The 57,671-nt window shown below is 59.0% G+C and carries 33 protein-coding genes and 1 pseudogene; 26 read left to right on the top strand and 8 right to left on the bottom strand.

Annotation, left to right across the window (positions count from 1 at the left end; all coding sequences use genetic code 11):
* Positions 1–632 precede the first annotated feature (632 nt).
* Positions 633–959, bottom strand: a complete 327-nt coding sequence (locus KVT38_RS08820) for a helix-turn-helix domain-containing protein (protein ID WP_217593332.1) — start codon at positions 957–959, stop codon at positions 633–635.
* A gap of 249 nt (positions 960–1,208) precedes the next feature.
* Between KVT38_RS08820 and KVT38_RS08815 the strand changes: the two genes are divergently transcribed.
* From KVT38_RS08815 to queG, 3 genes are all read left to right on the top strand, one after another.
* Positions 1,209–1,805 carry a DUF402 domain-containing protein gene (locus KVT38_RS08815; RefSeq protein WP_217593330.1) on the top strand — a complete coding sequence of 199 codons (597 nt, stop codon included), beginning with the start codon at positions 1,209–1,211 and terminating at the stop codon, positions 1,803–1,805.
* Entirely contained in the window at positions 1,802–2,386 is a 585-nt protein-coding gene (gene lepB / locus KVT38_RS08810; protein WP_217593329.1) for a signal peptidase I, read from the top strand. Before KVT38_RS08815 ends, lepB begins: the two co-directional genes overlap by 4 nt.
* An 88-nt stretch (positions 2,387–2,474) precedes the next feature.
* Complete coding sequence (gene queG, locus KVT38_RS08805; RefSeq protein WP_217593364.1) at positions 2,475–3,614, top strand: tRNA epoxyqueuosine(34) reductase QueG; 1,140 nt, start codon at positions 2,475–2,477, stop codon at positions 3,612–3,614.
* A gap of 142 nt (positions 3,615–3,756) precedes the next feature.
* Here queG and KVT38_RS08800 read toward each other — a convergent pair whose 3' ends face one another.
* Entirely contained in the window at positions 3,757–5,811 is a 2,055-nt protein-coding gene (locus KVT38_RS08800; RefSeq protein ID WP_217593328.1) for a helix-turn-helix transcriptional regulator, read from the bottom strand.
* Between the two features lie 215 nt (positions 5,812–6,026).
* Here KVT38_RS08800 and KVT38_RS08795 point away from each other — a divergent pair, with 215 nt between their 5' ends.
* The 5 genes from KVT38_RS08795 (at position 6,027) to folE (ending at position 10,984) form a co-directional block, all read left to right on the top strand.
* Complete coding sequence (locus KVT38_RS08795) at positions 6,027–6,638, top strand: hypothetical protein (protein ID WP_217593326.1); 612 nt, start codon at positions 6,027–6,029, stop codon at positions 6,636–6,638.
* A 17-nt stretch (positions 6,639–6,655) separates the two neighbouring features.
* Complete coding sequence (locus KVT38_RS08790; RefSeq protein WP_217593325.1) at positions 6,656–8,752, top strand: S-layer homology domain-containing protein; 2,097 nt, start codon at positions 6,656–6,658, stop codon at positions 8,750–8,752.
* A 170-nt stretch (positions 8,753–8,922) separates the two neighbouring features.
* Positions 8,923–9,942 carry an HD-GYP domain-containing protein gene (locus KVT38_RS08785; protein WP_217593324.1) on the top strand — a complete coding sequence of 340 codons (1,020 nt, stop codon included), beginning with the start codon at positions 8,923–8,925 and terminating at the stop codon, positions 9,940–9,942.
* Between the two features lie 158 nt (positions 9,943–10,100).
* Complete coding sequence (locus KVT38_RS08780) at positions 10,101–10,331, top strand: YneF family protein (RefSeq protein WP_217593323.1); 231 nt, start codon at positions 10,101–10,103, stop codon at positions 10,329–10,331.
* Positions 10,332–10,390: 59 nt separating this feature from the next.
* Positions 10,391–10,984 (top strand): GTP cyclohydrolase I FolE, encoded by a 594-nt coding sequence (gene folE / locus KVT38_RS08775; protein ID WP_217593322.1) that lies wholly within the window; start codon positions 10,391–10,393, stop codon positions 10,982–10,984.
* An 80-nt stretch (positions 10,985–11,064) separates the two neighbouring features.
* Here the strand turns inward: folE and KVT38_RS35530 are convergent, their stop codons facing one another.
* The gene (locus KVT38_RS35530) at positions 11,065–11,817 is read right to left on the bottom strand and encodes a GNAT family N-acetyltransferase (RefSeq protein ID WP_217593321.1); all 753 of its coding nucleotides are present in this window, start codon (positions 11,815–11,817) and stop codon (positions 11,065–11,067) included.
* 207 nt (positions 11,818–12,024) lie between these two features.
* On the opposite strand from KVT38_RS35530, the gene KVT38_RS08765 reads away from it, so the two are divergent.
* The 6 genes from KVT38_RS08765 to KVT38_RS08740 all read left to right on the top strand — a co-directional run bounded on the left by KVT38_RS08765 (position 12,025) and on the right by KVT38_RS08740 (position 37,995).
* Entirely contained in the window at positions 12,025–13,101 is a 1,077-nt protein-coding gene (locus KVT38_RS08765; protein ID WP_217593320.1) for a Gfo/Idh/MocA family protein, read from the top strand.
* A 199-nt stretch (positions 13,102–13,300) separates the two neighbouring features.
* Positions 13,301–14,908: a sensor domain-containing diguanylate cyclase gene (locus KVT38_RS08760; protein WP_217593319.1), complete on the top strand. Its 1,608-nt coding sequence runs from the start codon at positions 13,301–13,303 to the stop codon at positions 14,906–14,908.
* A gap of 249 nt (positions 14,909–15,157) precedes the next feature.
* Complete coding sequence (locus KVT38_RS08755; RefSeq protein ID WP_217593318.1) at positions 15,158–20,791, top strand: ICP22 family protein; 5,634 nt, start codon at positions 15,158–15,160, stop codon at positions 20,789–20,791.
* Between the two features lie 135 nt (positions 20,792–20,926).
* On the top strand, positions 20,927–28,444 hold the full coding sequence (locus tag KVT38_RS08750) for an S-layer homology domain-containing protein (RefSeq protein WP_217593317.1): 7,518 nt from the start codon (positions 20,927–20,929) through the stop codon (positions 28,442–28,444).
* 80 nt (positions 28,445–28,524) lie between these two features.
* Positions 28,525–37,260 carry a chitobiase/beta-hexosaminidase C-terminal domain-containing protein gene (locus KVT38_RS08745; RefSeq protein WP_217593316.1) on the top strand — a complete coding sequence of 2,912 codons (8,736 nt, stop codon included), beginning with the start codon at positions 28,525–28,527 and terminating at the stop codon, positions 37,258–37,260.
* 45 nt (positions 37,261–37,305) lie between these two features.
* The gene (locus KVT38_RS08740; RefSeq protein WP_217593315.1) at positions 37,306–37,995 is read left to right on the top strand and encodes a S1 family peptidase; all 690 of its coding nucleotides are present in this window, start codon (positions 37,306–37,308) and stop codon (positions 37,993–37,995) included.
* A gap of 85 nt (positions 37,996–38,080) precedes the next feature.
* Here KVT38_RS08740 and KVT38_RS35355 read toward each other — a convergent pair whose 3' ends face one another.
* Both KVT38_RS35355 and KVT38_RS08730 read right to left on the bottom strand, forming a co-directional pair.
* On the bottom strand, positions 38,081–39,247 hold the full coding sequence (locus KVT38_RS35355) for a superoxide dismutase (RefSeq protein WP_217593314.1): 1,167 nt from the start codon (positions 39,245–39,247) through the stop codon (positions 38,081–38,083).
* A gap of 80 nt (positions 39,248–39,327) precedes the next feature.
* The gene (locus tag KVT38_RS08730) at positions 39,328–40,368 is read right to left on the bottom strand and encodes an alpha/beta hydrolase (protein WP_217593313.1); all 1,041 of its coding nucleotides are present in this window, start codon (positions 40,366–40,368) and stop codon (positions 39,328–39,330) included.
* Positions 40,369–40,581: 213 nt separating this feature from the next.
* Here KVT38_RS08730 and KVT38_RS08725 point away from each other — a divergent pair, with 213 nt between their 5' ends.
* Positions 40,582–41,325, top strand: a complete 744-nt coding sequence (locus KVT38_RS08725; protein WP_217593312.1) for an IclR family transcriptional regulator — start codon at positions 40,582–40,584, stop codon at positions 41,323–41,325.
* Between the two features lie 126 nt (positions 41,326–41,451).
* Here KVT38_RS08725 and KVT38_RS08720 read toward each other — a convergent pair whose 3' ends face one another.
* Both KVT38_RS08720 and acnA read right to left on the bottom strand, forming a co-directional pair.
* Positions 41,452–42,618, bottom strand: a complete 1,167-nt coding sequence (locus tag KVT38_RS08720) for a SepM family pheromone-processing serine protease (protein WP_217593311.1) — start codon at positions 42,616–42,618, stop codon at positions 41,452–41,454.
* 124 nt (positions 42,619–42,742) lie between these two features.
* The gene (acnA, locus tag KVT38_RS08715; RefSeq protein WP_217593363.1) at positions 42,743–45,457 is read right to left on the bottom strand and encodes an aconitate hydratase AcnA; all 2,715 of its coding nucleotides are present in this window, start codon (positions 45,455–45,457) and stop codon (positions 42,743–42,745) included.
* Between the two features lie 375 nt (positions 45,458–45,832).
* On the opposite strand from acnA, the gene KVT38_RS08710 reads away from it, so the two are divergent.
* Together KVT38_RS08710 and KVT38_RS08705 are read left to right on the top strand one after the other, a co-directional pair.
* Positions 45,833–46,912: an amidase domain-containing protein gene (locus KVT38_RS08710; RefSeq protein WP_368859071.1), complete on the top strand. Its 1,080-nt coding sequence runs from the start codon at positions 45,833–45,835 to the stop codon at positions 46,910–46,912.
* A gap of 54 nt (positions 46,913–46,966) precedes the next feature.
* Positions 46,967–48,094: a D-alanine--D-alanine ligase gene (locus KVT38_RS08705; protein WP_217593310.1), complete on the top strand. Its 1,128-nt coding sequence runs from the start codon at positions 46,967–46,969 to the stop codon at positions 48,092–48,094.
* Between the two features lie 101 nt (positions 48,095–48,195).
* On the opposite strand, the pseudogene rpoD reads toward KVT38_RS08705, so the two are convergent.
* Positions 48,196–49,071 (bottom strand): annotated as a pseudogene (gene rpoD / locus KVT38_RS08700) (RNA polymerase sigma factor RpoD); the annotation flags it as partial.
* A gap of 336 nt (positions 49,072–49,407) precedes the next feature.
* Here rpoD and KVT38_RS08695 point away from each other — a divergent pair.
* The 9 genes from KVT38_RS08695 to KVT38_RS08655 all read left to right on the top strand — a co-directional run bounded on the left by KVT38_RS08695 (position 49,408) and on the right by KVT38_RS08655 (position 56,880).
* The gene (locus KVT38_RS08695) at positions 49,408–49,728 is read left to right on the top strand and encodes a hypothetical protein (protein WP_217593309.1); all 321 of its coding nucleotides are present in this window, start codon (positions 49,408–49,410) and stop codon (positions 49,726–49,728) included.
* A 26-nt stretch (positions 49,729–49,754) separates the two neighbouring features.
* Positions 49,755–49,952: a DUF4177 domain-containing protein gene (locus KVT38_RS08690; protein ID WP_217593308.1), complete on the top strand. Its 198-nt coding sequence runs from the start codon at positions 49,755–49,757 to the stop codon at positions 49,950–49,952.
* A gap of 178 nt (positions 49,953–50,130) precedes the next feature.
* Positions 50,131–50,985, top strand: coding sequence for a sugar phosphate isomerase/epimerase family protein (locus KVT38_RS08685; protein WP_368859070.1), 855 nt, complete (start codon positions 50,131–50,133; stop codon positions 50,983–50,985).
* Between the two features lie 4 nt (positions 50,986–50,989).
* Positions 50,990–52,036 (top strand): Gfo/Idh/MocA family protein, encoded by a 1,047-nt coding sequence (locus KVT38_RS08680; protein ID WP_217593306.1) that lies wholly within the window; start codon positions 50,990–50,992, stop codon positions 52,034–52,036.
* Complete coding sequence (locus KVT38_RS08675) at positions 52,033–52,815, top strand: glucosamine-6-phosphate deaminase (RefSeq protein ID WP_217593305.1); 783 nt, start codon at positions 52,033–52,035, stop codon at positions 52,813–52,815. The genes KVT38_RS08680 and KVT38_RS08675 overlap by 4 nt, the downstream gene beginning before the upstream one ends.
* Positions 52,812–53,987: an N-acetylglucosamine-6-phosphate deacetylase gene (locus tag KVT38_RS08670; RefSeq protein ID WP_217593304.1), complete on the top strand. Its 1,176-nt coding sequence runs from the start codon at positions 52,812–52,814 to the stop codon at positions 53,985–53,987. Before KVT38_RS08675 ends, KVT38_RS08670 begins: the two co-directional genes overlap by 4 nt.
* 28 nt (positions 53,988–54,015) lie before the next feature.
* A complete protein-coding gene (locus tag KVT38_RS08665; protein ID WP_217593303.1) occupies positions 54,016–54,867 on the top strand; it encodes a sugar phosphate isomerase/epimerase family protein in 852 nt (283 codons plus the stop codon).
* 16 nt (positions 54,868–54,883) lie between these two features.
* Positions 54,884–55,804 carry an AraC family transcriptional regulator gene (locus tag KVT38_RS08660; protein ID WP_217593302.1) on the top strand — a complete coding sequence of 307 codons (921 nt, stop codon included), beginning with the start codon at positions 54,884–54,886 and terminating at the stop codon, positions 55,802–55,804.
* On the top strand, positions 55,801–56,880 hold the full coding sequence (locus KVT38_RS08655; RefSeq protein ID WP_217593301.1) for a Gfo/Idh/MocA family protein: 1,080 nt from the start codon (positions 55,801–55,803) through the stop codon (positions 56,878–56,880). The genes KVT38_RS08660 and KVT38_RS08655 overlap by 4 nt, the downstream gene beginning before the upstream one ends.
* Positions 56,881–57,671: the final 791 nt, after the last annotated feature.

Genomic DNA, 57,671 nt, shown 5'->3' with positions numbered 1-57,671 from the left:
CCTCAATAAATAAATTGGCCAATCCGTCGTGATGATCTACGAAGACCAGCAGGGAAAATTCACGCAACGATCCATGAAAGTAGTTGGCGTGATCGACAACACGGTATCGGCCTACGACCTGACAAAGCACGCGCCGCGCAGCCTGCATGCTGTCGCATTCTTTCATGTCGGCCGCTGCCGATTCAGGGGTGTGATATCTCATGAGTGCACAAGCAGAAGACATTCAGCTCATCCAGGATCATGTTGAGATCATGACACTTATGGAGTTAGCCCGTAAGCAGCATGAGGAGGCGACTGGTACACGAGAGCTATCACAAAGCTTGTAGGTAGCTTCCTACAAGGAGAAATCGAGCGCTCGCTCGGTAGACTTAAGGAACTCCGTATTTGGGTCAAGGATAAGCCGGAACGCTCCTGGCTAAAGTTAATCTTTACATATTCTATAGCCGGCCGACGCGGACTGTACGAGATCGAGAGAGCTACATTACGCGCATACATGACAGAGAGGATAGAGGACTACTCGGACCTGATTATAAAGATACAGATTCCACGATTGCCGATCGAGGTTAAGTATCCGGACCTTTCGAAGGGTTATAAAAAGAGAAGCCCCGGCGAATAGCTGCTAGGGCTCTTCTTTAGCGTTTAATCTTCTTCGCAGTTTTTGCTTGTTCATAGGCATCTAAAGAATCCTGTCTGACGAGCCATCTTCGTCCTTGTTTGAACGCTCCAAGCCTACTGTCATTTGCTGCCAGCAAGCGGACTGTATTGGCATGAAGCCTCCATCTCTTTGCAAGTTCTTCGCAAGTAAATACCCTCGGTAGGTCTTGCTTGATCAGAAGTGATCGACCAAAACGCTCATTGAGATGATTTAATACAGCATTCGCCTCTTCCGGCTCAAGAAGCCCGAGCAAAGTATAAATCGCTGACCTTGCATACTGAACCTTTTCGCTTGATGACTTCATAATATAGTACCTCGATCCATACTAAGTTCTGATCGAGTGTAACAGTAGATCCCGCCTGACGCTTGTCGCAAACTTGTTGCAAAAAATTGTTGCTAAAGGCACGTAAACGGTCGTAAATTAGGATAAAGGAATAACGGGCATTCGGAATATCCTTTAGTTTATGCGACTCCTGATAATCGGGTATAATGAAAAAAGCGACAAAGACTATTCTTATATTATCTTAAATGGTTCTACGGCAGGGGGCTTGGCATGGAGCGCATCGGCGGCTTAATATCTACATCTATATACGAGAGCTGTACGATCAAGAGCTTTAAGCACAACGGCTCGCTCCACCGCATGTGGCTCGAGAACTGGAAAGTTCCGGAGGACAGGCTCCATCCCGCGCATCGGGACGCGAGCATCATGGTATACGTGAACGATCATACGCCGATTCGCGAAGCCGACGGCAAAGAATGGATCAGCCGGGTGCCGGCCGTTTCTTTTTTTCTGCCGGGCGAATGGTTTAACGTGGTGGCGCTGCTGGAGGACCGGGGCGTGCGTTATTATTGCAACGTGGCGTCTCCGCCCTATCGTTACAACAATGTGCTGACCTATATCGACTACGACCTGGACGTCGTGCTTCTGCCTGGCGGATCGGTGCTCGACCTGGACCGGGACGAATACGACAAGCATAAGGAAGAATATCGATACAGCGCATCCGTTCGCGGACAGGTGGAAGATGGGCTGCGCGCGCTGCACGAGCGTGTGGCGACGTTCGGACAGCCGTTCGGCGACGAGGAAGCCAGACGCTATTATCGCGAGTGGAGAGACAGCCCCCAGGCGAAGGAGAATGAGTCGTATCCATGAAGCAGACATCCGGCATTCCCCAGCCCGGCAGATCCCGCTCGGTCAAGCCCGAATCCGTCTGGCGACGCGAGCTTTGGGAGTGGCTGCGCGCCCTGGGCATCGCTTTTACGATCGTCATCCTGCTGTGGGCTTTCGTATTCAGGCTGTCGACGGTCAAGGGAGAGTCGATGGAGCCGACGTTGTACGAGCACGAATGGCTGTTCGTCAACAAGGTCGCCTATGAGCTCGGCCAGCCGAAGGCAGGCGACGTCGTGATCCTCAAGGATCCGAGCGACGGTCCGGACAAGAAGAAGTTTCTCGTCAAACGCATCATCGGCATGCCCGGCGATACGGTCGAGGGCAAAGGCGGACAGCTGTACGTGAACGGCGAGCTTCGGGTCGAGCCTTATACCGATAGTCCGATCGAGGACGGGGACTTCGGACCGATCAAGGTTGAAGACGGGAAATACTTCATTATGGGAGACAATCGCCGTCTCGGCGCGAGCAAGGACAGCCGTACGTTCGGGGAAGTGCCGAAGTCGCTGCTGCTCGGGCGGACGGAATTCATCATGTGGCCGATCGTGCGCTGGAAGCGGCTGTAGCAACGAGGAGGGAGACCTGACGTTGAATAAAGAGGGCATCGCGGCGCCGAGCCGCAGCCCCGCCTATTGGTCGTCGTTGAAAAGGGATATGCTCGCGGCGGCGAAGTCGCTTGGCATCGACCGGGTCGGCGTGACATCGGCCGAGCCTTTCCCGGAGCTGCGGGAGAGGCTCGCCGCGCATCGGGCGCTCGGCTACGAGTCGGGCTTCGAGGAGCCGGACCTGGACAAGCGGACGCAGCCATCCCTGTTGTTCGAGGAGCCCCGCTCGATCGTGGCGATTGCGGTCGCTTATCCGTCGAAGCTAAAAAATCCGCCCGTGTCCGAGCCGGGGGCTCGCCGCGGCATTTTGTCGCGTTCGGCATGGGGCGAGGATTATCACCGCGTGCTCGGCAGGCGGCTCGAACGGCTTGCCGAATGGCTGGCGGAGCGGGTGCCGGAGCTCAGGTGGCTGTCCATGGTCGACACGGGCGCACTCTCCGACCGGGCGGTCGCCGAGCGTGCCGGGATCGGCTGGAGCGGCAAAAACTGCATGATCATGAACGACGAACTCGGCTCGTGGATATACCTTGGCGAGATGATCACGAATTTGCCGTTGCCGCCGGACGCGCCGCTTCTGGATCAGTGCGGGGACTGCACGATCTGCATCGATGCCTGTCCGACGGGCGCGCTGGTCGGTCCGGGGCAGTTGAACGCGCAGAAGTGCATTTCCTACTTGACCCAGAGCAAAGGTCTGCTGGACGAAGAAGCGATGGTCAAAATGGGCAATCGGCTGTACGGCTGCGACACCTGCCAGATCGTATGCCCGATCAACCGGGGCATCGATTCGCGGCATCAGGCCGAGACGCTGCCGGACCCGGAGATAGCCAAGCCGCTGCTTCGCCCGCTGCTGCAGATGGGCAACCGCGAGTTCAAGGAGACGTTCGGCGCGAGCAGCGCCGCCTGGCGCGGCCGCAAGCCGATCCAGCGCAATGCGCTGATCGGGCTCGGCAACTTCCGCGACGAGGCGTCCGCGGGCGATGTCGCCCGTGTGCTGCGCGAGGATCCGCGCTTTGAGCTGCGCGCGACGGCGGCCTGGGCGCTCGGCCGCATCCGCGGAGACATCGCGCAGGCTGCCCTAGCGGAGGCAGCCGAAGCCGACGCGGACGAGCGCGTCCGCGCGGCGGCGAGCCGCGCCCTGGCCGAGCTTGCGGCGCCGGCGCCTAAGCGGGGCAGACGCGCGGGCGACTGAGGAGTGTGAAAAAGTCGTTCGAGATGCGTATCTTCTCGTCGATTCAGGATAACGAAACGGACCGCAACTATAGACCGCAGACAGTGGGCAACCTGCCCGCCGACTGCGGTCTTTGCCATTGCCGCCCGCCATACCCTTCGAGCTAACGTCCAACCCTCGCGCGTCCCGCATATAAGCCGATCAGCTGCGCCCTGCTTTTCACGTTCAGTTTTTTGAATATGTGCGCGACGTGCTTTTTGACGGTCGTCTCGCTGATGAACAGCCGCGCCGCGTTCTCGGCGTTGGCACGCCCTTCGGCGACCAGGTCCGCCACGTCCCGTTCGCGGCTCGTGAGATGCGGCCCCGGCGCCGCTGCAGGCCCCGTCTCGATCTCGGTCTCGTCAACGAGGCCGATAGCCGCGATCGTCCGGTTCAAATAGTCCTGCAGCTTGGGCCCGCGCGTGTCCAGGACGTAATACGGCGTCGCGATCCGTTCGTCGTAATCGTAATGGACGACGTCCGGAATCTCTGCGCCGAAGCTCAAGAAGATGTCCCTCGGCAGCGGATGGGGCGGAGGCGCCGCCACGACGAATCCGGCGGAGAGCATGTGGGTGATGAAGGCGATGCCCGCGGCCTGCATCATCGCGCCGTCGGACGGATCGTAGACGTCGAGCGTCTTGACGAAGTAGCCCGCGCGCTGGTGGGCGGGCACGCGCAGCTCGTTCAGCCTGGTTTCGTCCAGACTGGAAAAGTAGGCGGCGGACAGGGGCTCGCTTTTTAGATAATCGAGCGTCCGCTCGTTGATGGCAATGAAGACGAAAAGCCCGCAAACGGTGCCGTCGAGATCGCGCGCCAGCTTCACGCTGCCCGGATCGAGCGCATAGAGCGAATCCAGATGGATGTGCTTCAGGCCGAACAGGCTGTCCTGCACCGTGTACAAATAGTCGAACGACTGCCCCGAGACGGGGTCGACGCGCCGAACCGGATATTCGCGCACGGTGGCGTACCGCTGCTCCACGTAGCGCAGCGCCTCCTCCCAGTTGGCAGGCGACAGCGGCTCCATTCGGTGCGTGACCGACTGCTGGTAGAACAGGGCATGGATCAACTGGTTGCCGATATAATAAAACCACTCCGCGTTTTCCCAAGACATCGTTTTTTTTCGCGCCGTGCTCTTGAGCTTGCGATAGTAATACAGCACGCATCGCTTCCATAGCTCTTCGTACCGCTGAGGCACGCGCGACCGCAAATCTTCGGCGATCGCCTCGCGCAGCAGGTCGTGCAGCAGCCAGCCGCGGTCGATGCGTTGGACGAACGAGTATTCGGCCAGCCTGCGGAATTCGTCCGCTCCAATCTCCCTGTCCAGCACGTAGCCGACGATCTCCTGGTTAAACACCCGCAGCACGGCCGCCGCTTCGACGAGCTCCTTCATCGCGGGCTCCGGCACTTCCCTCAGCCAGGCTGCGGCGACGCGGCCGAATACGGCGCCGTCCTCCGATGCCGTCTGCCTGCCGGGCGAATGCGCCATCATCGTCGCCACCAGCAGCGACATCGTGAGCGGGTGCCCCTTCGTCTTCTGCCAGACGGCCCGCTGGTCGGCGACGTTCGTCACGCCTGATCGTTCGGCGTACAGCCTGACCGCATCGAAGTCCAAGTCGGACAGCGGGAGCCGGTGGATCCATTGCCGCCATGCGGGCGAGGCCATCCACGGCCCGCCCAGCGGCGATCTGCCGGACAAGACCGCGAGCACGCCTGGGGCCAGGCGCGACAGGAACGCTTCCCGCAGCCAGTGCTCGAGCTCTCCTGCATCCTCGAACGTATCGAGCGCGAGCACGGTTTTGTGCGATTCGGCGACTTCGGCCAGCGCGTCTAAGCAGACGGCGGTCAGCCGGTCCGCATCGGCGTCCCGTTCGATCGTCTCCGTCCGGTACCGTAGCCGCCGCAGCAGCAGGAGGCAAAAGTCCTCCGGCGTTCGCAGCGAGCGGCAGTCCATCGACACGAACCGCGCGCCGGCGCCCTCCGCCAGCCTGCGGAACTCGTTCAGCAGGTAGCTTTTGCCGACGCCGCCCGTCCCGAACAGGTTCAGAATCTTCCGGCGCTGCGCCGGATCCGCGATCCAGGAGAGATAGGCGGCCTTCTCCGCTTCGCGGCCGACCAAGTAATGCTGCTCCAGTCTGTCGATCTCGATGCCGTGGCTTGCGTTTGAATGAAAATGAGACATGAGGCGCGGGTTCACCGTCCCGACTTCGAATGGAATGCGTTTTACAAATATCCTATCAATTGGATACGGATTAGACAAAAGCCTTTTTTCCTATCCGAAAGCCGCGACTAACGTAATATACTTCTTTTTTACTCCCTTCGGGTCGTATTCGCTTGCCGGCGCGACATGCTAATGTAGTTTCGATTGAATTCACATAAACGGAAACGGGGTGCATCATGATTCGAAAAAGAAAACGGCCGTTCGCCGTCGTGCCGGCGTTTGCGCTGGCTTGCCTGCTCGCGGCTTGCGGCGGGAACGGCGAAGGGGGCGCATCGCATCCGTCCGCTTCGGTAAGCGGGTCGATAGCCCCATCGCAAACCGCCGTCCCGGAGAGCCAAAGCAGCGAGGGCGGAGAGCCCGCAGGGGACGCTTCGGTCATGCAAAAAGCGGTCGTGGGCGGCGAGCTTCGATACTTCGACGACAAGTTTGGCGCAGGCATTCGGCAGGACGACGGCATCATCGTGAGTTATATGGACGGAAAGCTCAAGGTGACGGAGGATCAGGGCCGCGCGTTCAACATTTACAATGCGTACGTGGACCGCAAGGAGAAGGCGAGCCCGGACGACGCGCTGGCGTTTATCAAGCCGTTTTTGCCCGCAGATGCGGTTCAGACGAAGGACGAGGAGAATCCTGAATCCAAGATACAGACGATCACCTATACGAGCGAGGCATTGGGAGAAGCGATCGGCATGGCCGGGCAGCTGACGATTAGCATTTTCAAAAATCCGGAGGATCCGACGCAAGTCAGACAGGTGCAGATCAGCATCGATATAACGGCTAATATGTAGAGGAGGCCGACGGGCAGATGAACTTGCGCTGGCGACAAAAAGGCTTGCTGGGACTGGTCGTTTGCCTCGCCGTATCCGCAGGGATCGAAGGGGAGGCCGCCGCGGCCGTTCCGACCGGCACGATCGTTAAGCCGGTCGGGCCAATCGAGCTCCCCGGCGTCGTCATCCCGGACATCGTCATTACGCCGGCCAAGGCGGCAGACGTCAGTCTGGTCTGGTCCTGGACGTCGGACGGCAACTCGATCGCCGACCCGAGCGGTCCGGCGACAGCGGCAGCCGACGGCACGGTTTACCTGGCGTACAACGCGGTGTCCATCTTCGGCGACGCAATCGGCAAAGCGGTCGCGTTCGGATACGACGGCAAGCCGAAGTGGAGCGCGGACCTGCCGGCGCCGCTGATCGGTCCTGTCGCCGCAGCGCCGGACGGGACGCTCTATGCGAGCGTTGGAATCGGGGGCGGCGGGGGCGAGATCGTAGCCGTCGGCGCGGACGGCAAGCGCAAGTGGTCTTCCGCGGGGCGGGGCGCCTACAAAGCGAAGCCCGTTTTGGGCGCCGACGGCACGGTGTACGCTGCCGGAGAAGATGGGTCGCTTCGCGCCATTTGGCCGGAGGACGGCGCGGAAAAGTGGCGGCTGAACGCGCTATTCGCCGGCACGGCCCGGATCGCGGTCGCCGCGGACGGGACCGTTTATGTCGTCGGGAGCGGCGATACGCTCGCCGCCGTCGCGCCGGACGGCCGCACAAGCTGGGTATACCGGGCGACTCGAACGATCAAGGCGGGACCTGCGGTCGGACCCGACGGTACGGTCTATATGGCGACGGATGATCGCAAGGTGCACGCGGTCACCCCGGCAGGCTCGCTGCGGTGGCGGTTTGCGCTCGGCGGCGATCCCATCTCGCTCGCGGCCGCGGCCGACGGAACGCTGTATGCCGCGGCTGCGGACCCGGCGCTATATGCCGTCTCGTCGGACGGCAAGGAGAAATGGAAGACGGCCGTCTCGGCTGCCTCGGCCGGCATCGCCGTCGGCAGCGACGGCACGGCGTACATGCTGGCCGATGACGGGCGCGCGAGCGCGTTCGATCCTGCGGACGGGCATGTCCTGTGGCGGTACGACGCAGGCTCGCCGAACGGCGTCGTCTCCCCGGGCGTGGGGCCGGACGGCACGGTGTATGCGGTCGCCACGCAGAGCGTCAAGCTGGGCATCTACGCGCTGCGGATCAAGGCGGCAGGCATCGTCTTGAACAAGACGAAGCTGTCCTTGGCGGCCGGGGGCGCGACGCGTCTGTCCGCGGTCGTCTCGCCGGTCAACGCGACAAACAAGAAGGTCGCATGGACGAGCAGCAATGCGGCGATTGCCGCGGTGGACGGCGAAGGGAACGTCAAGGGCGTATCGCCGGGAACGGCGATCGTCGCGGCCCGCAGCGAGGACGGCGGTCTGATCGCAGATTGCGAAGTGACGGTGACGGCGGGGATCGGCGGCGAGACCGGCGGCAACGGATCGGGCTCGGGCTCAAGCCCAGGCAGCGGTTCAAGCGCGGGTTCGGGTGCGGGACCGTCGCAGCATCCTTCGTTCTCCGACACGAAGGATCATTGGGCTGGCGGAGACATCAAGCGCGCTTTTGCCATGGAAATCGCGAAGGGTTATCCCGACGGAACCTTCCGTCCCGAGGGCAGCGTCACGAGGGCGGAGTTCGCCGTCATGCTCATGAACGCCTTGAAATCCGGGACCGAAGGCCGGACGCCCGCGTTCAAGGATCGAAGCCGGATACCGGGCTGGGCGCTCGCGGCGATCTCGCAAAGCGTCGAGCTGGGCATCGTCGGCGGTTATCCGGACGGGACGTTCCGTCCTGCCGCCAACATCACCCACGCGGAGATGGCGGCAATGACGTTTAAGGCCTCAGGCCTGCCCCCGGCGGCGGAGCCGGCGACCGCATACGAGGACGACGCCGACATCCCGGCCTGGGCCAGAGGCGCAGTGTCCGCCGCCGAGAAAAACGGCATCATCGTCGTTGGCGGCAGGACGGACGGCGACTTCGCCCCGGGCGCGCTCGCCACGCGGGCCGAGGCGGCGGTCTGGATCGTACGTATGCTGGACGCCATGAAGCGGAAGTAAATCCAATCGTTTATCCGGAGAAAATGCATCCCGCATTTTCTCTTTTTTTGCTAATATGCCTTTGCAGGCGAATCTTTAATTTGCTAAACCTGAGGGCCGACGGCTAATATATTCATATAGGAAGAAAATCCAGCCTATTAGTCAGGCGCATCCACGGGAGAGCATGGGATATGAAGCTGGTTGACATCGATAACCTCGAGCCGGGACAGCTGCTCGGCAGGACGCTCTTTTCGGAAAACGGCACGGTGCTTCTGTCGGCGGGCGTACAGCTGACCGTATTCATGATCAGCACGCTCCGCAGGCTCGGGGTGCCGATGGTCTATATATCGGAACACGGCGCGCAGCAAGTCCAGGTGGACGATGTCCTGTCGGAGCAGACCAAGCAGGCGGTCATCTCGCAAATGTCCGCGACTTTTAATGCGCTGCGCTCCGGCAAAGAATTCAGCGCGAGAGCGATCAGCATGTCCGTCGATCAATTGATGGACGACGTGCTGCGCAATCAGAACGTGCTTGTCCAGCTGGCGGACATTCGCACTGCGGACAACGCCCTGTACATGCACAGCATGAACGTCTGCATGATGGCGACGATGGTCGGCGTCAACATGGGATTCAACATGCTTCAGCTGAAGGAGCTCGCGATGGGGGCGTTGCTGCACGATATCGGCAAGCTGGGGGCGACGGGGCCGGAGGAAGGGCGGTCGCACCACGCCTGGCGGGGCTTCGAGCTGCTTAAGCTGAAGCGAGAATACAGCCTGCTGACCGCCCACGTCGCTTTTCAGCACCACGAGGCGCCGGACGGCAGCGGCCAGCCTCGCGGCATATCCGGCGAGGAGATCCACGCGTACGCCAAGATCACCGCCGTCGCGAATATGTACGACAATCTCGTATACGGCACGTCCGAGCATGCGCCCCTGCAGCCGCACGAAGCGATCGAGCGGCTCCACGCGCTCTCAGACACGGCGCTCGACCGCGAGATTCTCATCGAGTTCCTGAAGATCGTGTCCGTCTACCCGAACGGCGTCTCGGTCAGGCTCTCCAACCGGCTGATCGGCATCGTCGTGGCGCAGCACAGAGGGCTGCCCGGCAGGCCGATCGTACGCGTCATCGCGCGGGAGGGCGAGTCGTCCGCCGCGCGCGAGCTGGATCTGGCGAGGCTGCCGACGCTGTTCATCGACGCGGTCATCAACTGACCTGGCGCGTGGCCTACGGCATAGGCTCCGCGTTGCGGCTCGCGTCCCGCGAACGGGTTGATTCGCCGGCTGGGCGCATGATATTATAGGCTGGCTGTCCCGCTTTTTCGCGCGGATCGCATACACGCATTCATGCGTACAATTTGGAGGTATGGCAGATGAGCTTTTGGAATATTCTGATCCCGATTCTGACGTTGATCGTCGGACTTGTGCTGGGCTTCCTCGGCGGCGTATTCTATCTGCGCAGCCAGATGACGAAGATGCAGAACAATCCGGACATGCTGGCCAAGATGGCCAAGCAGATGGGTTACAATATGAACAAGCAGCAGCTTCAGAAGGCGCAGCAAATGATGAAAAACCAGAATCAAAACGCTAAACCCCGCAGATAATCGACAAGCGGCGCGCAGGGATGCCTGCGGCGACGCTAAGGATGAAAGAAGGGCGTACGATGGCCGGTCTTAAGGACTATCTGAATACGAACGTTACGCGCAACCGCGAACAGGTGGAGTACCATGTCCGCGAGATTCTCAAGCTGATCGGCGAAGACGTGGAGCGCGAAGGTTTGCTGGACACGCCGGCCCGCGTCACGCGCATGTACGAAGAGATTTTCGGCGGCTATGCGATCGATCCGCGGGACGCGCTCGGCGTCACGTTCGACGAGCAGCACGAGGAGCTCGTCATCGTGAAGGATATCGTGTATTACAGCCAGTGCGAGCATCATATGGCGCCGTTTTTCGGGAAGGCCCATATCGGCTATATCCCGAGCGGCAAGATCGCGGGGCTCAGCAAGCTGGCTCGGCTCGTCGAAGCCGTCACGCGAAGGCTGCAGGTGCAGGAGCGCATCACTTCGCAGATCGCCGACATTTTAGACGATGTGTTGAAGCCGAACGGCGTCATGGTTGTCGTCGAGGGCGAGCATCTGTGCATGTGCGCGCGCGGCGTGAAAAAGTACGGGAGCAAGACCGTCACTTCGGCGGTAAGGGGACAGTTCCGGGGCAGCTCCGCGCTTCGCTCCGAATTTCTCTCTTTGGTTAAGGAATAATAAAGGAAGCCGCGTTGCCGGCCGCCGTCCGCGGCCGGTAACGCGGCTTCTTCTTTGCAACCGCCAAGCGCCGGCGCGGGTTAAGGCCAGCGCACGCGATACCAATAGTCGTACAGCTTCTCGTATCCCAGCTTGGCGTACAGCCGCTGCGCGGGCAGGTTGCCGTCCACGACCTGAAGGTAGCTCGTGTGAGCGCCTCGCGACTGCCCCCATCGCAGGATGTGCCCGACGAGACGCTCGCCGATTCCGCGGCTTCGATAGGCGGGAGACGTGGCGATATCGAACAGGCCCAGGTAACCGTCGTCGACGACGCCGATCCCGATCGCTACGGGATCGTACCCCGAGCGGTGGAGGAAAAAAGCTCTGCGGAGCGGGCTGTCCGTCAGCAGGGCCGAAGCGGTCTCGCGCTGCTCCGGCTTGAGCGACAAAAGCACGGCGGCGGCCGACATCCACGCTTCCGTGAAGCCGGTGTCGATGCTGAGATCTTCCAAAGGAGGCGCAGCTTGCATATCGTCCAGCGAGCGTACCAGCAACTGCGAGCGGTCGACCGCTGCGTAGCCGTATTCGTCCAGGCGGCCGTCGAGGCCGCAAGACTCGCACAGCGGCGTAATCTTGAATATCGTCGGCAAGCCCGCGCGATGATACGTATCCTCGCAATAGCCGACCATCGCGCGAAGATCGGCGCCGGGATCGGTCCGCAGCGGCTGCACGGAATTGGAGCGCTTCGTGTACCCCTTCGATTGCCTGAGCAGCCAACCGTCATGCGCCGTTTGCTGCAAGGCAGGCCAGGCGTTCAGCGCTTTGGTCTCGACGACGCGGATGTCATGGCGCACGGTGAACGCTCCCTCCCCTGAAAGTAAAAGTCGGTAAGAATAAATATACATACTTATTTATAAATATGCAAACAAATATAGGATACGGCAAGGCGAAGCCTAACGCGGATAAAAACTGAGCTAAATCGCTCATCGTCGGTCTTGAGGAATTGGGCTATGATAGCGGTATCGCGAGAATTTTAATAAAGCAATCCATTGGAGGCTGTTATGGGAAATTCGAATAAAGTCCGCATCGGTCTGATCGGCGCGGGCAACATCGGCAACGTTCATCTTCAGGAGTTCGGCAAGCTGGCCGAGCTGTGCGAGATCGTCGCGATTACGGATACGTATTTGCCGCTGGCGGAAGCCAGGGCCCAGCAGTACGGCATCGAATCGGTCGCGCCGACGCCGCAGGCGCTCATCGAGCGGCTCGACATTGACGCGGTCATCGTGGCCGTACCGAACCAGAGCCACGCATCGCTCACGATCAGCGCGCTTGAGCACGGCAAGCACGTGCTGGTCGAGAAGCCGATGGGTCTCGATTCGGCGGCGGCAAAAGATATCGTGCGCGCGCAGCAGAAGAGCGGCAAAACCGTCATGGTTGCACACCAGATGCGCTGGGAGTGGCTCCCGCAGCTCGTCAAATCGCAGATCGACCGCGGCGAACTGGGACGCATCTATACGGCGAAGACCGGCTGGTACCGGCGCAAGGGCATCCCGGGCTGGGGCACCTGGTTTACGCAGCACGGCCAATCCGGCGGCGGACCGCTAATCGACATCGGCGTCCATATGCTCGATCTCGCCTTTTACCTGATGGGCGAACCGAAGCCCGTGTCGGTATACGGCTCGACGTATGCCGAGTTCGGCCCGCGCAAGAAGGGCATCGGCAGCTGGGGCAAGCCGGACTGGAACGGCATCTACGACGTCGAGGACCTGGCGACCGCCATCATTAAGATGGAGGACGGCTCGTCGCTGACGCTCGAGGTCAGCTGGGCGGTCCATATGGATACCGACAGCACGCCGTTCGTCCATCTGATGGGTTCGGAGGGCGGCGCATTCCTGAAGGGCAACGAAGGCAAATTCCTCACCGAGCGCTTCGATCAGCCCGTCGATATCCCGCTTATCGCTCCGATCGAGGACGAAGGCGCACGCGTCAAGCTGAGCCGCCATTTCATCGACTGCGTGCTCACCGGCGCGACGCCGATCACGTCGGCCGAGACCGGGCTGCGCAGCAACCTGATCATCGACGCAATCTACGAATCTTCCCGCAGCGGCGGCGAAGTCAAGCTGGACTGGTCGCTTTAACACGCCGTTTATGCGCGGCATGAACGCACACTCTGCACAACCGCAACAACCATGGACGGAAGCCGCCGGCTTCCGTCCATGGTTGTTTTTACTTTAACTATATTGATCTTGCAATGTGTGATAGAATACGGTTCGTTGGATTGTTGTCGAAAGCTGCTGAATAGACGCGTTCCGCCATTTCAAAGACTGGAGAACGTCCATGCATAGATTAAGGTTTCGGCGAGGCAAGGGGATCCATCTCTCCGTGATCTTCACCGCCGTCGTCGTACTGTCCGTCACACTGACAGCAGCGCTGAACACGATCGTAGGCTTCGAGGCGCAGAAAAATTCGCTGTCCACCAATACGCTTGAGCTGAACCAGATCACGGCCAACGAACTGAGCGTAGCCGTCGATACGATTTTCGACTCCATGACGCAGTCGTTGAACTCGGCGAGCGCCCACTTCGCGAACGAGGCCAATAGGGGCGCGCAGGCAAGCGCCTGGCTGGATCTCGTCAGGGGAAGCACGTCCTTTTTCAACTCGCTGGCGCTTGCGGACGAGAACGGCAAGGTCACCGCCGTATCGCCGGACAACGGAGACCTCGTCGGGCAGATACTGAAGTCGTCCGCCGCCAAGCAGGCGCTGACCGAACGCAAGCCGCTCGTGTCCGAGCCTTACGTGGCCGTCACCAACCGGTTGATCGTGCTCGTCAGCCAGCCGATCTTCAACAGGGACGGTACGTATCGCGGGTTTATCTGCGGCACGATCTACCTGCATGAAGACAATGTGCTGCAGAAGATTCTCGGCAAGCATGAATCGAATCTGAACGGTTCCTATTACTACGTCGTCGATCATCGGGGCAATATCATTTATCATCCGGACAAGAGCCGGATCGGGGACAACGTCGCATCGAATCAGGCGGTCGCCGAGATTATGGCAGGCAAAGGCGGCCACATGAAGATCGTCAACACAAAAGGTGTTCCTATGCTTGCGGGATATGCCATTGTACCGTCCACGCAGTGGGGGATTATCTCCCAGACCCCAACCGCAACGGTGACGGAAAGCGTCAGAGGCAACGTGGTCCGCATGGCGCTCGTGTCCATGCCTTTTATCCTGCTGCTCGCGCTGCTGGTGATCGGCGTCTCGCACCGGCTCGCCTTTCCGCTCCGCCGGCTGGCGGTATATGCTTCCCTTCTCAATAAGGGAGAGACGGAGAGAGAAAATGTCCCCGTTCTTCGAATGCGGCATCATCTCATCTACGAGGCCAACGAGTTGAACCGTGCGGTCATCGACGCCTTCCGCGTGATGGGCGACCGGACCGAAGCTCTTTCTCTCGAAGCGCATACGGACGCGCTTACGGGATTGCACAACAGGCGGTTTTTCGATTCGCTGCTTGCGTCGTGGGAGCGTCAGCAGATGCCGTACGCCGTCATCCTGATGGACCTGGACCGCTTCAAGTCCGTCAACGACACGATCGGCCATCTCAAAGGGGACGAGGTGCTGCGCTTCCTGGCGGCACGGCTTAACGCGGACAGGCGGGACAGCGATTATGCGTGCCGATACGGCGGCGAAGAGTTCGTTCTGCTGCTTCCATTCGGAGACAAGGAGCTCGCCTTTCAGCTTGCCGAAAGCGTTCGCATCGGCCTGATGGAGGAGGAGTCGCCGATCGGCAGGCCCGTCACGCTGTCGCTCGGAATTGCCGTCTATCCGCAGGACGCCGCGAGCGCGGCCGAGGTCGTGCACTGCGCGGACCTGGCGCTGTACCGGGCCAAGGAGGAGGGGCGGAACCGGACGGTGGTATACATGGGGGATTACCAAGAGGACTAAATCGATAAAACGCTAATGAGAAGGACTTTCCTTCCCATTAGCGTTTTTTTTGATGAAATAATTACCAAGCGAGAATTCTTAGAGAAATGTAAGAAAGCTGGCTTTATTTGTCGATTTGTTAAGAGTATGTTTAGAAAAATTTGATAGACTTACCCCGACCAATCTATCTTCGAGGAGGAAAGTAAGGGGAAAAGTGGATTTTCAGATTTGACATCATAGATAAAGTAATCATTCCGGGGAGGAAGAAAATTGCTTAACAGGGTGAGGATTCGCAAGTATACGATCGTCGCACTCGTTTTTTCTTTACTGGTTTCTTTGGTGCCGCGTCAACTGGCACACGAAGCCCAAGCAGCCGGTCAGGACATGGAAGTCAAATTCGGAGCAGGAACGACGATCGGTAATTTGTCGTACAATGCGGACAATGCCTTCTTGAACTTTTATAACAATCAAACGGCCGGCTTCAGGCAGACCGAGACCGACAAAGACGCTCGGTACGACTGGGCAGCCGGCGATGTTTTCGCCGGCGTCGACGACAACGAAGCCAGCGTTCGATTCCAGATCAGGGTGGCCGACAATCCTACGCTCCGTGATTTGGCGCTTAGCGGGCATGCCGAGGTATTGCTTGGATTCGCAGTGCTCAGATACCACAGCGGCTTCCTGTGGACCCGCGTATCGGATATCGAATTCAAGGTGGACGGTCACGTTGTGCTGTCCGCGCATACTTCCGGCGGGAACGTGTACAACAAGAGTGCTTCGGCCGTCATCAATCCGAACTCCGTAATCGACATCTATGTATACGGCGAAGGGGACGACGACGGCGAAGCCGCCGGTGTGCGCGGCATGTATATCAAGTTTCAGGACAAGCAGCGCCCCGTCCTCTCCGATTATACATTTACCGGAGACGGCGCGCAGCGCGATAATGAAACGATCAACCAGAAAGAGCTGTACGTAAAAGAAAACGAAAATATTACAATGACCTACAATTTCAGCGAGCCAGTCAAACCGACGGGACTGAACACCGCCTACTATGCGCATTTTCTGCGCCATCCCCTATTTGTGAATCCGCCGGGCACAGGTTTGCCCGCAGCAGGTCAGAGACAGTACCTCGAAAATATTACTTACAGCAAGGATAACTTGTCGACCTACCATGACAAGCTATCTTTCCGGTATACCGGCGTACGTTATCACGAGAGCGGCAATCTCCCGCTTGAGCCTCTGATGACAGGAGGATCCGGCGGCGCGCTGCCAATGGAACAAACGATGGAAGAGAAGCTGGACGAAGCCGTGTTCGCCGATGCGGCCGGCAACGTTGCCAAAATCGTCCTGCCTAACAAGGCCAGCTCAAGCAGCGACCCATACCTGCAAGGCAAAAACGTAAATCCGTTCGATTACAAAAACGGGGGCTTCAGAGTCATCGTGGACGCCGTGCGTCCGAAGTACACGAAAAGCGGCAACGGGATTCAACCCGAAATATTGACCGGGGTGACGTTAAATAAAGGCGACGTCGTTGACTTCACGGTGCAGATGACCGAGGAAGCGATCATCAAGCGAGTACAACCGAATGGATGGGATATTTCGAATACCTACCTTTACTTCAATAACGGATTAAAAGCCAAGTATGTAAAAGGCGTCAATACGAAAAACTGGACTTTCCGCGCCGAGATCTTGGACGGTAAAGCCATGGAAACTCCGTTGCTGAAGGTTATTGCCTTAACTAGCGAGAATAAAGACGGCAAAACCGATAAGGAAGTCATCTCGGACTACGCAGGCAACCTGCTTATCCAGCCGGCGGACTACGATGGGATACATGTAGACGGCAACGAATCGCTCGTCAACTCCAAGATCGACTGGGCAAACCTGTCTATCGACAATACGCAGCCGATTATCAGTTTCCGCTATGAAAATGACGGAGCGACCGATCAGGTATACAAAAAGACAGGCAAAGTAACGATCGATGCGAACGATCCATCTATCAAAATTCCGGAATTTGATCCATTGTCGGCGGAAGTTGGCAAAGAAAAACCGAGCAAGGGGATCTACCGGCCATCCAATATGACCGGGGAGGCTTCTCCTTCGGTAGGCTTGGCCTACTACTTCTGGAGCAAGAGCAGCGAAGACCCATTCAAGGACGCGGCAACGGATAATTATGCGGCACTCAAACGTTACGCGTTGTCTGCCAAGCAGCCTTCGGAGGATCTGTACCCCGGCAAGTACGAAAACGTGCAATTGAAGGTCGTCAACAACAAGACGAACCTGCTCGCGCCTCCGCCCGAAGCCTTGCAGGCGGGTACCGGCGGCAAATGGTACCTGCATGTATGGACCGCCGATATGACATGGGATTCGGCGCGCGAGCTGATGCAATACGACAAAATGAAGGAATACGTCCGTCTTCACGAGGATCAGTATGCAGCCTGGAAAGCGGAAGCTCCCGGCTCAGAGGCGGATAAAACCTTCTACGCGGACAATAAGGCGCTAGCAGCTGTAGGTCAATACGGCGATACGAGCGTGTGGAGCCTGGACGACTTTAAGCACAACGATTCGAACTGGGTGCATGCGGTAGGCGTGCTGGCGCTCGACAACAAGGCGCCCGACATTCAATTGAACTCGGCGGATTCGAGTCTGGTAAAAGCGATCGTTCAGGATGACGACAGCGGCGTGAAGACTGTTGACTATCAATGGGTGCTCGACGGCTCGCAGCCGCAAGCGATCGAGTGGAAGCCTGCAGCGCTGACGGGCACAAGCGTATCGCAGGTCACTTACGAAGATCTGTCCGAGGACGGAAAATACTGGCTTTACCTTAAAGCGACGGATAACGCGGGCAACGAAGTCATCGCAACGCCGCAAAGCGAACCGGTCGTGATTAACACGCAGGAGACGGTACCGGCCCAGTTCTTGCCGCAGCCGAACCCGAACTACGAGCAAAGCCATGACGTCGTCTTCAGAATCGGCGGCGTGACGCCGGATTACGTCGGTTACGCATTCAGTACGAGCGCGAGCCATCCGGCGGACGAGAACGCTTATACGGCCGTTGCGCCGTCCGCGGAAGCCGCGAAGCTCCAAGCGCCTTTATCGACGGAGGATGCGCAAGAGCCGCAACAGCCGTCCGAACCGGATGCCTCTGCGGAAGAGCCGGTCACGGAGGCGCCTTCCGCGCCGCAACAGCCGTCCGGCGATGGCACGCCGGACAACGGTGCAACCGATAACGGCAACACGGACACGAACGATAGCGCCGATTCGGAACCTGCGCTGGTCGCCAGTACCGGCAACTGGACGTTGCTTCAGTTGGCGAACTCCTATCGATTAGTCAGTGCATTGGAGCCGGAAGCAGGTGCAACCGGCGAACAGGGTGCAGAAGCGGGACAAACGGGAGAAGAGGCTGCAGGCTCCGCCGAGGGCGGATCGGCCGAAGGCGAAGAGGCGGCGAAGGACGATCAGCTGCTGAATGCGCAAGCGGCCAAACCGACGCTGAGCTACCTCGTGCCGGCCTCCACGTTGCAGGGTAGCGGCCCTCAATACGTGCACATGCTGGTGAAGTTCGAAGGCAAAACCTACTTTTATACGCAGGCCTACTACTTTGATCATACGCCGCCTGTAATTACATTCAGCAAGACCGGCGTTGAGTATCCGCTGGCCTCGCAGTCCGTAACTGTCAACGTCACGGAGCAGTACAGCTCCAAAGGATTGGTCTCCCAGTATCTGTGGGTGAAGCAAGCTGAAGGAGAAGAGACACCGGCTCCCGACGCGAGCGCCGAAGGCTGGCAGCCGCTTCCCGCAGACGGTCCCGTATCCATTGACGGTAAAAAATTGGCTCCGGGTGAAGTCGCCGCGTTCCGCCTATACGTTCGCGCGGTCGACGGGGCGGGAAACAGCACGACGGCTCAAACGGAAGGCACATTCAAAGTATCCAACTCTTCGAATACGGACACGCCGGCCGAAACACCAGCATCCTCCCTGATTTATCTGTATGGGGACGAGGAAGACGGCTATACGGCTATCGTGAAGCTGGATCTGGAGGCCGAGGATAAGGCCGGTTACGAATATTCGATCTCGCCGGACGACGGCGCGAGCTGGATCAAATGGCGGCCGTATACGAACTTCGTATCGGTAGCGGTGCCTTCGGGCTCGCCGAACGAGCTGCAGATTCAAGTGCGGTATCGGACACCAGGCGGCAAGATCAGCGAATCTGCGAAGCTGGATATCAAGGACGTATCACTGGACGAGCAACCCGTCTATGCATTGGCGAATCTGGCTTCAACCGGGCCGGTGAACGCTGCGGACGGTGTTGATCTTGTCATAGACGCGCCGCTCGGCATCAAGGTTGTGCTGGGCAAGAACAACCCGGCGAGCCCGGTTCGTACAGGCAACACCTTCCATGTGACGGAAAACGGATTTTACAGCTTCGATCTTTACGATTTGAACAATCCGGATCATAAAGACACGCTCTACGCGGTCGTAAAAAATGTAGACGGCACAGCGCCGCTCGCCACGGTCGAGCTCTCGAATGCGTCATTGACGAATCAGAACGTTGTCGCATTCCTGAGAGATGAATCCGAGCCGATCGTCATTACCAATAACGGCGGCAAAAATTCGTACACCTTTACGGAAAACGGCACCTTCACGTTCGAATTCAAGGACGCCGCCGGGAACGTCGGAACGGCCGAGGCCAAGGTGAATAACATTTTCAAACAAACGCCACAGGTCAAAATTGTTCGGTCGTATCAATACGGCGATAACGGCAGCTCGATTTTCGGCACCTTGAAGGACGCCAACGGTAATGTACTCTTCTCGACGGGCGTCACGCTGGAAGTACAGAAGGCCGACAATTCGGCCGGAAACATTTTCGTTCGCAGCGAGAAGAGCGTCGTCACCATGCAGGAGAACGGCGTCGCTTCCTTTATCGTCCAGGACGAGTACGGAAACACGACCGTCGCCAAAGAGCAGGTCGACAATATCGTGACCGAGCCGCCGCAGACTCAAAAGGTCGTCTACGAATTCGTAGACGAAAACGGACAGCCGGTCGACGAGAAGCAGATTGCGACAATCGGCGGCAAAAAGTATGCCAAGGGCAAAGTCAAAGTGACCATTGAAGGGAAGACCACCGCGCCAAATCAAGTATTTTTCGGCACCAAGCCAATTGGCGAGGATGGAGTCTACACCAACAAAATCAGCGGAGCGGACGGCAAGTTCACTTATTCCCGCACGTTCGAGAGCAACGGCTCGACGCTGATCGCGATCTCGGACGCGCTCGGCAATGCGAACAAGATCCCGGTGACTGTGGACGGGCTGGACAATACCGCACCGGTTATTGCGTTGAAGCAATCGGCTGTCGGCATCGTGAAAAACAAAAAGGATTTCGACCCGACAAAGGATCTGGGCGGCTACGTCGTGTCCGACAATCTGTCCAAGGAAGCAGATATCGACGTCAAGATCAGCGGACTCGACCTGAGCAAGCTGGGCAAACAGAAAGTGACGTATACGGCCAAGGATCAAGTAGGCAACACGGCTACCGCGACGCAAGACGTCGTCGTCGTGAAGGACGGGGGTCTTCTGATCTTCGGCAACGATGTCCTCATTTCTTCGACCTCCGGCGAGACGGCGCTGTTCGATACGAACGCGATCACGTTTAAGGTTAGCGGCTATAACCTTGTCAACGTAGGCGGGCAGGACAAGACCAATGAAGCCGGAACATTCGACATTTACTATCAGCCGGGTCTTTATCGCGAAGGCCAGTTGAAGTCGATCGCACAAAAGGTAACCTATCAGCAGCTCATCAACGGACAGTACAAGATCACATTCCCGACAGCAGGCTGGTATACGATTATCGTACGCACCCAGGAGCGGGATCGCGAGTACGGCACGTTCTTCGTCGGAAGCGTGAACTAACGGTCGGCGCCGTCAGAAGCCAAGTTTGCCACGGCCGTACAAGAGCGAGGCCAGGCGCGATTGCAAGGGAGCCCGCGGAGGGAATCCGCGGGATATCCCGTGCTTCCGCTTTTAATTGGGACAGGGGGAAGAGCATTGAAGATTTTTAACAAGACGATTGCGATATTGCTCTCGTTCATCTTCATATTTTTATCGGCTTCCGAGAGCTTGCGCGCATTTGCCGAAGCTTTGAACAAGACGGATACGACGACGATTCAGAACGACTTCATCAAAGTGACGGTCGACAACGCGACGGGACGGTACGGCATTCGAACGCTTGAAGGCCAACCGATTCGCAAAAACGATCAAGACGTCAACCTGACGTTCCGCGGCGACGATCCGGAGACGTCGTTTACGACGTTCAAAATCGACGGCACGGACTATATCTATGGCAACAAGTACAAGTTCGACGACAAGTTCTATTCGACGACGACGGCACCGGTCATCGTTCAGAATCCGAACGGCACCAAGCAACTTGAGATGACTTGGTCCATCAAGGGCGTGGAGATCAAGCAAATCTTGATGCTCTACACCGACACGAAGGATAAGATAAACTCGGGCAACGTGAACATCCGATACGAAGTCAACAACAAGAGCGGCGCCCAGGTTCAGGTCGGCACCCGGATCCTGTTGGATACGATGGTCGGCGGCAACGACGGCCCCGCCTTCCAGATCGGCACGACCTACGAGTCGCCGCTAACGGTTGAGCGCAAGCTCGTGCATGATCCGGCTGCGATCGGTATTCCGGAAGAAGACGTGAACTTCTACAAGCTGCCGGCATACTGGGTCATGCGGGACAAGCAGGACCTGACCAATCCGCTCGCGACAAATGTCATCGCTTACGGCTTCAACAACTTTGCCGAGCAGAACATCAATATCGTCGACGAGATGATCGTTGGTCACTGGAACGGCATGGCCAATACGAAATGGGACTATACGGTTCATCCGAACTTGGACTTCACGCGCGACACGAACGACTACGGCAGCGCCGACTCCGCGGTCGCATTCTATTGGAACCCGCAACAGATTGCGCCCAAGGGCTTCCAAAGCTTTGAAACGGTGTACGGTCTCGGCGAGATCGTAGAGCAAGACAAAGTGTTTTCGATCCGTTATCTCGATCCCGTCCAGCAGCTCGCTACGCTCGACGATAACAGCGGCTACGTGGACGGCGGGGTGTTCGACATCACCGCCGAGATCGAAAATCTGCCCGCCTACAATATGGAGCATGAACGCATCGACGTGCAGCTCACGCTCGATAGCGGACTAGACTTTGTACAGATAGACAATGCAGGACAGATTGTAAGGGATTCAGACGGCAAACCTAAGACACTGAATGTGCGAAGTCAATCGGTGCCTTATAAAAAGAAGGCGACGCCGGAGGAAGCGGAGCAAGGGATTCAGCCCAAGTACAAGCCGGGCGACGCCATAACGGCTACGTTCAAAGTCAAAGCCAAAGGCAAGCCGTGGCCGACGACGAAGGCTTATATGATGACGGTAAGCAGCCCGCAAACGCAGGAGAAATTCCTTAGCGAGAAGGATGACGGCATCAAGGCTCAGTACTCCTCGTCCAAGTCGGGATTCATTCTGTTGCCTCCGGTGGGCGAAGGCACGCCGACTTATGTGTACGGACTGGCGCCGAAGGAATTGTACAGCACCGACGTCAAGTATATGACGGTCAATCTGTCCAATATCGAAGCCTACAACACCGGCAACGAGACGACTGCGCCTAACTTCGACCTGTATCTCAAGGAAGTCGTGACGGGCAAGCGGTACAAAGTGCCGGTCAAGGAGTCGGTCCTGCTGCAGCCGACTGACGACGGCGCTACGGGCGACATGCGCATTACGTACCGGGGCGGGGACCTCGTGGATGCCGGCGGCAACGTCATCGAAGCAGGCCGGGGCCCCGAGCTTCCGCTTGGCCAGTACCAGGTTCAAATCGATTATAAAGGCGATGCCGGAGGAGACGAAGAGCAGGCCGCGCTGTATGACATCACTTCTACACAGAAGATTCTGGTGACGGACAACAGCGCGACGCGTATTCGGGAAGCGGGCATATTGGCGCTCTATAAAGAGAAGGTCGATATAAGCGGACTGGCGAACGGCGGCAGCGTCAAGGGGGCATTGCTTGACCAACTGAACAGCCTTTATCCGAATCGTCCGTTCAAGGACGGCGCTTTTCTGTTCGATGCCGTCACCGAGTACAAAAAGACCAAAACCTTGGTCGGCGCCGCCAGCAAAGCGGTCGAACCAAGATTTAAACTCGACAAATTTTTAGACGCCAAATCGCTGGAAGAGGTTCCGCTTTATAATTACAAGCTGTTCGACTCCGACGCGGAGCTGGCGGCCTTCATTGGAGAAAAGGGCTTTAAACGGGAAAATCTCGTTACCGTAAGAGGCATGGTGAAGCAGGTCGGCACCGGCGCAGATCAGCAGATTATCGTCGATACCAAGACGGAGCCTGCCATCATCAACGATGCGGTTGCATATAAGGGCAAAGACCTTGCCTTCGTTAGAGGAAAGCTGGACGTGTTCGGCCAGAAGCAGACAGATAAAATGCCGTTCATGGACACCGTCTTCCTCAAAGGCGACGGTACGCTCAGCGTAGCGAGCAGCGGGTTCATCTTCCATAAAGGAGAATGGACGCTCGACTTCTTTAACGGCTTTGAAAAATCGCTCGTCGATAAAGAAACGGACCTGGATCCGCTGGATAATCCGGAAGACAACACGCTGAACGGCAGCTTGAAGTGGGCGCTCGGCAACGTAGGAGACCGCTTGAACCCGCTTCGTCAGGTGATGATCGAAGACATTTATTTTAACAAGCGCTCGCTCTTTACCGCGCCCAGCTTCTCGATCAGCGGGTTCGGACTGACGTTCAACGATTATATTCTTCGCAAAGGCGGCATCTCTTTCGGGGGCATGGTCTCCTTCAAGGTTTTGGATGCGGAGATCCAAAACGTCGTATTTAACAAAAAGGGCTTCGTCGGCATCGACGCTGCGCTTAAATACAACTTGAGCCAGAATGTGGGCTTGTTCGGGCCCAAGAAAAACGATAAGAACAGCGGCGAGCTGTCTATCACGCATTATGTGCAGCCGGTGGAAGACAAGGCTGACAGCTACGGTATCAAATTCAACGCCGAGCTGAAGGACGTCGTCGAGGTCAATATCGAGCTGGCTTTGAAGCGGGTGGCGGACGGACGCATTTTGCCCGACGTTATTGCATTCGGCACTTCCTTGCCCGAGCCCGGCATTTTGCTGACTGGCGCTACTTATCTCACCGATATTCGCGGAGCTGTTCGCGAATTGGCGGATACGATCGCCGGCGGGACAGGCAAGGATCCGTTCCCGCTCGTCGTGCAAGCGGGCGTCGGCATTCGCTTCGGCATCGCGCCCGCATACTTTTTCGGGGACATCGACCTGACGCTTAAGCGTACCGGGATCAAACTCCAAGGCAAGATGGATTTCTCCACCAAACCAGATGCGGACGAAGACGAACGTCTGCCGATGCTGACCAAGGCGTTGATCGAAGCGCAGTGGGTAACGCCGTGGTTCGTGCGGCTCGAAGCCGCGATGGACATCGGCGGATGGGATATCATCATCGGCAAAGCCGGCATATTCGTCGGCCAGAACCTGGAGAAGAACAGAACGGACTTCGAAGGATACATCGGCTCGAAGGTACAGATTCCAAGCAGCGTGCCTGTCGTAGGCGGCATGCCGCTGTCCTCCATGTTCCTGGGCGTTAACAACGACAAAGTATGGGGAAGCATCGGCATCCTGTTCATCTCCTTGGGGATCACTTACTATTGGGGCGGCGGCATTGAATTCGGCACCTCGAGCGAGCAGTTGCCGGACGGCCTGATCCATCTCAAGGTCGACGATCCGGAGCTTGGACCGCGCCTGATGGTCATCGGACAAGGCGTCGAGACACTGGCCACCTCGTGGGTAGATACCGAGAAGGAACAGCAGGGCATCACTTATCACGACGTTGAAAAAGGCATTCAATATCTCGAGAACGGTTCGGTGAACGTGGGCGTAGGCGGCATCACGGTCAGAAACGGCGGCCGCGTGCACGAGATTACGATGGACGGCGTGACGGGCAACGCGCTCATCGAGATGGAGTACACCTCGAAGACGATGCCGGAATTTTCGCTGAAGGATGCGAGCGGCAAGCCGTATCCGGTCAAGTTCGACAACACGAATACAGACCCAACGGCCAACGCCTTTACGCAATTCGTTCCTGCTGAGGCTTCGATCGACAAGGTCGACGTACGCAAAGCTTATGTCATCATTCCGGCGGATGTCGCGAAGAAGGGCGGCAAGTGGACGTTGACGGCATTGTCTGCAGTGGAAACGAAGCTGCTGAATGTGCCGACGGCGCCGCAACTGAACGATGTGAGCCTGGCCAAGGATGGCGCCAACGCGAACAAGTTCACCGCTTCCTGGAAGGTCGCCAATGCGAAGGCGGATGACAAGGTCAGCCTGTATCTGACGACCGACGCCGTATCGAACGAAAAGACGACCATTGACGGCAATGAAGTATTGGAGACCGGAGATCCTGGCGTGCTGATCGCGAAGGACATTCCCGTTGCGAGCAACGGATCGCTTAACGGCTCCGTCACGAGCGGCAGCGCGACGATCGACGTGACGAAGGTCTCGATGCTGGGCAACGTGGAAGATATCCGCGGGCTCCTCAAGCAAGGCAACTATTATGTGCGCGCCGAGCTTCAATCGGATGCCGCATTCGGAACCAAAACGTCGGCGCAAAAATTCGAGATCGTGGATCCGCTGGCGCCGGGTGCGGTCAGCGACGTATCGGTCGAGCCCGCTGGCAACGGTTGGTTCTCGCTTTCCTTCAAGCCTGCGGCCAAAAAGGCCGGACAAGCGGCCTATGCGCACAGCTATGTCGTGGATGCGAAGCGGGAAGAAGCCGGCAAGTGGACGCCATACGCCAACTTTGGCGAAATGCTGTTTACCGAGGACGAGCTTAAACCGTATTGGAATGCATCCAGCGGACGCTATGAAGGCATCCCGATCGGTGGATGGTCGGCGACCACGTTGTCCAACAAAGTTAATACCGAAAGTTTGACCGGCTCCGAGCCTACGGAAAAAGTGGAGTATGTCGGTCTGGAGGTCGGACACGAATACCGAATCGGCGTTAGTGCAACGACGACGCCGACCGCGGCCGACGATCCGCGCGGGAATTACCACTACGCTAACCGCGTGGAGAGCCTAACTGAACTGCTGCCTGTTCCCGCTCTGCCGAGGTTGACGATCGGCGAGCCGGCACAGTTGGCAGCGAACAAGGGATCTTACGAATTGCTGACGAACAAAACGAAACAAAGCATCAGCATCGTATCCGACCAAAAAGACGTAACGGTCGAAGCGTACTACGCCGAAAATTCGATCGGCAAAACGACGCTGTCGGACGGTCGGGGCAAGCTGGATCTTACGCAGTTCCAGACGGACGGCACCTATGCCATAGAACTGCGCGCGACGAATACGAAGACGAAGGACGTCTCCGTCACGATGCTTTATCTGACGGTGGACACGATTGCTCCGATCCTGTACATCGATTCGCCGAGGACCGGCGAGCGGACGGAAGGCGGAGCGATCGAAGTGGCGGGTACGACGACGGTAGGCTCGAAGCTGTTGGTTAACGGCACCAAAGTCAGCGTAGCGGACGACGGAACGTTTAAGCAGTCCGTCCCGGTCGCAGCCTCCAGCGACCCGAACGTCGCACTGAGTTTTGTAGCGACGGACGGCGCAGGCAACGAGAACCAAGCCGTAGTCGACATTACCAACGACGGGTTGGAGATTCCTGTCGCGTTGATCCTGAAGCCATTGCCGAAGATGAACTTAAAGGATAAGCAGTCGTTCCAGGCTTACCTTAAAGTGGCGGACGGCAAGGATGAGAACGGCAAAATGCAGTACGCCGAAAAGCTGGTGGAGGGCGCAGAGCTTGCTCGACTCAACTACAATGTCGTCATGGGAGACGCGGTCGATCTCACTGCAGATGGTCAAGCGTTAGCAGTTGCGACGGGCTCGAGCTTGATCGAAGCGAGTTACCGGATATCGGACGATGCGTCTCTGCAAGGCATGGCGATCGCCCGGGTAGAAGTGCCAGAACCGACCGCGCTTGAAAGCCTTAGCGCCTTGACGGCACCGATTCCAGGAGATACGGCGAATACCCGGATTACCGTGACGTCGAGTGGAGATATGACAGGTCAACAACTGGCATATAAAGTGTATCCATCGGCCGCGGTTCTACCGGCATTTAAAGAAGACGTGACCGCTTGGACGATTCTGCCGGCTGACGGTGTCGTACCTGCTAGAAGCGGCGACACGATCGTTGTGGTGAAGCGTACGTCATTAACCAAATTGGCTATGGCCGCTGTTCAAGTAAGACCTTCCATTTGGGTGAACTCGTTCAGCGGAGGGGGCGGTGGTGGCCCGACCGCTGAGAAGCCTGTGGTCAAGGTAAACGGTCAAAGCATTGAAGCGGAATGGGAAGGCAGCACAGCCGTCATCCGCTTGACGGACAACGACATTTCTGCAGTCGACAGCGATCTTTCTATTAATTTCGAGGATGCGACGGTTCAAGAGGTTGATATCCGCGTCGCTGCGGGCATCGTGCAGAAGGTCGTCGCCGCTAAGAAAAATATTATTATCGCGCTGCCAGCGGGCCGTCTCGTCCTGACGTCGGAACAACTGACTGGCATGACAGACGAGTTGGTTGTGAAGCTCGGTTCCAACAGTAATACGGATATCGATAAAATAGGCGCTATTTCCAAGTCCCAAGGCTTTACGATGCTCGGATCCGGACAAGGCATGCATTTGTCTATCAACTTGAAGGCATCAAATTGGAAAAAGGCCCTTGCTCTTCAAACCGCAATCCCAGCAGGGATGAAGTCGGGCGACGTAACTGCGGTCGTGCTCCTTGACGCAGCCGGCAACTGGACGACTGTTCCATGGAAAACGGAGGCCAATGGCGGCAAGATTAACGTGCATCTGACTGGCGAGGGCAGCATATTCTTCGTCAGCAATCACAAGAATTTTGTGGACGTGAATGAGGGATGGGCGAAGCAGAGCATCGCCGATGCCGCCGCTAAACTATTCGTCATGGGCCGTTCGGCCGATCGATTCGCGCCGCAAGACAAAGTGACGAGGGCCGAATATCCGACGATTTTGCTCCGCGTAGCCGGATTGATGAACGGAAACGCAAGCGCGGTAGGATTCGATGATGTGAAAGCCGGAGCCTGGTATGATCGCAGCGTCTCTATCGCTGCATCCCTTGGCATCGTTAACGGTCAGAGCGGCAACAACTATGCGCCTCAAGCGACGTTGTCACGCGTGGAGGCTATGACGATGGCGGGCCGGTTGCTCCTGGCGACCGGTGCGGCAGAAGAATTAAGCGAAGCGGATATAGCTGCTATTCTCAGTGTTTTCTCCGACAAGGATCGAATCCCCGAATGGGCGAAGAAATCTGTCGCGATGAGCGTAAAATACGGCATTATCCTCGGCGAAAACAACCGCATCAATCCTGCGGACGCGCTGACCCGGGCGCAAGCCGCCGCGATTGCCAACAGGCTCGACCAATTTATCGTTAGTCAAGATTAAAGGGTTGGCCCACACGAGCGTCTGACGTTCGTGTGGGTTCGCCTGTTGTTCTTTTCATCATATTTTAAAGGCGGTGCATCATGGCATTGAAACGTAGAGCCATCATCGGTTCCGCGATTGCGCTATTTATCGTGCTGGCTGCGGTGTTGGCAGGAGAATTGCGCGTCAAGGCGGATGGTCAGACGTGGTCTTCCGTGGCGGATACGACTTGGTACGATCCTACCTATACGACATACAAGATCAATAACGTTGCGCAACTCGCAGGCGTAGCTAAGCTCGTTAACGAGGATTCAGACGGTACAATCAATGGATTTACCGGAAAAATTCTAGAGGTAACTCCAGATGTCCTGGCCATGGCCGATTACCTTTGGGTACCGATCGGTACCGGGGAAAAGCCATTCAAGGGAACATTGATCACGTTGGATGGCAAGAAAGTAACGGTTCAGGGAATGAAGATTCCCTCCAACCTTTCCTATCAAGGTTTGGTCGGCAATATGATAGGCGGTTCCGTCGGCGGATTTACGTTTGCGGCGGACGGACAACTGAGCGTCAGCAGCGCGACCTACGACGTGTTCGCAGGCGCTGCGGTAGGCAAAATGTCGGGCTATAGCATAGTCTTTAACGTGACGAACCATATCAGCATTGATACGGATGCCGCTCCGTACAAATCTTATGTAGGCGGTATTGTAGGCATGGGGGAAGGCTCCATTGCCAACTCAGTGAATGATGGTTCGATCCAAGGCAACGGTACGGTCCATGCAGGCGGTATCGTCGGATACGGCGACGCTGCAGGACTGGCACTGAGCAAGGTCTCCAACAGCGGGATGGTTACAATCGACGCAGGTTCCGGCGACAGTGCCTTTGCAGGCGGCGTTGCGGGTTACGCGCTTGGTCGGATCAATCTGGGTGACGTTAATATGCCAGTCGTCAATACGGCCAACGTCACCGTTACCGGTGGAACTTCAGTCTACGCGGGCGGGCTCCTCGGCAAGGGAGAAGGCGACCTTTTAGCAACGGACGTCGCCACTAATTCAGGCAATGTGGTCGTAGAAGCGCCTCAAGCAACCGGCAGCTACGTTGGCGGCTTGGCAGGAGCGATCGGAAATGCCAACGTTTCGCAAGCAATGTTTAGCATCACGGGCGAAGTGAAAAATAACGGCGGAAGCAACGTGCATACGGGAGCGATCGCCGGCTATGTAGGAAGCAACCTTCAATGGACTAAAGCCTACAGCAATGTCGTGCCAGTCACGGCAAGCGGCTCTGAGCATGTATTCACGGGCGGTCTCATCGGCAAGGCGGACGGGACCGTTACCTTCGAAAGCTCCGTTAAGAATACGGTTGCTCTTACCGTGACCGGCAATGCGAACGATGTATACACTGGCGGCATTATCGGCTATGCCGGAGCCGGTCTTGTGTCGAAGGACATGACGACCCGGGGCAACGAGCAAAGCGCCGTCATCCAAGTTACTGGTGGAACTGGCGTCTATACGGGCGGCTTTGCCGGCTTGGACAAGAATGGATTGATCGGCAATGCAACCTTTACAGGACGGATTGAAGTCGTCGGTTCCGGTCCTGTATTTACGGGAGGCATCGTTGGCCGCGCGGAAGGCAGTCGCATTACCGGCGCGCTCGCCGGCAATACAGCCGGCACGTTAGCCGAGATAACGTCGAACGGCACGATAGGCGGCATAGCCGGTTATTTGACCGGGACGATTGACGGCGCCACCGTTCGATATATCAAGTTAAATACGTTGAACGCGGGCGGCGTTATCGGCGGTGTAGCAGGCGATGCACAAGGCGAGGTTCTTCATTCCGCGGTGGGTGCGGCCGATGCTGCGAACTATGAGAGCGTCGTGATGGGAGCAAACGTTACTTCTCCTGAAGAAGGCCAAGACAATATTACCGCAGGCGGCGTAGTCGGCCTAAACGAGCAGGCGCTCCGGATAAGCGATGCCGTCGTCACCCGGGTAAACTTGATCACCGAATCCGGAAAAAGCGGATATACCTATGGCGGTGTTGCAGGCAAGCTTACTTCTGAGGCTCACCTAGGGGACACGGATTCGACCATTGAGGTCAAGGATTTGAAAATTACATTCGAGGCCAACAATATCCGTGCAGGCGGTGCCGTCGGCATACACGCAGGCACAGCAACCAGCTTAGCGGCGACTCGAATCAACTTTGAGGCGAAAGCTGACGGCAGTCGCGTCGGCGGTTTATTCGGCGAAAACGGCGGAGCAGTATCTTCGTCAAGTGTTTCGACGATCGTTTTAACGTCCGGCGGGGCGAACAGCGATGTCGGCGGCGTCGTAGGCTTCAATACAGGCTTCTTTACGGATGCCGTGGCGCAGAATGTCGTTATCGACTCGAATGGCGCCAAAGCAGCGGCTGGCGGTATTGCCGGGCGTGCGGCAGGCAATACGGAAGCGAACCAGCGCGCCAGTTTCGTAAATCCCGTACTTAAGCAGCAGGGGGATCTCGTTCTGATCACGCTTAAGGGCACTGAGTCTATCGGCGGGGGAATTGTCGGTGCCGCGGCAGCCACGGATATCGTGAATCCGATTGCGACGGCAGATACGCCGGACTTCGTCAGCTTGTCGGTGCAGGCAACTAAAGCGACTGTCGGCGGTCTTGCGGGAACCATTGCCGACAGTTCTATTCGAGGCGACACGACGGCCGTTAACCTGACGAACATGATCGTATCCACGTCCACGGCTACGGATGACGCCGTCATCGGCGGTTTTGTAGGCAGCAGCAGCAGAACGAGGGTCGAGAAGCTCGTCGGTAAAACCGTAAACTTGAATGTGAACGGCAAGCGCTCCGTTGTAGGCGGCATGGTCGGCTACAATCTGGGATCCGCTACAGGCGTCATTACGACCGATTATCTGTCCGGTCTCAGTCTTAAAGTGAATGCGTCCGCGACTTCTTCTACGAGCGGCGGCATCGTCGGCGTCAATGACGCCCAGTCAGGCGATCCCGCGGCTAATCCGGGATCCGCGATCAGCACCATCCAGAACAGTAGGGCGCTCGGTACCATTAACGTGGTATCCGCAACGTCGCTAACGGGCGGCATGGTCGGAGAAAATCGCAGCCTGATCGCCAACAACAGCATTACGGATAAAATCAACGTATCTACGAAAGGCAACAATGCCATCGTCGGAGGCCTTGCAGGACGCAATTCGGCCTCAGGAACGTTGTATTACACGTATTCCAACGCGAACCTGACGATCGAAGGCGAAGGTACGCTCGCAGGCGGCTTGGTCGGCGAAAACGCAGGCGCCGTTAAAAGCTCCTATGTCGATATCGATATCAACGGAAAAGCTTATGGAACCTCCGCTCAATCCGTGTTCTTGGGCGGATTAATCGGGCGCAATAGCGCCGGCGCGGTGGAGCAATCCTATTCGGCTTCTAAAGTGACCGCAGACGGCAGCTACACTATCGCAGGCGGCTTGATCGGCGAGCTGACGGGTGGCAGCGTCAAAAATACGTACGTGGCTAAAACGGTAACAGCCAACAAAGACCATTCCTATGCCGGCGGCTTTGTAGGAAGAATCGTAAACGGCAAGATTACGAGCAGCTATTCGGCCGCAGAAGTAACGGTCGGTTCTGGTGCTTATGCCGGCGGTTTTGCCGGCAGATACGACAATGTCGACAGGGAACTTTTGTACAAGAACTACTATATTAAAGACGAAGCGAAAAACATCAATACGGATTTGCCCGATTTTGCGGAGGGCAAATATCGCTTCCTGAATGCGCAAGCGCGTCTTAGCACTATTCTTTCATCCACGCTGGCAGATCGTACCGTATTCCCGGGATTATCCGGTTGGGATTTCTCCAGTGCATGGAAGTACGGTTCGTTAAACGCAGTATACAAGTATCCCGAGGTCAATCGGGAAGCCAATTCGGGCGGTGATATCGGCGAAGAAGTTAACGCCAACATCAACTGGTATATGCGCGATAAGGACGCGATCCGGTTCCAGTTGACTTCCGAAGCGGAGTTGGCCGGTCTGGCCGCGATCGTCAATGGTTCGCTGGTAGGCGTCGAACCTTTCGACTTCGCCGGGCGGACGATTACGGTGCTTAACCCGATTCATATTCAGTCAAAGCAGTGGGCACCGATCGGCGCGGCAGCAGAGCATCCGTTCCAGGGTACGTTCGACGGGGGCAACTTCCTGATCGACGGTCTCACGGTTGTTCCTGCATACGCCAATTCCGGATTGTTCGGCGTCATCGGCGAGCAAGCCCAGGTGAGCAACATCAACCTGGAACCCGAGTCCGTCGTCGGCGACGGCTTTACAGGTTCGGTAGCCGGCATGAATGCCGGCAAACTGTCGAACGTCAAGCTCACGCTTTCCAACGGCGCTACAGTGAGCGGCAACACGATAGGCGGCATTGTAGGCCAAAATACCGGTAAAGTAAGCGGTCTTCAGGTAACAGTGAGCGAAGCTGGCCGAATTGAGGTTGCAGGCAACAACGGCATCGTCGGTGGCCTCATTGGAGACAACGCAACCGAGTTAAAGGTTGAAGATATTCTGGTCTTTAACGGCGAGGAAGGCAGCATCGGCAGCGCAACGGAACATGCAACCGTCGGCGGTCTCGTCGGCAAGCAAAGCGGCAACGTTAGCGGGTTCCGGTCGCGGATTTCTTCAAATTTCCGCATTTTCGCTACAGGAAGCGATAGCACGGTTGGCGGCCTTATCGGACGCATGGAGTCGGGCACAGCGGAAGGCCTGGCATTAGATTTCGATGGCGGGTCGATGCATACGCAGGGCGCGGACTCTATCTTGGGAGGCATCATCGGCGAATCCAAGGCAGGCGTCAAGATCAAAAATGCCGAGGCTAAAGGGGCCGGAACCGGAAACCAATTAACGGGCAACGGTACGATCGGCGGCATCGTCGGTAAGGCAGAAGGGGCCGGCCAAGCTGCATTCGACATCGAGAACGTGAAAGTCCAGCAGGTCGGCCTGTCGTCATCGGGCGGAAGCCTGGATAACGTCATTGGCGGCGTCGCGGGATACTTAAAAAATGTCGCCGTTCAAAATGCATCGACAACGGCCGTCATCTCGGCATCAGCCGAAGACGTCGAGGCAGGCAGCATCGTTGGCAGAGGCGACGACAGCATTTTGTACGCAGTCGAAGCGGTGTCCGATATTCAGGCGACAATTGCCGGCGGGACGGGCTCGGTCGGCGGGATTGCCGGTGCGATGCAAGCAACGAACCTGAACCTCGGTCTTGACTTCGGCAAGGCTTACCCGCTCTACAAAGGGATCTATGAAGCCAAGCTGCAGACGGGTAAGCTCTCTGCAAAGGGGACTTCGAACCGCGGCGATCTCTGGGTAGGCGGGATTGTCGGACAAAACGCGAACGCATCGATCTATGAATCTTCTTCGGCAGCCGATATTGATATCCACGCCGGCAACAAGGCTTCTGCTGGCGGGATTGCGGGCTATAGCAGCGGGATCATTGTCCAGGCCGAAGCCGTAAGCGGAATCGTGGCCGATACCAGCCTGGAGTATAATATCGGCGGTTTGATCGGCAAGGCGGAAAACGGCGAAGTCCACTACAGCAACGCAATTGCCGGATCCGGAAAGAAAATCGTGGTCGGTTCTGCGCTGACCGTCGGCCAATCCGTGCCGTCTACCCGCGCAGGGGGCTTCATCGGGGCAGGCGATCATGTCAAGATCATTCACGCTTATGCGGATATCCCTGTAGAAGTCACAGACGACAACCAGGACAACACGATATTCGCAGGCGGGTTCGCAGGTTTGCTTGGCGATAGCGAAGCGTTGTCCGGTTCGATTGCGAATTCCTACGCGTCCGGCAATGTAAAAGTAAACGGCAAGCTAGGAGCTTACGCAGGCGGATTCGCGGGATCCGTCAATCATTACACGATTACGGACGCATATGCTTCCGGCACCGTGACCAACACGGGCATGGATACACGGACGGGAGGCTTCGCAGCCAACGTCGAGCGCGATGGTAAAATCGAAAAATCATACGCTATCCAGTCTGTTGTGTCTGCCTCCGGTGTTAAAGGATCGACACGCTCGTATACTGGTGGATTCGCCGGATACAACGACGGAATTTTAACCGGCGTGTATGCGAACGTGCCTGCTATCGAGGTTAATATCACAGGCGCGAATGTCTTTAAGGGCGCATTGGTGGGCTACAACTTTAGAGACGGCAGTGTGAAGAGCTCCACTTATACAGGAACGATTGTGCCGGTAGGACACAATGCCGGCTTAAGCGCGGATGCCTTAGCCGTAGCCGCCTACCAACCTGCGAAGGACGACAGATGGAATAATGATCTGGACGCAACGTTCTTCACAGGTTATGCAGACGGGGAAATTACGGTTGAGACTGCCGAACAGTTAAAAGGAGCCGCATTCCTTTACAACGATACGGGGCTCTCGTATTATCGACTGTTCGACAGAGCTGCGACTGAAAAACCGAAGCTGGATAAGGTATTGCTCGGCTCCGATATTCAAATGGATGGTCAATACTGGGTTCCTTTCCAACGGCTAACCGATGTCATCGATGGCCAGGGACATCGCATTATCGGGCTCAATGTTAAATCTCAAGCCGACAATACAGGCTTCGTTAACACGAATGAAGGCGTCATTGCGAATATCGTGTTCGAAAATGCGGTTATCGCAGGTGGTAAAAACGCGGGCATCGCAGCCGGCACGAACGGGACCGACGGCATGATCTCCGGCGTCCAAGTTCAAGGTTTCGTGACAGCGGCAGAGAACGCAGGCGGAGCAGCCGGTATTAATAAAGGCAAAATATTCGATGTCGCTGCCGACGTCAATAAAATCGATGGCGTAAACCAAGCAGGCGGAGTCGTGGGTACGAACGAAGGCACGCTAGACCAATCAACTTCTGCAGGCGTCATTGTCTCCAAGAGTATCGCAGGCGGCATCGCAGGCGACAACCTGGCAACGGGCATTATCACTAAGTCCTTCTCCTACGCGGATGTGCAAGTCGACGCCGAGTTGGCTACCGCCGGCGGCATCGCCGGCATCAACCGCGGCAAGGTCGAAGACAGCTATTCCGCCGGTTATGTTCACGCCAAAGGCTCTACCGGGTCCCGGGCGGGCGGTGTCGTCGGATATGCAGCCGACGGCAGCATCGCTCATACGGTCAACACTGGTGAGATTGTGGCTGAGATGGACGGACGGATCGTCAACGGAAAAGCATTCTTTGGCGGCATCGCGGGACTTAAGGCCAACGCCGCCACCATTGATGGGTCGGTTTTCAACAAGCAAATGCTGAAAAGCAATATCGCCTACTATGAAGAAAACGGCAAGCTTGTGCCCGGCACTTCAATCAAAGCTTTGGGCAAGACGGGCGCCGAGTTGACGAAGGGCACCTTACCGGAAGGATTCGATCCCTCTGTGTGGACCGCGAATCCGAATTTCTATCCGGAGCTCGCAGCGTTCGGCGGTTCGGTGGATTCCTCGCTGAGCGCAGCTGCGATCGTGATCGACGACAACCAGAGCGTCAATTCGATCGCATCGGCCATCCGTTTGTCCGGCGGCCCAGTGACATGGAGTGCGGATGCCGCTCAAGTCACGCTTCAGCAGGGCGCTGAAACCTACTCCGGGACGCTGAAAACGAATGGCATTGTCGTTCTGAAGGCGTCTTTGGAAGGAAAGAGCAGAGAGGTAACCGTTAACCGTGTCGCGCTACTATTTTCGGAAAACGCAAGCAAGCCGGAAGCGGAAAGCGAGAATAACGAGTTTACGGATAAGGTCGTCGTGAAGCTGAAAACCGCAGAGGCAGGCGGCAAAATTTACTACACGGTAGACGGCAGCCAGCCTTCGGGCAGCTCCAAGCTGTACGGAGAGCCGATCACGCTGACCGCCACGACTACGATTCGGGCCATTACCATTGTTCAGGGCAAAGAGAATAGTCCGGAATTGATGGGTGTGTGGAAAAAGGTAGAGCCGGTTAGCATGGGACCGGGAGGACCGGCACCGACACCTAAGCCTTCTATCGTTGCCACAGCCGGCAAAGCAAGCGTAGACGGGACCGCTACCGCTCCTGTCACGGTAGCGCGCAACAGCAAGCTGAAGCTGTCGGCTCCCGAAGGGCAAATCATCTACTACACGACCGACGGAAGCACGCCGACCAAGGATAGCCCGATCTTCAAAGGCGAGTTCGTCGTGACGAAAAACATGACCATTAAGGCGATCACCGACAAGGACGATCGCGTAGTCACGATCGAGTACGTCGTGGAAAATGCGAAGTACAATCTGAAATCGGACGCCGATTCGATCAAGTATATCGCGCCGTATTCCAACGATCTGTTCAAGCCTAGCGTTGCCATCACCCGGTATGAGTTGATCGAGGCATTGGCGCCGTTGCTGGACATGGAAGACGTCGATGTGGCAGCCTCCTTCAACGATGTGAAGGCGGAGGATGAGAAGCTTGCCGCGTTCTTCGCTTCGGCAGGCATACTTGAAGGTTATCCGAACGGCGGCTTCGGCGGCGAACGCGGATTGACGCGGGCGGAGTTTTCGGTCATCATGACGCGCGTACTGAACCTGGACATTAAGGATACTGGCGTAACCAAACAGTCCGATCTGAAAGGCCATTGGGCGGAAAAGTACGTGAATGCGCTGAGCAAGGCAGGTTACGTGAAAGGCTTCCCGAACGGTACCTTCAAGCCGGACAGCTCCATTACTCGTGCCGAAGCAGTCGTGTTGATTAATCGTATCGTCGGCACGAAGAAATCCAACATGAGCACCGCCAAGTTTAAGGACTTGCCTGTCACTCACTGGGCTTACAAAGATATTATGTCCGTCGTTCAATAACGAATTAGGCACGGCTAGCCGTGCCTAAGATCGGGGGAACCGAGCTTGAAGAAAAAAGGCATCGCATTCGGCATCTTGTTTTCGCTTATAACCGTTCTTTTCTTCAGTGTCGGTACGACGAGCGCGGATGCACCCGCTCCCTACAACGCCGAGGAAGGCTACAAGCTGGCCAAGAACGCCACGTTCTACCTGCGCGTGCTGAACGGCGACGGCAACGCGAGCGCCACCGGGACCGGCGTCATCCTGTCGGCTGGAGGAACGGCAGCTACCGCCTACCATGTCGTCAAAGGAGCGGATCGGTTTGAAGGCGTGCTCGCCGACGGGACGGTCGTCAGTCCCATTAAGGTGTTGAACTACAACGAACTGACCGATGCGGCCGTCATCCAGTTGCCGGACCCTAAATCGGCGAAGGTCAAAGGCGGAGCGTATCCGTTCCTGTCGGTGCGCAAAGAAGTGTTGGATTACGGGGAGAAGGTATTTGCGCTGGGCTATCCCCTCAAAAACACACCGATCATCACCGAAGGCATCGTCAATTCGCCGGACGCGATGATTAACGGCAGGAGCCGGGTACTCACTTCGGCCCAGATCGTGAGCGGAATGTCGGGCGGTCCATTGATCGACGAGAAGGGACAGTTGGTCGGCATCATATCGGGCTCGTTGCGTACGATGGACAATATCCATCTCGCGGTGAACACGAATGACGTTCGCAGCCTGCTGCCAACGACATTGAAGTAACGCTTATTTATCAAAATAAAAGCCCTGCCGGATCTCCGACGCATTCGTTCGGGACCCGGCGGGGCTTTTTTGTTTGCGATCAATTTCAATACGGCGGCCACTTCAGCTTGCGCGCTTCCTCGAACCGGGCGGTGGCGTAAGGCCAGTTCACGACGTTCCACCAATCCTTGACGTAGTCGGCACGCTTGTTCTGATGCTTCAAATAATAGGCATGCTCCCACACGTCGAGCGGGAGGATCGGCACGTTATCCCATTGCGACAGGTTCTGGTGCTTCTCGGCGGTCAGAATCTCCAGGCGGTGCGCCCTTGGGCTCCAGACGAGAATCGCCCAGCCGCCGCCTTCGACCTTGCCCGCTGCTTCGGAGAACTGCCGCTTGAAGGCGTCGAAGCTGCCGAAGTCCTTCGCGATCTGATCCGCGAGCGGGCCTGACGGATTGCCGCCGCCGCCCGGCGTCATCGTATCCCAGAACAGCGTGTGCAGGTAATGCCCGGCCCCATTAAACGCCAGCTCGCGCTCCCAGTGCTTGACGAGCCCGAAGTCGTTTTTGCGCCTCGCCTCCGCCAGCTTGAGCTCGGCCTTGTTCAAATCGTCGACGTACGTCTGATGGTGCTTGTCGTGGTGGATGCGCATCGTCATCTCGTCGATGTAGGGCTCGAGCGCGTTGTAGGCGTAGGGCAGCGGCGGCAGCTTGTGGCCGCCGATCGGCACGGGCGCGGCGCCGGCGCTCGCCGCGGCGGACACTGGCGCCGCGGATGGAGACGCGGCTGTCCCGCCGGCTGTCCCTCCGCCAGGCGAACCGGCCGTTCCCGCCGGCGCTTTTTTGGTTCCCGGCGCCCGAGCGGCATCCGCGGGCTCCGGCCCGCCGTAGTCGCCGCTCTCGGCGTCGTCGGATGAATCGGCTGGGAGCCGGATGTCTTGACCGAACCGGCGAACGGCTTCGCTGCCGCTCCCCATAAGCAGCAGATGCTTGCCGAATTCGCGGGTCTGGAGCATCGCCTCGGCGATCAGGCTCCGCACCCTTGCCTCTCTGGCCGGCGCCTCTACGTAGATGCCCTGCGCGTCGTCGGTCGCCTGCTCTTGCGCAGCGAATTGCGCGGCCGCGATCGTTTTGCCCAGCGCGCTTTCCCATTGACGCAGCAGCTCCGCATAAGGCGGCTCCAGACCGGGCACCGCTTCGAGCAGCGATTGCGCATGCCGGTATTCGCGCCATTTACTGTCGATCAGCTGGGCGAGCACCTTGCTTGGCAGCATAGGACCAGCCTCCCTTCGTCCCTGATGATGGCTTCGTTCCCATCGTATGCGGGGCGAGAGCTGTCCCATACCGGGTGCGGTCAGGCGGACTCCAGCATGCCCATGTTGGTCACGCGGCTGGCCGTGAAGTCGGTATCGACGGTCTGGAGGAAGGCAGTCGTGCGCGCGACGTATTCCTCCGGGTGCGTGCGGAATACCATCTCATGAATCGCGTCCTTGACGAGCCAGAGGGAAGAGTCCGCGTTCGTCTGCGCCTTGGCGATCCGTTCGGAAATTTCGTACGGGGATTTGTCGTCCCGCGTGCCGTGGATGAGCAGCAATGGGAAGCTGTAGGCCGTGGACTGAATCTCGTCGGACGGGATCTGGTCGAGCCGAATGCCGGCCCAAAGCGGCGTGAATAGGGAGAGCAGGTTCATCGTCAACCGGGAAGGCAAGGCGCCGTAGCGCTTCAAATTGTAGGCGATCGTGTCTCCGTTCGTCACGAAGGTGCTGTCGAGGATCATGCCGTCGATCAGGGACGTCTGCAGGGCAGCTTGGAGCGCGGTGCCGGCGCCCATGGAGAAGCCCCAGACGATCAGCTCGCTCGAGCCTTTCTCTCTCGCATATTCCAAAGCGCCGACGAGCTGCTTCGATTCGCCTATGCCGAACGTCGCGGCCGACCTGGCGTTCGGATCCGCGTAGCCGTAGTCGAACATCAGCACGTTATAGTTCTGCTTGTGCAGCATATCGGCGATGTCGTACATGGGAACCCAGTATTCTTCCCGGTTGGCGCCGAAGCCGTGGCTGAGCACGACCGTGCGAACGCTGGCTGCCGAGGCGGGGATCCACCAGCCGTCCGTCATGCGGCCGCCGTTCGCCCCCGGGAAGGAGATATCGTCGTAAGCGAGACCTTTGGCGGACATCGGGTTCGTATTCAACGCGGCGACGGGCGGATGGGTGAAGACCCAGCTCACATAGCCATAAAGTCCGAACACGATCAGCACGGCGGCGCATGCGAGCGAAGCGGTGGCGATCCCGAAAATACGGGCGAGACGGCGGGCGGCGGTGAGGCGCGGGGATTCTTCTTCGAGGTGAAGCGATCCGGCGTGAAGAGGCATAGGCGTCAGGACAGTGGTGCTCATGGGGGATCGCCTCCTATCAATCTAGCACTGAAAGCGCATTATTATCTGATAATTTAAATTTAGGGCTTACGGCCTAAAGCGTCAACGGACATTGTCGTTTTGTTAGGCATATGTAATCGAACTGTAATACTAGCTTTGGAGATTTACGTTGAGGCGGTAGTGAGTTATACTCAGTGTAACTAGGTTTCATGTGGTGAAACGGAGGCGATCCCGTTGGAAGAGGAAAAGAAAACCGTGCGCGCCGTCGAACGCGCCCTCGACATCCTGCTCGTGTTCACGACAGGGAGCGAATGGAGCCTGACGGAGCTGGCGGCGAAGTGCGGGCTGCACAAGAGCACCGTTCATCGGCTGCTCGCGACGCTCGAGGAGAAGGGCTTCGTCATCCGGGACGACGCAACGGACAAATATAGGCTCGGACTTCGCGTACTGGAGCTGTCCGCGCACTTCGCGCGGTCGGACGATCCGACGGTCGTGCTCATCGGCGAGATGGAGAAGCTGCGGGATCAGATGGGCGAGACGGTCAGCCTGTATATTCGCGACCGCCTCGAGCGCGTGCGGATTCAGGCGGTGCAGAGCAGGCAGGCGATCCGCCGGGTCGCGCAGGTGGGCATCCGGCTGCCGCTGTCGGTAGGCGCCTCCAGCAAGGTGCTGCTGGCGTTCGAGGAGAGCAATACGCGCGAGGCGCTGCTGAGCGATCCGTCGTGGCCTGCGGGGCTGCGGGGGCCGTCCTATGCGAAGCAGCTGGACGAAGTCGTGGCTGCCGGCTATGCAACCAGCTTCGAGGAGAGGGAGCCGGGCGCTGCCGCCGTAGCGGCGCCGATCTTCAGCCGTTCGGGCAAGCTGGTCGCCGCGCTCGCCGTCTCCGGCCCTTCCAACAGGCTGACGCCGGACGTTATGGAGGAGCGCGCTTCTGCGATCATCGGCGCGGCTACGCGCATGGGCGCGCTGCTCGATTAGCCGCACTGCCGGCAGTTGCAGTTGCGCACATCGCGCACAACCCATTCTCACCGCTCGCCAAAAAGAGCCTTGCCCGCCGTCTAAACGGCGAACAGGGCTCTTTCTTTTCATATGCGCTCGCTTCGCTCACGAGGCTTTGGCGCTAGGCGACGGACTCGTCGCGCTCCCGTCTTTTTTCGGCTCCAGGCTGTTCAGGAAATCGAGCGCGTCCTGCAAAGACGCGACCGGCACGAGCTTCGGCTTCAGCTTCAGGTCGGCGACCGTCTGCTGCGCGAGGCTCCAATTGCCGAAGCCGTTCAGCACGGCGTTGATGGCGTCCTTCGGCGCGATTTTTTCGTTGTCCTGCCAATGGTCGGCGGCAACGCGCGTGTAGGGGACGAGGAAGTAGTCCGCCTTTTCACGGTCCGCCGCCATGAGCTTGTATTGGATGCCGCCGATGAGTCCGACGCTGCCGTCCGCAGCGATCGTCCCCGTGCCCGCGATCCGGTAGCCCTTGGTCAGGTCCTTGCCCTGCAGCTGCGAGATGATCTCGAGCGTCATCATAAGGCCTGCGGACGGCCCGCCCGTGTCCTCGAAGTCGAACTTGACCTTGTCCGGCGGCGTCACCTTGAGCACGGTCTGATTGGTGAAGCCGACGCCCGGCTTGCCCGTGCCCGGCATCTCGATGAGCGGCACGCTCGCGGTAAATGCCTTCCCCCCGCGCGTGCCCGTCAGCTTGACCGTGTCCCCCGCTTTTTTGGAGGCCAGATACTTGCTGAGCTCCTCCGCGTTGTTCGCTTTGACGCCGTCCACCGAGGTGATGATATCCCCTTCCTGCAGACCGTGCTCCCGCGCCTTCGTCTCCTTGATGAACGAATTGACGATGATGCCCTGTTCCTTTACGTCGATCTTCTTGTTCATCGCCGTATAGGCCGCGAGCAGGGCGTTAGCCTCCGAGCTGTCTCTCATCCAGGCCATCAGGTTGCGGTAGGCGCCGAGATTGACCGTGCCGCCGGTCGCCTTGGCCTGCGTCTGGATATCCATCTTGGGATTCAGCCAGGCATATATGAGGGAGAATACGTTCGGTTTGGAGTAGGACGATACGGTCGTGAAGAGCAGGGCGCCCTTCTGATCGACCCTGTGGTCCGTCTCGACGCGAGGGTGCACGGGCTCTGCCGAACCCGGACCGTACAGGACGTACGGCAAGGACCAATTGCTGGCGACGATGACGACGACGATGAGCGCCGCGAGGATGATCGCCGGTCTGTAGCGCCGGATAAAGCCTTTGTTCTCGGTTGACAATGCGATCGTCACCTCCGTCCCTCATTATAGCGTATCCCCATCCCGTTTCCCAAACAAAAGGGAGACGGGCGCCGCCGCGACGTGAAAAAGCCGTATCGCCGGGAGCGACCCCGGGATACGGCTGGGCATGAACGAATTATTGATTCGCGATCATCTGGCGCAGAACGGTCTGCAGGATGCCGCTGTTGCGGTAGTAGACGACGTCGCCCAGCGAGTCGAGGCGAACGATGACCGGGAAGGAGAAGGTCGTGCCGTCTTCGCGCGTCGCGTTGACGGTGATCGTCTGACCCGGCTGCACGTCGTTCGAGAGGCCTTCGATATCGAACTTCTCGTGACCGCTGATACCGAGCGTCTTCCAGCCTTGACCCGGCTGGAACTGCAGCGGCAGCACGCCCATGCCTACAAGGTTCGAACGGTGGATACGCTCGAAGCTCTCGGCGATGACCGCCTTGACGCCCAGGAGGAACGTGCCCTTGGCCGCCCAGTCGCGCGAGGAGCCGGTGCCGTATTCCTTGCCGGCGATGACGACCAGATTCGTCTTGTTCTTCTGGTACTTCATCGACGCGTCGTAGATCGACATGATCTCGCCGGTCGGCAGGTACGTCGTCACGCCGCCTTCGGTGCCCGGAGCGACCTGGTTGCGGATCCGGATATTGGCGAACGTGCCGCGCATCATGACCTCGTGGTTGCCGCGACGGGAACCGTACGAGTTGAAGTCCTTCTTGTCGACGCCGTGCTTGATCAGGTACTCGCCGGCAGGGCTGTCGACCTTAATGTTGCCCGCAGGAGAGATGTGGTCCGTCGTGACCGAATCGCCGAGCAGGGCCAGCACGTTGGCGCGCTTGATATCGCCGATGTCGCCCGGCTGGTCGCCCAGATCGGTGAAGAACGGCGGGTTCGCGATGTAGGTCGACTTGTCGTCCCACTCGTACAGCTCGCCTTCCGGCACGGGGATCTTGTTCCACTGCTCGTTTTGCGTAAAGACGTTCTCGAACTTCTTGCGGAACATCTCGGGATCGAGCGACGCGGATACGGCTTGCTGGATCTCTTCGTTGGTCGGCCAGATATCCTTCAGGTAGACCGGCACGTTGTTCGGGTCGTAGCCGATCGGGTCGTTGACCAGGTCGATGTTGACCGTGCCGGCCAGCGCGTAAGCGATAACGAGTGGCGGCGAAGCGAGATAGTTCGCCTTGACCTGTGCGTGCACGCGGCCTTCGAAATTCCGGTTGCCCGAGAGGACTGCGGCGACGGTCATGTCGTTGTCCGCGATCGCTTGGCTGACTTCGTCAGGCAGCGGGCCGGAGTTGCCGATACAGGTCGCGCAACCGTAGCCTGCGACGTAGAAGCCGAGCTTCTCCAGGTAAGGAAGCACGCCGGCCTTGATCAGGTAGTCGGTAACGACGAGCGAACCCGGGGTCAGCGAGCTTTTGACGTAAGCGGGCTTCGTCAGACCGCGCTCGACTGCCTTCTTCGCGACGAGACCGGCGCCGATCATGACGCTCGGATTCGACGTGTTCGTGCAGCTCGTGATGGCCGCGATGACGACGGCGCCCGTCGTGAGCGTGCTCGCCTGGCCGTTGCGGTGCTTGACCGGCGCGGTTTGTGCGATCTTCTCGTCGGAGAGGCCGTAGCCGCCCTTGTCGATCGGCGTGCGGATGATGTTGTTGAACTCTTCCTTCATCGCCGTCAGCTCGACGCGGTCTTGCGGACGCTTCGGACCTGCAAGGCTCGGTACGATGGTGGAGAGGTCGAGCTCGATGACGTCCGTGAACGTCGGATCCGGCGTGTCGTCGGTGCGGAACATGCCTTGCGCTTTGTAGTAGGCTTCGACGAGTTCGATTTGCTTCTCGTCGCGGCCGGTGAGGCGCAGGTAGTTCAGGGTCTCGTTGTCGACCGGGAAGATACCGATCGTCGCGCCGTATTCCGGCGCCATGTTGGCGACCGTAGCACGGTCGGCCAGGCTGATGTTCGACAGGCCCGGGCCGAAGAACTCGACGAATTTGCCGACGACGCCCTTTTTCCGGAGGATCTGAGTGACGGTCAGCGCGAGGTCGGTTGCCGTAGCGCCCTCTGCCAGGCTGCCGGTCAGGCGGAATCCGATGACTTCGGGCATGACGAAGTACAGCGGCTGGCCGAGCATGCCTGCTTCGGCTTCGATGCCGCCGACGCCCCAGCCTACGACGCCAAGGCCGTTAATCATCGTCGTGTGGGAGTCCGTACCGACGAGCGAGTCCGGATACACTTCGGTGACGCCGTTCTTGGTCTTGGTGGCGGCGACGGATGCCAGGTACTCGAGGTTAACCTGGTGAACGATACCGGTTGCCGGAGGAACGGCTCTGAAGTTATCGAACGCGGTTTGCGCCCAACGCAGGAAACGATAGCGTTCTTCGTTGCGCTCGAACTCGAGGTCCATGTTGGTTTGCAGCGCGTCCGCGGTGCCGAATGCGTCGACCATGACGGAGTGGTCGATGACCAGGTCGACGGGAACGAGCGGATTGATGCGCTTCGGATCGCCGCCGGCTTGCTTCACGGTCTCGCGCATCGCGGCGAGATCGACGACGACCGGTACGCCGGTGAAGTCTTGCAGCACGATGCGGGCAGGGATGAATGGAACTTCCTTATCTTCGCGGCCGTTCGCCCAGTTGGCGATTTGCTTGACATGCTCCAGCGTGATGGCGCGTCCGTCGAATTGACGGATGGCGGCTTCAAGCAGGACTTTCATCGAGAAAGGCAGCTTGGACACGGCGCCCAGGCCTTGCTCTTCCAGACCTTGCAGGTTGTAGTAGCGATACGTGTTGCCCGCTGCCTGCAGATCGGCCTGTACGTTGTACGGAAGGGTAGACAAAATAATCGGCCTCCTAGATAAGATTGCACGGATTTCATAAAAATAGAGCGAAGCGAGGATGAGAAAAATTCTCGTTTACGTTTCATTCTGTGAAACCCGATTTCAAAATTAAACCTTCCTCATCATTATAGCGTTATCCAGACGCGCAGTAAAGAGAGATTGTGTCTAGTTTGTTACCAATGAGGGGAAAACGGCCGCTATTGCATGAGGATTAGCATGCCGCAAACGTAGGGGATCATCCGGGGGAGACGTGTAAAGGAGGAGGCGCAATATCGGTTTTACTTTCCCACGGCAGCACACGAATCAGTCGCTGGCATGGAATGGCCGCGGCCGACATACATTTGAACGGATGCAATCTGTGCCGTACGGGAGGGGAGTCCGGTGCCGGAATTGGACGAACGGGTAAAGAAGGCGCTGGTCGAATATGTGGACGCGGTTAACGAAGCGGACTTGAACCGCTCGCCCGACGCGCTGATGCGGATCGGCGACGAGGCGCACCGCCGGCGGCTGGAACGCCGGATGCGCGCGCTTAGGCGGCGCGACGCGTTTGCGGCGGCGAAGCCGAGGCGGGGCGAGATTCGTGCGCGCGTCGTGCGATGGAGCGCCGGGGAGAAGGAGGCGTTCGCGGATCTGCAGCTGACGATCGCCAGAAGCTGCGGCACCGGCGAGGCGGCGTATGCAGAAGAACGAATCGAACGCGAACGAATCCGGCTCGTCCCCTTCGGCGGCGAGTGGCGATTGGACCGCGCCGAACCGCTGGGCGACGAACGCTTCTCCGCAGCGCTGCTGGGATCCGGCACGGATGGAGCCTTGGGTGCGGTCGGCGACTGGCCGGTAGCGCCGTCCGTTCCGTTTATGCCGGCCCGGGACTGGCACGCCGCTTGGCAGGGAATACCGAGCGGCGCTCAAGCTGCGCCATGGGCGAATCCAAACGGGGGAGCTCCCGCCGGGAGAGGGCTTTACGATCGCGATGCCGCGGTCGCCTATGCCGAGGCATGGTGGGATAAGGCCAATCCGGCGTACGAGCTTTTCGAGGTGAACTGCACGAACTATGTGTCTCAGTGTCTCTTTGCAGGGGGCGCGCCCATGAACTATACTGGGAAAAGAGAATCGGGCTGGTGGTATCACGGCTTGTCGGGCGGACAGGAGCGCTGGAGCTACAGCTGGGCGGTTGCAAACAGCCTCCAGCATTTTTTGAGCCAGTCGCGGCCTGTCGGGCTGCGGGCGGTGCGCATGGAGCGTCCCGAGCAGCTGTCGCCGGGCGACGTCATTTGCTACGATTGGGACGGCAACGGCCAATTCAGGCACAATACGATCGTGACGGCGACCGCCCCGGACGGCATGCCGCTGGTCAATGCCAATACCGTGCCCAGCAGGCACCGGTACTGGGATTATCGCGATTCCTACGCCTGGACGGAGAACACCCGGTATCGCTTTTATCGTATCGAGTCGATTTTCTAACATTCAAAGGGCGAATATTCGAGGCAGTCGAACAAGGCGGAGGTCAAGCTGACAATGGGAACTGGACAGAGGATTCGCGTCGGGCTCGTCTACGGCGGCCGCTCGGGCGAGCATGAAGTATCGCTCCAGACCGCGCTGGCGGTGCTGAAGGCATTCGATTACGACAAATACGAACTTATTCCTTATTATATAACGAAGGAAGGCAGATGGCGTCCGGGCTCGCTGCTTGCGGCGCCGCCCGCGGCCGTCGCGGAGCTGCAGTTCGAGCCGGCCGGCGAAGCGGGAGCGACCGGATCGTCGCTCATTCCGCTGATGCAGGGCATGTCCGATTCGGCGGTAGCGGAAGCCGGCGTTCGCGAGGGGCTAGGCTCGGTGGACGTCGTGTTCCCGCTGCTGCACGGCACCTTCGGCGAGGACGGAACGATACAAGGCTTGCTCGAGATGGCGAACCTGCCGTACGTCGGGGCCGGAGTGCTTGCCTCCTCGGTCGGCATGGACAAAGCGGCGATGAAAACGATGTTCGCGGCTGCCGGCTTGCCTCAGGTGGGGTACAGGTCGTTTACGCGATATCACTGGAACAAAGAGCGGGAAGCGTTACTTGACGGCATCGAGCGGGGGATCGGTTATCCAAGCTTCGTGAAGCCCGCCAATCTCGGCTCCAGCGTCGGCGTCTCCAAGGCGCGCAATCGCGAGGAGCTCGCCGCGGCCGTCGAAGAAGCGCTGCGATACGATCGCAAGGTGATCGTGGAGGAGTTCGTCGACGCGCGGGAGATCGAGGTCGCCGTCCTGGGCAACGACGAGCCGCGGGCATCGGTCGCCGGCGAGATCGTCAGCTCGAACGAGTTCTACGATTATAAGGCTAAGTATATTGACGGTAAATCCGCCATGATCATCCCGGCGGAAATTCCCGAAGAGACGGCGCTGGCCGTTCGCGAGATGGCGGTCCGGGCATTTCTCGCGATCGACGGGGCGGGACTGTGCCGCGCGGACTTTTTCCTGCGCAAAAGCGACGGCGCGCTGCTGATCAACGAAGTCAACACGATGCCGGGCTTCACGCCGTTCAGCATGTATCCGCTGCTCTGGCAGGAGACGGGCGTCTCCTATCGCGAGCTGCTGGACACGCTGATCGAGCTTGCGCTCGCCCGACATGCCGAGAAGCAGTTGATCGACTACGGCGGTTGATCGGGAAGAACGGCCGACAGGCCATCTGGGCGAGGTAGCCTGAAAAGCCGTGCAACTAAAAAGCACCGCCGTCAACGCTGACGGCGGTGCTTTTTTAAATCTCAGTCCAGAAAATCCTTCAGCCGGCGGCTGCGGCTCGGATGGCGCAGCTTGCGCAGCGCCTTCGCCTCGATCTGCCGGATGCGTTCGCGGGTGACGCCAAACGCCTTGCCGACTTCCTCGAGCGTCCGCGTGTGGCCGTCGTCGAGGCCGAACCGGAGGCGCAGCACGCTCTCCTCGCGCTCGGTGAGCGTATCGAGCACGTCCTCGAGCTGCTCGCGCATCAGCTCGAACGCCGCCGCGTCGGCAGGCTCCGGCGCGTCCTGGTCTTCGATGAACTCGCCGAGCCGGGAGTCGTTCTCCTCGCCGATCGGCATCTCGAGCGACACGGGCTCCTGCGAGATCTTCATGATCTCGCGGACCTTGTCGATCGTGATATCCATCGCCTGGGCGATCTCCTCGGGCGTCGGCTCGCGGCCGAGCTCCTGCAGAAGCTGCCGGGAGATGCGGACGAGCTTGTTGATCGTCTCCACCATATGAACGGGAATCCGGATCGTGCGCGCATGGTCCGCGATGCTGCGGGTGATCGCCTGGCGGATCCACCACGTGGCGTACGTGCTGAAGCGGAAGCCCTTGCGGTGATCGAATTTCTCGACAGCCTTGATCAAGCCCATGTTGCCCTCTTGAATCAAGTCGAGGAACAGCATGCCGCGTCCCACATACCGTCTTGCTATGCTGACGACCAGTCGAAGGTTGGCTTCGGCCAGACGCTGCTTGGCTGCTTCGTCGCCTTCCTCGATCCGATGAGCAAGCGCGATCTCTTCGTCGGCCGTCAGCAGAGGCACGCGGCCGATCTCCTTCAGATACATGCGGACCGGATCGTCCATTCGAATGCCCGCAGGCACCTTCAGGTCGTCGTCCATGAAGTCGACAACGGAAGAATCGGTATCCATCGTCAAAGCGCATCCCTCCATCCGGTAAAAGTGCTGGGCGGAACGGTCTAGAATAACGGGAATTGACATCCGAAGAAGTATGTGCTATCCTGAAGTAGGAAGTTTATGAGTTGGATGTCTGATAAGTACCATTTCTCATTATATCACGAGCTAGGCTTTTATACAACATCAACTTCGAATTATTTTGGACCGGACCTTGCGCTTCGTTTTCGGACGAGCCGGGTGCCGGTCCTTTTTGGTTTGATCGGACGACGCTGCCTTTCTTTGCGGGCGGTCTACGGTTTATAATAGCAGCACAAGCCTAAGGTCGGAGGGATGCAAATGGGATTCCAGACGGAATTCAATTCGGTATGTAAATTCAAGTCCGAGCAGGAGCTGTACGAGCTGCTTGAGTATGGGCGGGGCAAGATGGTCAAGAAGCAGTTCCGCGTATTTCCCACGGGACAGAAGGTCATCGCATACGCGCCCGACAACAAAGCGGTCGCCATCGTCCGGATCGTCGCCTCGATCGCCGAGATCAACTTCCAAGGGGAAGAAGTGACGGAGGTCGAGATGGAGCTGATCCGCAAGCTCACTGACGAAGAATCGCGCATCCAGACGGCGCTTGCGCACGAGATGTTTTTTGGGGAACAGCAGGCCTAAGCGCACACTGGGGAGGAGAAACCGCGATGGGAGCGAAGTGGGAATATTGCACGTTGAAGTACAAGACCGGCGGCTGGCTGGGCGGCAAGGTCGACGAGCAGGAGTTCCAGGACGAGCTGAACCGCTACGGGTATGAAGGCTGGGAGCTGGTGTCCTGCTTCGATACGAGTCAGGGACAAGGCGCTTCCCGCGACATCATCGTCGTTTTCAAACGTCAACTATAGAAGAAACGCAAGAGCGGCAGACCCGCTCGATCTACATATGCACGAAGCTCTCGGTCTTATGGCCGAGGGCTTTTTTGCATCCTTAAAAAATGTAAAATACCTTCGCAAAAAACGTCAACTTCTATGGACGCGATGTTGCTATAGTAGAGGAAGAAAGCGTGGCGAAGGGGGCGTGCGAGTGTTCTTAAGCAGATTGGGCGTGCTGACGGACGAAGTGTCCGACCGTTACGAGGAAGCGCTGGACTGGGCGGCTGAGCAGGAACTGGCGCATGTGGAGGTACGGGTCGTCGACGGGCAAAATGCAGCGAGTCTGAGCGACGAACAGGCGATGAAGGTCCGCCGACTGGCGGAGGCGAGGGGGCTGTACATATCCGCGATCGCCTCGCCGGTGTTCAAGTGCGCGCTGGATCCCGCGAGACCGGTCGCGACCGGCGACACGTTCGGCGCCCCGGAGGAGAGCGTCGAGGCTCACTTCGACAAGCTGTCGCGAGTGATCGCGCTGGCGGAGCTGATGGGCACGACGCGGATACGGATTTTCTCCTTCTGGCGCGAGCGGGAGCCGGAGCGCTATGCGGAGGAGATCGCCGGGCACCTTCGGCGCGCGGCAGATATCGCGAGCCAGGCGGGCGTGACGCTGCTGCTCGAAAACGAAGCTTCGTGCAACGGCGGCTCGGCGCGCGAGGTGGCGGAGCTCGTCCGCGCGGTCGATTCGCCGGCGCTGCGCGCGCTGTGGGATCCGGGCAACGAGGCGCATGCAGGCAATGAAGCGTACCCGCTAGGCTACGAGACGATCAAACCGTATGCGGCCCACGTGCATCTGAAGGACGCCTGCTTCGGTCCCGACGGCAAGGCGCGCTGCGTGCCGCTCGGCTCCGGAGACGTGCCGGTCATCGCGCAGCTGAGGGCGCTCGCGGCGGACGGCTACGAAGGGCTTTTTACGATCGAGACGCACTTCGTGCCCGCAGGCGGCAGCCGGATGACGGGGACCCGCATGACGCTCGACGCGCTGCGCGCGCTTGCGAAGGAGGTGTAGGCGAATGGCGCAATGGAGGTTCGGGCTTATCGGCTGCGGGGATATCGCGGAGAGGCATGTCGAGGCGATCGGACAGATCGATGACGCGAAGCTGGTCGCGGTCTCCAGCAGAACCGAGAGCCGGGCGCGGGCGCTCGCGGAGCGGGAAGGCTGCGATTGGGTCACCGACTACCGGGAGCTGCTCGGCCGTGACGATATCGACATCGTCTGCGTGACGACCTCGAGCGGCAGCCATGCGTCCATCGGGCTCGATGCGCTGAACGCGGGCAAGCATCTGATCGTAGAAAAGCCGATGGCGATGAGCGCGCGGGATGCGCGGCGAATGGCGGACACGGCCCGCGAGCGCGGCCTCGTCCTCTCGTCGATCGCCCAGCGCAGGTTCGAGGCCAACAACCAGCTGATCAAGCGGGTGCTGGACGCGGGCGCGCTCGGCAGACTGCTGCTGGCGGAGATGACGCTTCCTTTTTACCGGACCCAAGCCTACTACGACAGCGCCGAATGGCGCGGCACGATCGCCCAGGACGGCGGGGCGCTTATGAACCAGGGCATTCACGGCCTGGACCTGCTGCTGTGGTTCGCGGGAGACGCGCGCACGGTATTCGGCAAGACGGCCACGCTCACGCACCGCATGGAGGCCGAAGACCTGGGGCTGGCGATCCTGCAATTCGAGAGCGGCGCGTACGGCACGGTGATGGCTTCGACGAGCGTGCAGCCGGGTTATCCCGCCACGGTCACGCTGTACGGCGAGCAAGGAACGATCAAGCTCGAGGGCAGCTCGATCGTGCGCTGGGCGGTACCCGGCTGGGAGCGGCCGAACTGGGCGCAGGAGCAGGCCTACGGCGGCGTGACCGATCCGAAGAGCATCGTCACGGAGTTTCACCAGAGCCAGTTCCTCGACATTATCGCCGCTATCGAGACCGGAACCGAGCCGCTCAGCTCGGGCGAGGACGGCTGGCGGGCGGTCAGGCTGGTCGAGGCGATCTATGATAGCGCGAGCCGCGGGACGGAGATTGTGATCGGGGAACATCAAGCGAAGGAGCGAGCCGAATGACGGTTCTGCAGCAGCCCGTCAAGGAAGCGAAGGCGGACGATTTGAAAGTCCGGGTGTACCGGACGCGCGGCGAAATGGGCGCGGCGGCAGGATCCGATGTCGCTGCGAAAATAAAAGAACTTCTGCGGACCAAGCCGGTCATCCGCATGATTTTTGCGGCAGCGCCGTCGCAGAACGAGACGCTGGACGCGCTGGCGTCGGACCCGGATATCGATTGGTCGCGAATTGTCGCGTTTCATATGGACGAATATTTGGGGCTGCCTGCTGGCGCTCCCCAAGCGTTTGCGCGCTACCTGCAGGGCAGGCTGTTCGACCGGGTTAAACCGGGCAGGGTGCATCTGATCGACAGCGCGAACGGCAGCGAAGCCGAATGCAGCCGGTATGCGGCGCTGCTGGCGGAGGGGCCGATCGATATCGTCTGCCTCGGCATCGGCGAGAACGGGCATATCGCCTTCAACGATCCGCCGGTTGCCGACTTCGACGACCTCCTGCTCGTCAAGCCGGTTGAACTCGACGAGGCGTGCAGACGACAGCAGGTCAACGACGGCTGCTTTCCCGATATCGACGCGGTGCCGACGCATGCGCTGACGCTGACGGTGCCCGCGCTTCTCTCCGGCGCACATCTGTATTGCGTCGTGCCGGGGCCGACCAAGCGGGAGGCCGTAGCGCGCACGCTCAGCGAGCCGGTCGCGACGGCTTGCCCGTCCACCATTTTGAGAAATCATCCGGACTGCACCTTGTACGTCGACCTCGATTCGTACGGGGAGGCGGAACGATGATCCTCAAGGCGCTCCATTATCGCACAGGGGAGCCCGTGGAGATCGAAGTCGAGGCCGGGAAAATCGCGCGGGTCGCGCCCGTGGATGCCGGCCCGGCCGAGCGGGCCACGCTGCCGTACGCGGCGCCGGGACTGGTCGATCTTCAGCTCAACGGCTTCGCCGGGCTCGACTTCAACCGCTCGCCGATCCCGCACGACCTGCCGGGGACGGTGGCGCGCGAGCTGCGGCGGGAAGGCGTGACCGCCTTCTATCCGACCGTCATCACGAACGCGCGGGCGGCGATCGCTTCCCAGGTCGCGGCCATCGCCGAAGCTTGTGAACAAGATACGGACGCGGCCGCTTGCATCGCGGGCATCCACCTGGAGGGGCCGTTCATCTCGCCCGAGGACGGCGCGCGCGGCGCGCATGCGCTGGAGTTCGTCAGAGCACCCGATTGGGAGCTGTTCTGCAAATGGCAGGAAGCGGCCGGCGGCCGCATCGCCATCCTTACGCTGTCGCCCGAGTGGGAAGGGTGCGGCGCGTTCATCCGCCGCTGCACGGACAGCGGCGTCACGGTGTCCATCGGCCATACGGCCGCCACTGCCGAGCAGATCAAGGAAGCGGTCGCCTCCGGCGCGCGCCTGTCGACGCACTTCGGCAACGGCGCCCATCTCATGCTGCCTCGCCATCCGAACTATCTGTGGGAGCAGCTGGCTCAGGACGAACTGCACACTTGCCTGATCGCGGACGGCTTTCATCTGCCGGACCAGGTGCTGAAGGTCGTCATAAAGGCGAAGGGCGAGAAGGCGATGCTCGTCAGCGACGCCGTGTACCTGAGCGGCATGCCGCCGGGCGAATACACGACGCACATCGGCGGCCGCGTCGTCCTGACGCCGCAAGGCCGGCTGCATCTGGCGGAGCAGGAGAAGATACTGGCCGGATCCGCGCAGATGCTCCTCTGGGGCATCGAGCAAATGACGGAGCGCGGCATCGCGAGCCTGGCGGACGCTTGGGACATGGCCTCGGTCAGGCCGGCGGGATTTATGCGGCTGCCCGCGGGGGCGGGATTGTCCGCAGGCGCCCCGGCGGATATCGCGTTGTTCAGGCAAGACGGCGGCAAGCTTCGGATCGAACGGACGTGCAAGGCCGGGAAGATCGTCTACCCGGGCGAAGCCGGCGCGGGCGAACGATGAGCGTTTATCGAGGACAGGGGGAACGACAATGAAGTTTGCGGCATTCAGCGGAGTTTTCATCGAGCACAGCATTCAGGAAGCGATGCATTTGACGAAACGGCTGGGCTTGGACGGAATCGAGATCGCGGCGCGCGAGCCCCACATCTCCCCGGCCAGTAGCATGACGAGGGTCAAGGAGGTCAAAGCGCTCTCGGACAGCCTGGCGCTCCCGATTCCCGTTCTGGCCAGCTATATCGGCGGCTTCTCCGATGCGGACGACAGCCAGGCGGAGAAATATTTCGAGGAATTCAAGCGGCTGCTCGAGATCGCAGACGTGCTGGGCACGCGTATGATCCGCGTTTTCCCCGGCGGTCCCAACGCCTTCAAGGCGCAGGACTATCACTACGCCAAGGCCGCGCATTGGATGAGGGCGATCGCCGAAGAGGCTGCGAAGCACGAGGTCAACGTCCTGATGGAGATTCACAACAACTCGCTCGTCGAAACGGTGGACAGCAGCCTGCGCCTGCTCGACCTGATCGGGCGCGACAACGTCGGCATGATTCACGATGCCGGCAACATGTACATCACCGACACGGATTACGGCCGGGAATCCGTCCTGCGGCTGGGCCGCCGCTTGATGCACGTCCACGTCAAGGATGAGCTTCGCGTCGCCGAGCAGGGCGCGCCGGGCACGTTCGCGGATACGACCCGCCACGGCAGGGAGCTGTTCCTGCAAAGCCGGCTGGGCGAGGGCGGAGCCGATCACCGGCCGCTGTTCGACGCGCTGCGCGAGACGGGCTACTCGGATTGGGTGACGCTGGAGTGCCATGCGCCGTTTCCGGCGTACGAGCGTTTGGAACACGACTTCGCGGCGGTTCGCAGGCTGATCGCCACGGCGTAACGATAGGCGGTGCTTCATGAACGAAGACTTGGATATGCCGTATTACCACGGCAGAGACCAGCTGAACAGGGAGTTTCCTTTTAAAATATTCAGTTACGACAGCCCGTCCCTGAAGCAAAGCCTGCATATGCACGATTACGTCCAGATCGTCTACGTCCGCCACGGGGTGTGCAATCACCAGATGCTGGGCAAGTCGCTGACCGTCAGCCAAGGGGATCTGTTCATTATCGCGCCGGGTACCGGTCACAGCATCAGCGGCATCGAGGACCGCGCGTTCGAGCTGATCATGGCCGACTTCGCGCCGGAGCTGCTGGAGGGTCATCTGGGACCGATGGAGGAAGCGCTGAAGCGCTACCTTATGCCGGGGCTCGCGGCCGCGCCATACTCCTGGCTGCATGTCGGTAAGCAAAGGCAGCCGCTCGTCCTGCAGCTGCTGCAGGACATGCAGGACGAATACGACCACAAGGAGAACGGCTACGAGTTCGCGATCCGGCTGTCCCTGCTGAAGCTGCTCATGGTGGCGGAGCGCGAATACCGCGCGGTCCGGCGCAAGCCGGGCAAGCAGGCGGCCGCCGTCGACAAAGAGCCGATCGAAGAAGCCAGGCGGTACGTGCACGACAATTACAGCCAGGACATTCCGCTCGAGCACGGCGCTTATATCGCGAATATGGCGCCGGCTTATTTCAGCCATATGTTCAAGCAGGTGACCGGGCAGTCGTTCATAGATTACGTGAACGAAGTTCGCATCGAGCGGGCGAAGGAGCTCATCCGGCGGCAGTCGCTCACGGTCACGCAGATCGGATTCCAGGTCGGCTACCGGCATCTCAGCCACTTTATCCGCACGTTCAAGAAGCGCACGGGCATCACCCCGACGGAATACAAAAAAACGTTCGGCGGCATCGCCGGGCCTATCGGAGAAAGAGGGATGAACAAATGACGGCAACTCCATTAAAGGTCGGCATCATCGGACAGGGCCGCAGCGGCCGCGACATCCACGGCAAGCTGCTCGAACTGCTGCCCGCGCAATACCGCATCGCGGCGATCGCCGATTCCATTCCGGAGCGCAGGGTGCGGGCCGAGGAGGAATTCGGGTGTCGCGCATACGAGACGTGGGAGGCAATGGTCGCCGGCGAGCCGCTCGACCTCGTCGTCAACGCGTCGCCGAGCCATCAGCATTTTCCGATCACGCTGGAGCTGCTGAACAAAGGCTTTAACGTCCTGTGCGAAAAGCCGCTGGCCAAGACGCCCGAGGAGGTCGACCGGCTCATCGAGGCGTCCAAGCGTTCGGGCAAGCTGCTCGCCGTTTTCCAGCAGTCCAGGTACCACCCGGCCTTCCAGCAAATTCGCAACGTCATCGACTCCGGCGTGCTCGGCCGCATCGTGCAGGTGAGCATGGAGATGAACGGCTTCGCCCGCCGCTGGGACTGGCAGACGCTGCAGAGCAACAACGGCGGCAACCTGATGAACACCGGTCCGCATCCGGTCGACCAGGCGCTGCAGCTGTTCGGCAACGACGCGCTGCCGCAAATTACATGCATTATGGACCGGGCGAATACGTTCGGGGATGCGGAAGACTACGTGAAGCTCCTTATGCGAGGTCCAGGCCGCCCGACGATCGATATCGAGATCTCGTCCTGCTGCGCCTATCCGCAGGATTCCTTCAATATACAAGGGACGAACGGAGGCCTGCACGGCAGCCCGGAGCATCTGGAGTGGCGGTACTTCAAGCCCGAGGAAGCGCCGGCGCAGCAGCTCGTGAAGGAGCCGCTGTTCAACGCGGCGGGACTGCCCGCCTACTGCAATGAGACGCTGACCTGGCACGGCGACGAATGGTCGATGGCGCTGCCCGAGGGGCAAAGCCTGTTCGGCTACATGACCGAAAAGCTGTACCTGATGCTGCACCGCTCGCTGACGGAAGGCGCGCCGCTCGAGATCACGCCGGAGCAGGTGCGCCAGCAGATGTGGGTCATGGAAGAGTGCAGGCGGCAAAATCCGTTGATTTACAGCGCGTAATACAGTAGGGCGTGAACCTTTTTATGCGAAAAAAACCGTTCTTCGGCCATAGCGAAGAACGGTTTTTAAATTTGGGCAGATGGATGATCGTCGAAGGGTGCGGAAGTTGGCAGAAGTCTCCGTTGGAGCTACTTTGATCCGCAGACCGGTGCGCCTGCCGCTAGAAGTCCCCGTTGGAACTACTTTGATCCGTTGACCGGTGCGTCTATCGCTGGAAGTCTCCATTGGAACTACTTTGATCCGCCGACCGTTGCGCATGCCGCTGGAAGTCTCTGCTGAAACTACTTTGCCCCGCCGACCGGTGCACAGCCGTCAGAAGTCCCCGTTGGAACTACTTTGATCGGCCGACCGTTGCGCATGCCGCTAGAAGTCTCCATTGGAACTACTTTGATCCGCCGATCGCGGCGCCTGCTGCGGGAAGTCTCTGCTGAAACTACTTTGCCCCGCCGACCGGTGCACCAGCCGTCAGAAGTCCCCGTTGGAACTACTTTGCCCCGCCGACCGTTGCGCATGCCGCTGGAAGTCTCCGTTAGAACTACTTTGCCCTGCCCTCCACGGCGCCAGCCGCCAGAAGTCTCCATTGGAACTACTTTGACCCGCTGACCGTTGCGTCAGCCGCCAGAAGTCCCCGTTGGAACTACTTTGCCCCGCCGACCGTTGCGCATGCCGCTAGAAGTCTCCGTTAGAACTACTTTGCCCTGCCCACCACGGCGCCAGCCGCCAGAAGTCCCCGTTGGAACTACTTTGCCCCGCCGACCGTTGCGCATGCCGCTAGAAGTCTCCGTTAGAAC

Origin of the sequence: Cohnella sp. GbtcB17, assembly GCF_019091135.1 — a bacterium.
Taxonomy (GTDB): domain Bacteria; phylum Bacillota; class Bacilli; order Paenibacillales; family Paenibacillaceae; genus Cohnella.
Note: the sequence above shows the minus strand (reverse complement) of the source record. Positions and strands in the feature narration are given on the sequence as shown.

Excerpts from the sequence above, each read along its gene's own strand:
- KVT38_RS08820 (WP_217593332.1), bottom strand. The coding sequence starts at position 959 with ATGAAGTCATCAAGCGAAAAGGTTCAGTATGCAAGGTCAGCGATTTAT.
- KVT38_RS08815 (WP_217593330.1), top strand. The coding sequence starts at position 1,209 with ATGGAGCGCATCGGCGGCTTAATATCTACATCTATATACGAGAGCTGT.
- lepB (WP_217593329.1), top strand. The coding sequence starts at position 1,802 with ATGAAGCAGACATCCGGCATTCCCCAGCCCGGCAGATCCCGCTCGGTC.
- queG (WP_217593364.1), top strand. The coding sequence starts at position 2,475 with ATGCTCGCGGCGGCGAAGTCGCTTGGCATCGACCGGGTCGGCGTGACA.
- KVT38_RS08800 (WP_217593328.1), bottom strand. The coding sequence starts at position 5,811 with ATGTCTCATTTTCATTCAAACGCAAGCCACGGCATCGAGATCGACAGA.
- KVT38_RS08795 (WP_217593326.1), top strand. The coding sequence starts at position 6,027 with ATGATTCGAAAAAGAAAACGGCCGTTCGCCGTCGTGCCGGCGTTTGCG.
- KVT38_RS08790 (WP_217593325.1), top strand. The coding sequence starts at position 6,656 with ATGAACTTGCGCTGGCGACAAAAAGGCTTGCTGGGACTGGTCGTTTGC.
- KVT38_RS08785 (WP_217593324.1), top strand. The coding sequence starts at position 8,923 with ATGAAGCTGGTTGACATCGATAACCTCGAGCCGGGACAGCTGCTCGGC.
- KVT38_RS08780 (WP_217593323.1), top strand. The coding sequence starts at position 10,101 with ATGAGCTTTTGGAATATTCTGATCCCGATTCTGACGTTGATCGTCGGA.
- folE (WP_217593322.1), top strand. The coding sequence starts at position 10,391 with ATGGCCGGTCTTAAGGACTATCTGAATACGAACGTTACGCGCAACCGC.
- KVT38_RS08765 (WP_217593320.1), top strand. The coding sequence starts at position 12,025 with ATGGGAAATTCGAATAAAGTCCGCATCGGTCTGATCGGCGCGGGCAAC.
- KVT38_RS08760 (WP_217593319.1), top strand. The coding sequence starts at position 13,301 with ATGCATAGATTAAGGTTTCGGCGAGGCAAGGGGATCCATCTCTCCGTG.
- KVT38_RS08745 (WP_217593316.1), top strand. The coding sequence starts at position 28,525 with ATGGCATTGAAACGTAGAGCCATCATCGGTTCCGCGATTGCGCTATTT.
- KVT38_RS35355 (WP_217593314.1), bottom strand. The coding sequence starts at position 39,247 with ATGCTGCCAAGCAAGGTGCTCGCCCAGCTGATCGACAGTAAATGGCGC.
- KVT38_RS08730 (WP_217593313.1), bottom strand. The coding sequence starts at position 40,368 with ATGAGCACCACTGTCCTGACGCCTATGCCTCTTCACGCCGGATCGCTT.
- KVT38_RS08705 (WP_217593310.1), top strand. The coding sequence starts at position 46,967 with ATGGGAACTGGACAGAGGATTCGCGTCGGGCTCGTCTACGGCGGCCGC.
- KVT38_RS08695 (WP_217593309.1), top strand. The coding sequence starts at position 49,408 with ATGGGATTCCAGACGGAATTCAATTCGGTATGTAAATTCAAGTCCGAG.
- KVT38_RS08690 (WP_217593308.1), top strand. The coding sequence starts at position 49,755 with ATGGGAGCGAAGTGGGAATATTGCACGTTGAAGTACAAGACCGGCGGC.
- KVT38_RS08680 (WP_217593306.1), top strand. The coding sequence starts at position 50,990 with ATGGCGCAATGGAGGTTCGGGCTTATCGGCTGCGGGGATATCGCGGAG.
- KVT38_RS08675 (WP_217593305.1), top strand. The coding sequence starts at position 52,033 with ATGACGGTTCTGCAGCAGCCCGTCAAGGAAGCGAAGGCGGACGATTTG.
- KVT38_RS08670 (WP_217593304.1), top strand. The coding sequence starts at position 52,812 with ATGATCCTCAAGGCGCTCCATTATCGCACAGGGGAGCCCGTGGAGATC.
- KVT38_RS08665 (WP_217593303.1), top strand. The coding sequence starts at position 54,016 with ATGAAGTTTGCGGCATTCAGCGGAGTTTTCATCGAGCACAGCATTCAG.
- KVT38_RS08660 (WP_217593302.1), top strand. The coding sequence starts at position 54,884 with ATGAACGAAGACTTGGATATGCCGTATTACCACGGCAGAGACCAGCTG.
- KVT38_RS08655 (WP_217593301.1), top strand. The coding sequence starts at position 55,801 with ATGACGGCAACTCCATTAAAGGTCGGCATCATCGGACAGGGCCGCAGC.